Origin of the sequence: Acinetobacter sp. ACZLY 512 (assembly GCF_023614015.1) — a bacterium.
Taxonomy (GTDB): Bacteria; Pseudomonadota; Gammaproteobacteria; order Pseudomonadales; family Moraxellaceae; genus Acinetobacter; species Acinetobacter soli.
This window is the reverse complement of the sequence record NZ_JAKIVI010000018.1, coordinates 1-47,874: the sequence shown is the minus strand read 5'-3', so window position 1 is coordinate 47,874 and position 47,874 is coordinate 1. Positions and strand designations below refer to the sequence as shown.

The following is a 47,874-nucleotide window of genomic DNA, read 5'->3' as shown; positions in this document are numbered from 1 at the left end:
TAGAGGCAATTGCCATGACAATGCTGTTGCAGAAAGCTTCTTTCAGCTATTAAAGCGGGAACGAATTAAAAAGAGAATCTATGCAACTAGAACTGAAGCAAGATCCGATATATTTGAATATATTGAGATGTTCTATAATTCAAAACGCAGACATGGTTCCAATAGTCAGCGTTCTCCATTAGATTATGAAAAGGCCAATCAAAAGATGGTTATGTGTGTCTAGAATTTTGATGGCTATTCAAACCGAGCATAACCGAATTGCAAAGTTACATCCTTTTGCAGTAACCGAAGATCACTTAACCAAGCAGTTCCAAAAGTATCGGGATTTGTCAGAAGTGTATGATCATCTTGAACCAAGACAGCGACCATCATTCCATGATTTACGTGCCTTAGGTGTTTATAACATTACGCAGAAATATGGCAAGGCATATGCACAAGCATTGGCTGGCCATGCGACCGTAAAAATGACCGATCATTATATTTCTGGCCATGAAGAACCGAAGCCAACCAGGGTGAGCTTTAGGTAGAAACGCGTCTTAATTCTGGTTATTTTTTAAACCTACCCACTTTAAAACAGGACTGAGTTCCCCGAAAATACCCCGAAATACTCACTAAAACGAAAAACCCACCTGATGAGGTGGGTTTTAAGTTGCTGATTTAACAGCATATCTTGGTAGGCATATCCAGACTCGAACTGGAGACCTCTACGATGTCAACGTAGCGCTCTAACCAACTGAGCTATACGCCTAAGTGGTTGCAATAATATTCAGTTTCCCTTACGAACACAAGCTTTTTCTAACGACTTTAATTCAGATGCACACAGTTTAAGCAATTCTTTGAATTTTATATAATCTTTGTCTAAAAATTCACCTGAAAACTGAATTTTTTCATGTACAGCAATCGCATCATCAAAAGGTTTTGTATGTTTTACATGCATCGAAAGTCGCTGAAACCATGATTTGAAGGTTTCACTTTTATTTTTTTGCAGTGATTTATGAATCTTATGGCTAAAGCCATTAATCAAGCGCTCAAGTCTTGAGCGTTTAGGTCGATAAAAATAACCATGGCCCCACACAAAAATGATGACGACCACAGCAATCAAACTCAACATCATCAACATAGCTTTGGTACTGGAAAAAATTCCCAAACCTGCCAAAAAATTCTGCTGACGATTTACATCATAGCCCACTACTTTACTTTGCCATTGATAGTCAAAATAATCGCGCCAGATGATGAGTGTTTTTAAAAAATTAAAATTGTGTCTTGCCCATCCACTTTGCGCCTGATTACCCCAGACATTTTGGTTGCCCTCAAGATAGCGTTGCATACCTTCATCGATTCGAGCTGGTGCAATCACGGCAGTCGGGTCGATGCGTTGCCATGTATCATTTAAATAAACTTCGGTCCATGCATGAGCGTCAAGCTGGCGAACTTCCCAACTTTTTGCATCGGGTGCGAGCTGTCCGCCTTGATACCCCACCACTATTCTTGCCGGAATACCTGCATAGCGCATCAACAGTACAAAACTCGATGCATAATGCTCACAAAATCCTTGTTTGCGCTCAAAAAGAAACTGATCCATTCGATTACCGCTCAGTACGCCAGGCGATAAGGTGTAAACAAAACCTTGTGTTTGATACCAGTGTAGTACGCGCTCAATATAAAGACTTGGATTCGAATTACTTTGCTGCCAGAGCTGTTGTGCAAGTGCAAAAGTCTGCGGTGCAAGCTGTTGGGGTGCATCTAGTGCTTGTCTTAACTGTATCGCTCGTGCAGTAGTATTGATCTGTGTTTGCATCCAATACAATTCAATAGGTACAGTGCCTGATGGTCTTCGAATTTGTTTAATACTGCCATCAGCATACTGCTGATAATTTGGATCGCGCACGCCTGATTGATCTAATCCCATGATCCATGACTGATTCGGCAAGGCCGATAAATATTGATAGCGAACCGCCTGATGAGGGAATATTTCGTTACGTATTGGAAGTTGGTTAACCGCATGGGTCGTCCAGACAACGCCATCATACTGATCAAGCACCATCGCACGCCAATAGCGCTGCTGCTGTATGGGCAATTGCGTAAGATCACCCATAATACGAAAAGCCAAGGCGGTCGATTGAGACAATTCTGCAATGTCACCCGGCGACATCCGGTCACTCATTCCAGTCATGCCCTGATGCGAGGTAAGCGGAACATGCCAAAGTGGTGGAAAGCGGGGAAAAAATATAAATAAAATCAGGAAAAACGGAGTTGCAATCAAAATGGTTCGTATTGTTAAAATCACATCATGCTTGATAGATGATCGCGTAGAGTTCGTCTCTATAAAACCATAAATTTGAATACGATATAATCCAATTAAACAAAATATCAGCCCAACCAAAACGCCAATGAGCATCAAGGCTGACTGACTATGTAGAAATAAACTGGCACAGACAAAAAGACCAAAATTAAATACAACCAACAAGTCTCGGGTACTTTTGCTTTCGATACATTTGGCATATAAGCAAGTCGTGAGTAATGCTACGCCCGCCTCGACACCCAAAAAGGTTTTAAAAGATAAATAAATCAGACCAAGGGCCGTACACACCAGTGCAACCAAAAATAATTTAGAAATAGGCTTTTGCGCAGCATAAAAATATCGCCATACGATTACCAGCAACATAATGAGCCAAATCAAAGACACCGACGCCGGCATATAAGCAAATTGAGCCACAAGCACCATGATCGTGAGTGGTAGTACAGCAAAATAAAGTTGCTTATCCATATCAGGCCTGCGCCAGTAATTTTCGGGCCTGAATCGAGTGCTTAGCTCCCATGGATGGCTTTAAATGAGTTTGCGGTAAAATCAGTGAAAAAGAGCGATCAGCTTGCTCGCTCTTTTCAATCAAATGCATCATCCAGCTTAGTTTTTGTTCATGTTCATGACTAGGAAGCGCGTTGTAATCAATCATCAACTGATTGTGCTCAATGTGTGGTTCAAATTGTTTGGTTAGCCATCCTTGCCCACGTGCAAGATGCTTCCATGAAACATGCTGTAGCGTATCTCCTTCTCGATAAGCTTGCAGTTCACGAAAGTCATCCAAATCATGTTGCTGCTCAAGTTGCACATACTTGTCTTCCATCTCGATGCTAATACTTGCGGGTGCAATCCATATTTTTTGTGTCACGTGTAAATACGTCCAAGCTTGTACAATTCCAAACGGATAACTCGACATAATTTTTATCCGAGGCAATTCAAACGCACCTCGTGTGGTGGGTGTAAACTCCAATGCGATATTGCCACTCATTTCGTTGAGTAATATACCTTGCTGAGATTCAGGCAAATGAATCATTAAATATCTGATCGCGTGATTTGACTGTTTAAACTGAAGCTGGATTTGCAATACATGATTGACCTGTCCAACTTCAGGACAAAAAATTTCTAGTTTGAGTTGATGGAGTTGTTTAAAGCCAAGATACACACTCATGCACAGCAATGACGTAATTAAAAAGCAAAATCCCAAAATCAGATTATTGGCATAATTAATCCCGGCAATAAATGTAATGACAGTTAACAACAGAAACAAAATGCCTTGGGGATGCAAAAAAATCAAAATATCACGTTGCTTCAAGATGGTGCTTTGTTCCATTCGAAAACGTTTGTTTAACCATCGCTGCCAGAGTGTCCGCATCATCCAAACTCCTAATCATTGACCTCCACCTGGTCCAAAAGTAGGTGAGCATCCTGCTCGGTCATTTTCATACGGTGTGCAGCCACCGCTGGAAACACTGTTTGTATATCGTCTGTAATGACATATTCACGACCTTCCACAAATGCCAATGCCTGAGCAGCCATTTTAATTGCGAGTAAAGCGCGTGTTGAAAGACCATGTGATTGCAAGCGACTGTAAGAAGCCAAGTCTAATATGTAATTTAATACGACATCACTTAAATACACCTGCTGCACACACTGTTGCATCAACACAATATCGCCATGACTCAATACAGGTGTAATTTGCTCAAGAAGTGTCTGTCTTGACGCATCAAGTAAGAGGCTTTTTTCTGCCGCACGTGACGGATATCCCAAGCTCAGTCGCATGAGGAAACGATCGAGCTGCGATTCAGGAAGTGCATAAGTGCCGCTCTGAAAAATTGGATTTTGTGTAGCAATCACCCAAAATGGCTCGGGGAGTTTATATGTCACACTATCTAAGGTCACTACGCCCTCTTCCATCGCTTGCAACAGTGCACTTTGCGTTTTGGGGCTACAACGATTGATTTCATCGGCCAGTAAAATCTGGGTAAAAATAGGGCCATGCTTAAACTCAAAATTAGATTCTTTTTGATTAAACATATTCATGCCAATCACATCACTGGCCAGCATATCGTTGGTAAATTGAATCCGATTAAAGTGCAACCCCGCAAGCTTAGCCAAAGCACTGGCCAAAGTTGTTTTACCTAATCCCGGTAAATCTTCAAATAGCACATGCCCATTGGCCAGCAAACAGACCAAGGACAGCTTGGTTTGAACCGGTTTATCTAAAATGATCTGATTAATCTGATTTAAAAAAAGCTGAATGCTTGGCGTGTAATGTTCAATATGATGTTGAAGAGATGAATGTTCTTTGAAATATGTCGATGATTCTAATTGTTGTTTTTTCCACATTGAAATGGCTCATAAAAAAACGGCATATGCTCAAACATACACCGTTTTTTATTTTTTCTAAAGCAATTACATAACGATTAACACGGACATTTCTTCAAATTTCCACCTTTCGATGGATAGCGAGAGTCGACACAATAGCGATGAAAAGTTTTTTCATCCATCGGGGTCAAATCCGCGTGGTGCTTCTTCATATGATCCAAATAAGTCTGATAATCAGGCACCCCTACCATCAAGCGAAAACTTTGCTGTAAGCGCTTAAATAAATTTGCAATTCTCGACCAATTCTTAGGTGAGAGAAGCAGATCTTTTTGCGACATAATGGTCATTTTGATGATTTTCACAATCATCGCCTTACCTTTTTTTCCAATTCTTAGTTCCATCGCTATTTTCCTTGTGTGACGGTAGACGCATCTGCATCCTCATACACAGCAGGTGCTTCATTGACCGTAGGGACTTTGCTTGCAAGCGCACGACGAATCACGCCAATCGACGCAATCACCATGACGATTGCAACCACCATAAAGAAACCACATAGCACTGCATTGATTTGGTTTGAAATCACTACAGCTTGCATTTCTGCCATTGTTTTTGCTGGCTTTAATAGCTCACCACGAGCAATTGCATCTGAAAAACGGTTGGCCTGTGCCAAAAAGCCAATTTTTGGATTTTCGTGGAAAATCTTTTGCCAGCCAGCCGTCATACAGGTAATAAGTAAGAAAATTGTTGGAACAATCGTGACCCAAACATACTTTTCTTTTTTCATCTTAAACAAGATGACTGTACCTAAAATCAGTGCCATTGCAGCAAGCATTTGGTTACCTACACCAAACAGCGGCCACAACGAGTTAATCCCACCAAGCGGATCAACTACGCCTTGATAAACGAAGAAGCCCCATCCACCCACAGCAACAGCAGTACCGATAATATTACCCACGAAGGAGCCTGATTTTTTGATTGCGGGAATCACAATACCAACAGTGTCCTGAACCATAAAACGGCATGCACGGGTACCGGCATCAACTGCGGTTAAAATAAATAAAGCTTCAAACAAGATCGCAAAGTGATACCAGAAGGCCATCATCGAGCGATTGTTGAAAATTTCAGAGATGATGTGCGCCATACCAATGGCAAAGGTTGGTGCTCCACCCGTACGCGATAAAATGGTCGACTCACCTACTTCTTGAGCCAGCAAGGTTAATGCTTCTGGGGTAACCACAAAACCAAGGTTACGCACCGCTTCTGCTGCGGTTTCGACCGTAGTCCCTAAAACGGCTGCCGGTGCATTAATGGCAAAGTACACTCCCGGATCCAGCACTGTTGCACAGATCATGGCCATGATGGCCACAAATGATTCCATTAACATACCGCCATAACCAATCATACGAATATTGACTTCGTTGTCGACCAGTTTTGGTGTGGTGCCACTTGAAACCAAGGCGTGGAAACCTGAAATCGCACCACAGGCAATGGTAATAAACAAAAACGGGAACAAACTACCAGAAAATACTGGACCCGTCCCATCAATAAAATGTGTGACCGCTGGCATTTTGAGCTCAGGTAATGCCACCATAATGCCGATTGCCAGACCAGCAATCACACCAATTTTTAAGAAAGTCGATAAATAATCACGTGGCGCAAGCAGTAACCAAACCGGTAATACCGAAGCAATAAAGCCATAAACTATTAGGCACCAAGTGAGTTGTGTACCTGTCAGGGTGAAAAATGGCCCCCAATATGGATCGGCTGCAATATGTCCACCATACACAATGGCCAGCATCATCAGTACAAAGCCGATGATCGAGACTTCTGCGATTTTACCCGGACGTAAATAGCGCATATACACCCCCATAAAGAGTGCGATTGGAATGGTTGCGGCAATACTAAATACGCCCCATGGACTGTGTGCCAATGCTTTGACCACCACCAGTGCCAGAACCGCTAGAATGATAATCATGACGCCCAGTGCACCCAGCATCACAACCACACCTGCAAAAGAACCGAGCTCTTGTTTAGCCATTTCACCCAGCGAGCGTCCGTCTCGGCGCGTCGAGATAAACAAGACCATAAAGTCTTGTACTGCACCAGCCACCACAACACCGACCAAAAGCCAGATAGTGCCTGGCAAATAACCCATCTGCGCGGCAAGAATAGGACCAACCAAAGGCCCTGCACCTGCAATTGCAGCAAAGTGATGCCCAAACAATACATATTTATTGGTTGGAACATAATCTAAGCCATCGGTTAAACGATGTGCAGGGGTTAACCGTCGGGAATTTAATTCAAATACTTTGGTAGCGATGAATAAACTGTAAAAACGATACGCAATGCTGTAAACGCAGATGGCCGCGAGCACGAGCCAAACGGCGTTGACATGCTCACCTCGACTGATGGCAAGGATCCCAAATGAAACTGCGCCAATAATGGCAACCAAACTCCAACCAAGTTTTGCGCTGAGGGTAGATTTCCTTTGTATATTATCCATTTATAACCTCATTGTTTGAAACACGAAATGCCCTTTAAAACGTATTTTTTTGAAACTTAAGCTCGTGACTTTACTCCTTATTTTGTTATTTTAATGTACTACTTTGGCATAAAAAAAGGGTGATAATCTATCACCCTTTCATCATAATCTATTCAATCAAGATTATGCACGCTCTAAATATTCACCTGTACGGGTGTCTACACGAACGCTTTCTTCTTGCTGAACAAATAAAGGTACGCGTACTACAGCACCTGTTTCAAGTTTCGCAGGCTTACCGCCACCGCCAGAGGTATCGCCACGAACACCCGGATCGGTTTCAACAATTTTTAATACCACAAAGTTTGGCGCACTAACGTTTAATGGAACACCATTAAACAGCATGATGGTGCACTTCTCGTTCGAGTCGTCTTTTAACCATTTCGCTGCATCGCCCATTGCAGTTTTGTCTGCTGCAATTTGTTCAAACGTAACAGGGTCCATGAAATTCCATAGCTCGCCGTCGTTGTAAAGATAGTCCATCTCAACTTCAACAATATCAGCAGCTTCTAATGAATCACCAGACTTGAATGTTTTTTCTAAAACTTTACCTGTTTTAAGGTTACGAAGTTTTACACGGTTGAACGCTTGACCTTTACCAGGTTTTACATATTCATTTTCCATGATTGAACATGGGTTACCGTCAAGCATGACTTTAAGGCCTTGCTTGAATTCATTTGTAGAATAACTGGCCATGACTGGCACACTCCAAACTTACTAACTTAAATGTATTAATGCTAGACTAGCATTATTTTTTCCGTGTCGCATGATAAACTATTTATATCAAGAGCAAAACTGGCAATCGCAACTCAGTGATCTAATCACCGATCCTTTTGAGTTACTTGATCAGTTAGAGATCTGTTCAGATGCATTATTGTCTGGGGCAATTTTAGCATCCAAAAGCTTCAAATTACGGGTTCCTCGTGCTTTTGTAGGTAAAATGCGTAAAGGTGATCCACTCGATCCTTTGCTGCTGCAAGTATTGCCGCATCATCTTGAACTTGAAGAACATCCTGAATTTGTGACTGATCCACTGGGTGAAGAAGCAGCCAACCAGCTCCCTGGCGTTTTACATAAATATCAATCTCGTTTTTTACTCACCCTGACCGGTGCGTGTGCTGTTCATTGTCGTTATTGCTTTCGTCGGCATTTCCCTTATCAGGAAAACTTACCTAAACAGGATGACTGGCCCCAAATTAAAGCCTATATCGAGCAAAATCCACATATCAATGAAGTAATTTTAAGTGGTGGAGATCCGCTCACTCTCAGTAACCGTAAACTTAAACTTTGGATCGAACGCCTAGAATCGCTTCAGCAAGTGAAAATTTTACGTATTCACTCGCGTGTTCCAGTGGTGATCCCGCAGCGTCTTGATACTGAATTGCTTGAAATTTTAAAAAGTACGCGCTTACGCATTATTGTGGTCATTCATGCCAACCATGCCGCCGAACTTGATGATCAAACCTGTGCATATTTAGAGAAATTAAGCCAACATGGGATTACCGCCTTGAATCAGGCAGTATTGCTTAAAGGCGTAAATGATGATGCACAAACTTTGATTGAACTCAGTCAGCGCTTGTTCGATGCACGCGTGATGCCGTATTATCTGCATGTACTTGATAAAGTAAAAGGTGCTCAGCATTTTGATCTGAGCGGATCAAGAATCGATGAGATTTATCATGACATTTTGGCGGGCCTACCGGGTTATCTTGTTCCAAAACTGGTTCGAGAGATTGCTGGCGAAAAAAACAAAACACCGTTATTTGGCAAGCTGACTTTTTAATTAACACATATTACAGCCAATATGAATAAAGTTTTTACCGACATTCTTCAACGTCCCATCATTTTCAATCGAAATGAACTGAGCTTTGCTGCCGCAGAGCCAGACGCCGTGGCATGTTGGGTCAGTTCGCTTTCACTTTTACCGCTCGGTGATGCTGCCAAAGCATTATTTGAAGCACTGATTGAAATCAACGAACTTGAATGCTCAGAGACGCTTCGATTTGATTTTTTACAGATTTTATCACCGCAATTCAATCATGTACTGCAACATCTTGAAAGCCACTTTTTTAATCAAGGTCTGATTCATAGCGATCGAAACGATCATATTATTGAACTTGCTTTTCGCTTAAGAACCTGCCTGGCGAATGGTTATATCATTATCGCCAAGCAAAGTTCAGCACAATTGGCGCAGCAAAAGTTTTCAATTTTTGCCCTGAAAAAAAAGAAAAATCTTAAGGCAGCCAAAACATTATCGATTTACTATGCCATGCATGAGTTAACTCAACTGGTGTATCAGCAGCAAATGATGTACAGCAAACCTGCCACTGGCCAATGGTTATGCATTCACTGGTTGTTTGATCTGGCACAAAAAGGCAAAGTAGAGCTCGAAAACATCAACCAGCTGCAAGGTCTTAATCGACCTCTTAAAAATATTTTACGATCCTATCATCAAGTCATTTTGCTGCATATTCTCAATACCAATCAGATTCGTCAGTCGGAAATTCAGTCTTTATACGAATGTAGTTTTGAATGGGCAAAGCTGATTCAACTCGAATATAAAGAATCTCAAAGCTCGAAGTATGTTATTGATAAAACCAAAGATCTGCCGCCAGCCTATAATCGAAAGCAATATCCGGCAATTTTTCCAAATTTATTTATTTCAACACAACCCTTGCTCGAACATATCACTGCAACACTTCACAAGAGTGATGATTATCTCTCTACAATAGAAAAACAGTTTTTAACGCCTGCGCTTAAGTTTCATGTACAAAATATTTTAGGAAGTATTGGCGAGCGTCGTCATGAGCGTTTTGAATCATCAGGCCAATTACATATTTGCTTTGGTCTTCATACTGCTCATTTTTACTTGTCAAAAAGCAAAAACTTTATCGACACCCTTGAGCACGACATCGTACTAAACGAAACTACAGATCACTTCTCCATTGAAAATATTGATAAAACACTGTTTTCACCACCATCACGCTTATCGCGTGAAGCAAAAAAAATCTATATGACTGATATCCTCGATATGAGTGTAAGTGGTTACCGTATCAAATGGCCTGAGGAAATCCCTGCTCATTTAAAAACTGGCGAGTTGATTCTGGTTAAAGAGAACATCCATGGCAAATGGCGTGGCGGTGTGATTCGCTGGATCAAACAAGCCTCAGAAAAAAATCTTGAAATGGGACTCGAAATTTTAACCAAAGACGTTTTGCCCTGTGCGGTACGTCTAGAAAATCAAGATCAATCACATTATCTGCCCGCTCTACTGGTTCAAAGTCAGCATTTAGATCATGCAAAACTCACCTTAATCATCGCCAACTATTCTGTTTTTCAGCAACAAAATACTCTAAAACTTCAAATAGGCACCGAGGAATTTGTACTTTATTTACTCAAAGCTCAATTAATTACGCAAAGTTTTATTCAGTTTGAGTTTGATTTACCCGATGAAGCACAAAAAAATACGCTAAAAAACGTTATGATACGTCACAGCAGAGTGAACTAACGATACGTTAAGGACAAAATTGAAGTGAGAAACGCGTTGCTTAATAAAAATTCAAAACACTCCGACCTCCGCATTCTCTTCATAGACGATAATCAGCTTCGCTATAATCAATTTATTGATCTTTTGGCAGCCAAGGATTACAGCGCTCAAGCGATTTTGCTCGATGATCTGATCAGTTTTGAAAAATATCTTAAGCAGCGCTGGGATCTGGTCATTTTTGCAAATGCTTATGATCTTGATCTGGCGCAGACGATTGCAATAGTGCAGCAACAGGCAGAGCCGAGCTTACCGATTCTATTTCTGACTACCGGCACCCTTACTGCTATCGAGCAAACGCACTTGATACAGCAAGGCCTGTATGATTTGATCGATCTTTCTCAGCCTGAGCAGTTTTATGTGGTGCTGTCACGTGCTTTAAATTACAGTGCCTTGCTTCAAAACGAACATCGTTTAAACAATGAGTTAAATGCAGCTCACCTTCGAACTCAGTCATTGGTCCGTCAAAGTCGCAAAGCCGTCGCATTGATTGAAGAAGGCATTCACATTCAAGCCAATGCCGAATATTTGGCACTCTTTAAGATCGCACACCAAGATGATGTAATTGGCTTGCCTTTACTGGATATACTGCAACCTGAAAATGTAGCTGCATTTAAACAGTTTTTTAAACGGATTAGCGTGCAACATCCCGAACGAAACCGCATCGTTCTTCAATCTCAGCATCCCGAACTGATTAATAACGACCCTTTACGTTTGAATTTTTTGCCACATGGCGATGATACCGTTCAACTGAGCATCGATTGTGAGCAGTTCGATACACCATTAATTGATTTTGAATTTGAATCACTTGAACCACAAAAAATTGATGATGTTGATCTACCAGATCTTGTGCAAAACAGTCCATTTGATACCGTTGAGTGGCTCAATCAACAGCTTAAACGCGCGCCAGCCAAACTGAACAGTATTGTCATTTTTGCACCACTCTATCACTTTGAAGCGATTTATTCACATGAATGGCGTGCAATACCAGCTTACTTTAATGAGATCGAAACAGTCATTGAACGTTTTTTAGAAGCCGTTGCATTTCAAAAACTCGATCACGGCGCATATCTCGCCATTTTTCAGGCGGTTTCAATTGAAGCCTTACGTACAGAACTCATGCAGCTAGAAACTAAAATTAGCAAGACGTTCCCTTATGTTAGCCAAAGTTTGAATCTAGAAACCTTACTTAAAACAGGATACTGCCTTATACCAAGCCAAGTTGAACATACAGAGAGTCTTGAAAACTATATCAACAAAGCCTTGCATCAGGCATTACCTCACAAGGAAACCACTCAAGCTTCTCCAAAAAGCACACCACACGTTCAACTACAACGGCATGTTGTCACAGCACCTGCTGAATTGAATACAAGTTTTGCACAGCAGATCAAAAATCAACTCGAGCAAAATACACTCGAGCTTCGCTATCAACAGCTCTACGACAAACAAGACCAGACATTATATATTTATGAAGTCAGCTATGGTCATTTAAATAATAATCAATGGGATAGCCTGCTCGATCATACAGATCTTCAAGATGCACCTGAATTGATGCTCCAGCTGGATCGTTATGTACTTGAACAGTCAGTCAAGCAACTCAAACAATTTATTCAGCAGTATCCATCTGCCAAACTGATCATTAATTTAAGTGAATTTTTCTTGGCTTTGCCGCAAATTTCTGCACTCATGCAACAGCTACTCTCTATATTAGGAAGTAAAGAACAGCATCCAATTGTGATTCAACTACCTTTTTCAGCACTAAATAAAATTACATCTCAAGCACAGCAGCAACTTTCAATACTGCACCAGTGCGGTGTATTCATTTCGATTCGTAATTATATGCCAGATCCGCAACTCAGTTCGATTTTGCAAAAGAGTAATGTGCGTTATTTGCGTCTCAATGCGAAGTTTAATCAGGACTTATCAGTTGAACAATCAGCACTGGATTTACAGGCTCAAATCGAACATGCCCAGCTTCCTGCGACCATTGAACTCATTATGCCCGAGCTTAATGATGTCAATGTATTTGCAAATGCGTGGAATATTAGCGCGCGTTATCTGCAAGGCAACTACTTTCAAGTTAAACTTGATCGTCTGGTCGATGTTCAAGATCAACACTGAGCCGTATAACAGACATAAAAAAACGGGCATAAGGCCCGTTTTTTTGTTTTTCAGTATTAACGTTTGATAGAACGTGACATACCAGAGAAACGTTGTTTGAACTTGTCGATACGACCGCCTGTATCTACGTTCTTTTGCTTACCAGTGTAAAATGGGTGGCAAGCTGAACATACGTCAAGGTAAAGAGTGTCTTTAGCAAGTGCAGAACGAGTTTCAATAACGTTACCGCATGAACAAGTAGCAACTAATTTTTCGTATTTTGGGTGAATATCGGCGCGCATGGTCGATGACTCCTAATTGAAGAAAGGCTTAAGCTGTCATCGCAATCAACCACTCTCAATATAAAAACTGAGGAAAAAGGCTAAATCATTAGCAGGTTAACACGACAACAGACCATTCTTTTGGCCCACCGAGGCTTATAAGCCAGAGCTAAGCACAACAAGTGGGTAAAATTATACGCCTTTTAAAGCAAAATTGCGAATCTTTATTCTGATCGCACCAGCGTTTCTTCATCAGATTGCTGCTTGGCCAAATAATTCGCAATAATTCCACAGGTCATGAGCTGAATTTGATGGAAAATCATAATCGGCAATACAATCATACCTAGCGGCTGACCAATGAATAAGATCTGCGCCATAGGTACACCACTGGCCAAAGTTTTTTTGGAGCCACAGAAAAAAATAGAAATTTGGTCTTCGCGGTTAAAGCCAAGCAATCGAGAAATATAAAATGCACTCAGCATAATGATGGTGAGTAGCACTGAGCATGAAATAATCAATGCAATCAGTGTTCCAATTCCAACCTGATGCCACAAACCGGCAATCACTGCACTACTAAATGCACTGTAAACCACCATTAAAATAGTGCCCTGATCAAATGCTTTTACAATACTTGGCACTTTTGCCATGAGTGGGAAAACATAAGGTCGAAGAAGCTGCCCTAAAATAAATGGCACCAACAACAAAAGTGCAATTTGAATAATTGAAGATGTTGGATCGTAATCATGCTTTGAATGACCAAAAATAAATAGACTGACCATTACAGGTGTAATGAACATTCCGATTAGATTTGAAAACGATGCACTGCATACTGCGGCTGCAACATTGCCTTTAGCTACTGAAGTGAAGGCAATTGATGATTGGACGGTAGAGGGCAAAAAGCACATAAACAAGAAGCCCCAATATAGCTCTTGTCCTAAAATAGGTACCAAAACAGGCTTGGCCAATAAGCCGAGTGCAGGAAAAAATACAAAGGTAAAAATAAACACTAAACCATGTAGCCGCCAATGCATGATGCCTTGAACAATCGCTTCACGAGATAGTTTGGCGCCATGTAAAAAGAATAAAATGGCAATCGCAATATTGGTTACGACGCTAAATATATCTGCAGCATGCCCGTAAATTGGTACAAAAGAGGCCAACAATACCATCGTAAAGAGTAATAAAGTGAAGCGATCTAAAGCCAACAGCTTAAGCATGGAACAATATCCTTATGTATATGTAAGAAGACCAGTAACACTGTGTTTACTAAAAGGTAAACGCTATGTTACTGGTCTGACAGCATAAATCCAGTTTTTTGAAGAAATGCGCGTTATTTAGTTAAACTATTTCACTCAAGCGTTAATTATTACGCGCATTATTATCTTGCTGGATCAATTCGATTTTATAACCATCTGGATCTTCAACAAATGCAATTACGGTCACGCCGCCCTTCATTGGACCTGCTTCACGTACCACCTTGCCACCACGTTGTTTGATTTCTTCACATGCCTTATAGGCATCTTCAACACCAATGGCGATGTGACCATACGCATTTCCTAACTCATAGCTAGAGGTATCCCAGTTATGTGTCAGCTCTAAAACAGTATGATCATCTTCACTGCCATAGCCAACAAATGCCAAAGTGAAACGGCCTTCTTCGTAATCACGTTTGCGCAGTAAGGTCATGCCTAAAACTTCGGTATAAAACTGGAGAGAATTCTCTAAATTACCTACTCGCAACATTGTATGAAGCATTCGCATTGTTAATCACCTGTGCCTTTCGTTTGAATTTGCTTGAGTTCATGCGCCTTGAGCAACTTGGCAACCCAAACCACCAAAACAAGAATTGGAATTCCAATTAAGGTCGTCATTAAGAAAAATTGAGGATAGCCAATGTGCGTTACGATGGTGCCTGAGTACCCACCCAGAAGTTTTGGTGTGAGCGTCATCAGTGAACTAAAGATAGCATATTGTACCGCTGTAAAGGACACACTCGTCAAGCTTGATAAAAATGCAATAAATGCAGCACCGGCTAAACCAGAAGCCAAGTTATCGACCACAATCGCAAAATATAACCAGAGCGAGCTATATGGCTTGATGACTTTCCCTTTAAGCTCAATATTGCTTTGATCATTCGGATTGATCAATGCAACTGGTTCAACACTGATATCGAGTTCATTTTTAGCCCCTACTCCCTGTGCAACATGATAAGCCAGCGAAGTATTCACTAATGTACGCGATCCATCTGTCACTGTGGCCTGGAGCTGTTTCGTGCTGGAGCCAGTTAACATTTTAGTCTCAACAACAGCACTAAAAGCACCTGTTTTATCAAGCTTGGCTGGATATGGCTTGCCATCAAGCTGCAGCACAATTTTTTGTGCGTCTGTTAGTGCTGGCCCAAAATACTGCCCTTTAACCACAATACTGTTTTGTGGCTCGTTTAGTGAGATGATATTTCGTCCCATGACAGGCAATAACATCAAATGCGCCTGATTGATATCACCCACAATATAGGGTTGAACCACTGCAACTTTACTTTGCTGTGCGGCATCGGCATAACCGGTAGATACCTGAAACTGGGTTGTATTTTTTAGCACTTCGGTAGGCACCTTGACCGTCCAGTACCCCACTTCATCGGTATCCGCCAGATATTGCTGACCACCAACATTCACCTGAACCTGTCCAAGCGGCTGCCCCGACTTAACCAAGCCAATAAAAATCAAGTTGGTTGAGCTTGCTAATACTGCACCTATAAACATCAATTTCATGATATTCATACGTTGTGCCAGTAAGCCTCCCAAGAAACCACCCACCAAACTAAAAATAACACCATAAATTTTAACTGCTTCTGCAATCTGTTCTTTGGTGAAATTGAGATCTTGATAAAAAACGTTGGAAATTACACCCGCGATGATATCGGAAATACGATAAAAACCAATCAGTAACAGAAGGACCAAAGCCAGCTTGGTGCCATAACGCTGAAAAAAATCGAGGACTGGATTAATCCATGTCTCTTTGGCCATCTGCTTGTTGACGACACCTGCACGAACCAGAAGTGTGCCTACAGCCAGTGCTACGGCAGCCGCGGTAATAAAGCGTAGCGCCTCAATTAAAAATAATAAAATATTGTCTTGAATCGATAGCCAACTCACTAATTGTTCAGCCAAATGACCAGTAAACAAATAGCTCAAAACAAAGCAAATTACAGCAACAAAAAAGACCAGCACCAAACGGAAATAATCGCGGCGCTGGTAGCTTTTATAGACACGATCAACCTTTGGTTCTCGAATGATTAAGGTGGTTAAAATCCCCACCAGCATCACTGCTGCCATAGTTAAATACGTATATTTCCAAGCTTCATATATATAGTTCCCTTTGGCAGTTCCCAAATAGGCAGCTAAAAACAAAGCACCCGCACCCGCCACAATCATCCCGATTCGATAACCTGCGTTATAGGTTGCAGCAAGAACCGTTTGCATCTGGGTTTCGGCCAGTTCAATACGGTAAGCATCAATTACGATATCTTGCGTAGCAGCTGAAAAACCAAGCAACACTGCACCAACCGCCATTTGAATGAGATAACTCTGGCCGAGCGCCGGATCTGAAAAAGCCATAATCGAAATAGCAACAATGATCAGAATTTGCGCAATTAACAGCCATGCGCGGCGTCGACCGAGTGTTTTGGTCAAGACGGGTACTGGAAGTTCATCGATTAGTGGCGCCCACACAAACTTAAATGAATATCCCAAAGCCGCCCAACTAAAAAAAGTGACCGCGCTCTTATCAATTCCAGCCTCGCCCAACCATAACGATAAGCTAGAAAAAATCAGCAGAATGGGAATCCCCGCCGAAAATCCGAGAAACAGCATAATCAGAGCACGGCGGTCAAGAAATGCAGCAAACGCAGCTTTCCATCCTGTAGTTTGTGTAGTCATTCGCTTATTATTTTCCGAAATTTTCATCTAGGCGCCTATTCAATCGCTTTATTGGCACGGTTTCAATATTGTTTATGCAAAGCGCCCTACTTTTGACGATTAAATCAGCATCAACGCTTGATCTTTTAGACTAAACCTGTATACCTTTAAATCTCAACTCTGTTTATTTTTTGGATTTCACCTGTGACCCAAAGACTCGATCAAATGGCTTCAACTCTTTCTTCAACCACAACAACAGCGAATACCTCAAAAACCAATAACGTTCCGTCTGCATTCGAGCAAAATGAGATTCAGAGTACTTTAGAGAAAACGGCACTTAAAGCAGCACAGCTTACTCATATTCCAAAGCTCGAAGATATTCCGTCTTCGACTCGACGCATCAAGCCGCTCAATAACTTTCTAGGGCAAGATCGCGCCAGAGCATCAGTCGAGGCAGGCATTTCGCTGCCTTACTCAGGCTACAATATCTTTGCCGTTGGTACGGCGGGTTTGGGCAAACGCACCATGATCAAGCGTTTGCTGCAACAGCACGCAAAAAGTATGCCTACGCCAGACGACTGGGTGTATGTCAATAACTTTAAAAACGCCAGACAACCGCTTGCGCTGCGCTTTCCTGCCGGTACGGGACCAAAATTCCAAAGCGCATTGCATCACGCTTGGCAAACCATTTTAAAACAGCTAGAGCGTCGTTTTACCGCAGAAACCTACCACAATCGAATTGAACAAATTCGTCAGGAAACTGGTAAAGAGCAGCAAGATGCGCTAGTCGAACTCACCAAAGAAGGTGAGGAACTTGATCTAAAACTGATCTCGCGCAATGAAGAGCATTGCTTTGTGCCTGTTCAGTATAAAGACGATCAAGTACATGAAATGACACAAAACGATATCGAGGCATTGTCGAGTAAAGAACGTGCTGAAATTGCCTCCAATATTCGTTATATGGACAAAAAGCTTGAGCGTTTAGGGTTACACCTCGGCTCACTTGAAGATGATGCACGTGATCGTGTGTCGGTGCTGAATCGTGATATCGCTAAACAAGTGGTGATACCGCGTATGGAACAAATCCTGAACAAGCATAAAACAGTTCAAGGCTTGGATGAGTTTTTAAAGCATTACGCCGACGATATTATTCAAAATGTCGAAATGATTTTGGAACAGGAGGAAGATGATTTCTCGCCTGCGTTATTTAATCGCGTTCCATCTCGTTATCAAGCCAATACCATTGTGACCAACAAGCCAAACAGTGGCGCACCGGTTATTTTTGATGATTTCCCAACACATTATAATCTGCTCGGTCATGTCGAACAGCTCACACAAAATGGCACCATCACCACAGACTTTACCTTGATCCGTCCGGGATGTCTGCATCAGGCGAATGGTGGCTTTTTAATGCTTGAAGCCGAGCAATTACTTGAGCAGCCGTATGCTTGGCAGGGTTTAAAGCGCGCGCTTAAATCTGGACAGCTTAAACTTTCATCACTTGAACATATGCTGACCCTTACAGGCAGTATCTCGATTGAACCTGCCGCCGTACCACTTGATGTAAAAGTAATTTTGATGGCCGAACCTGAAATTTATTATGAAATTTTAGAGGTAGAGCCAGAGCTTGGCAGTGTATTTAAAATACGTGCAGACTTCACCGATACCTTACAGCGTAACGAAGTGAATGAACAAGCCTATATGCAGCTCATTGCAGATTACGTTCAGGCCGACAAACTCTTGCCATTTGATCGCTCTGCGCTGGCAGCCCTACTCACCGATTCAAGCCGTCAAGCCGAAGACCAGAGTTCGCTTTCTTTACATGCCTCAACCTTAGGTGATCTGATCCGTGAGGCGCATCATCATGCCTTCAAAGCGGGTGACAAAATTGTATCGGACAAGCATATCAATCTTGCATTACAACATCGTCAATATCGCTTAGGCTATTTGCGTGAACTATATTGGCAAGACCTCTCGCGCGGAACACAGCTAATTGAAACACGTGGGCATCGTCTTGGTCAGATCAATGCCTTATCGGTCATTCATTATGCCGATGTCGAATTTGGCTTACCTTCACGCCTGACAGCTTCGGTCTATCAAGGTGGCGGCGATATTCTAGATATTGAACGCAGTGTCGAACTCGGCGGCTCGCTGCATGCCAAAGGCGTGTTACTGATGTCGAGCTTTCTTAAAGCTCATTTTGGTCGCTCTCAGATTCTACACTTCTCTGCGGCCTTGGCATTTGAACAAAGCTATGGTCAGGTCGATGGAGATAGCGCAACTGTCGCAGAGCTTTCAGCACTTATTTCTGCAATTAGTCAGTTGCCAATTGATCAGTCTTGGGCGATTACGGGTTCAATGAATCAGCTCGGTCAGGTACAACCAATTGGCGGCGTTAATGCCAAAATTGAAGGCTTCTACGATGCCTGTAAATTACAAGGTTTGACTGGTAAGCAAGGTGTGATCATTCCACGTCAAAACATGCAGCATTTGATGCTTCGTCAGGATGTGATTGAGGCTGTAAATAACGGGCAGTTCCATGTACATGCGATTGAAACTATAGATCAGGCACTCGAAATTCTGATGGCCCGTCCTGTTGGTGTTTTACATAAAAAAGGACGCTACAGCAAAGGCTCAATCTATGCAGCCGTCATGGAGCAGTTAGAATACTGGCAAGCCATTGAAGATGGTGATGAGGTCGAGGACGAACCGAAAAAGAAACGTAAAAAAAAGAAAAAAACCAAATCTGAAGATAAAAAAGCGTCTGAAGATGAACGTAATACCGCTCAAGTTGAAGAAAGTGTTGCGGTCTTCCCGTTTGCCAAACGTAAAGCGCGTCGTAAAAACACTTAAGTAAGACTTTAGATCAAATAAAAAAGGCGGATCATATGATCCGCCTTTTTTATGGTTGAGGCATCATTCAATTAAGTAGTTTGCTCATGGCGCTTAAACACCAACTCTTGCGCTGTAGAGTTTTCTTTATCGAAGAAATAGCCTTCCGAATTAAATTCTTGAAGCGCTTTCAACTCATTGATTTGATGTTCAATCATAAATCGTGCCATTAAGCCTCTGGCTTTTTTTGCATAAAAACTGATGACTTTAAATTTGCCATTCTTTTCATCCAAAAACACTGGCTTAATGATTTTGGCCTGAATCTTAGATTCTTTTACCGATTTATAATATTCATCTGAGGCCAGATTCAGCAAAATTTCACTCCCTGCATCTTTTAAATCTGTATTAATGAGATCAGTAATTTGACTTCCCCAGAATTCGTAAAGATTGTGTCCGCGCGAATTGTGCAGTTTGGTTCCCATTTCAAGGCGATACGGCATCATCAAGTCAAGCGGTCGAAGTAGTCCGTATAAACCTGAAAGCATACGTAAGTGCGTTTGGGCAAATGCAATATCTTTTTCTTTAAGATGATACGCATCGAGCCCTGTATAAACATCACCTTTGAAAGCAAAAATCGCCTGTCTGGCATTGGCTAAATTAAACTCAGGAGACCAATCACGAAAGCGTTCTACATTCAAATTGGCTATTTTTTCACTCACACTCATCAAACTGGCGATTTCAGTCGCAGATAAACTACGACAAAAGTCGATAAGCTCTTGTGAATGGTCTAATAGTCTTGGTAATGTATGTTCATCGGTAGGAAGTGTAGATTCGTAATCTAAAGTCTTAGCAGGAGAAATGAGTGCGAGCATATACATCCTTAGGTAAATTGGTTAAATAATAGTTAATCAGACTATATCAGTAGATAAATTTTAACGCCAATCTGTGTTTTTGTTGGCGTTAATCGGTAAAATACCGCATTCTCCTGCTACTAATCGATCGTCCTATGTCCGAACAGATGTTCATTCAGGGTCCTGTGGGTCAAATTGAAGTTTTTGTAGACCGTCCACAGGGTGAAGCGAAAGGATTTGCTGTCGTTTGTCACCCCCATCCGTTGCAAGGCGGAACCCCTCAACACAAAGTTCCAGCACTCTTGGCTCAACTTCTTGTCGAGCAAGGTTGTATTGTTTACCGACCAAGTTTTCGTGGTTCAGGTGAAAGTCATGGTGAGCATGATGAAGGTCATGGCGAAACAGATGATATTCTGACTGTCATTGATCATGCACGAAAAGCCCATATCACACTTCCGTTTTATGCAGGTGGGTTTAGCTTTGGCGCACATGTAATGGCCAAAAGTTATGCCGCCCTACCGGATGAGTTAAAACCAAAACAAACCATCTTATGTGGATTGCCAACTGCAACCGTGGCAGGCGTACGTCATTATGTGACTCCACCTCTCAAAGGTGACATTCTCTTTATTCATGGCGAGCAAGATGAAGTCACTTTGCTTTCTGATATGATTGAATGGGCCAAACCGCAGCGCCACTTAATCACAGTGTTACCAGGCGCCAACCACTTCTTTACGGGTTATCTAAAACAATTACGAATCGCTATTTCGCGCTTCTTATTTGTTCAATAAAAATTATTTTACAGTTTGATCTAAATTGTAAGTATCTAAAGATGCTCATTTTGTAATGAGCATCTTTTTTATTTTAATGTGCTTTTGGAACCTGCTCTAACGCGGTGACCAATAATTTCCAGCATTTCTCTACAGTATCTACTTTCACTCGCTCGCCGGGTGCATGTGCCCCTTTAATATCTGGGCCGAATGACACCATTTGCAAGTGCGGATAATGCTGAGCAATAATGCCGCATTCAAGTCCAGCATGAATCACCTTTAGTTCAGGCTTGATATTAAAGGCAGTTTGATAAGCATCTTGTAAACATTTCAAAGCTGCCGAATCCGGATTAGGCGTCCAGCCAGACACCAATTCAGCGCGTGTGGCTGCTAAATCATACTTTGCAAAGTGCTCTACGATCTGCTGAGAAAAATGCTCTGCCGATTCATTTCGCATGGATCGAACCATTATCACCGCTTGAAAACCCTGTGCTTGGTCGATATGCACCACACCGATATTATTTGATGTTTCAACCACATCACTGAGCACTTCGCTCCAAGTGACCACGCCATAAGGACAACCCGACAATGCGGCCAGCACGTGATTTTGTTGCTGAGTCTCCAGTACATCATGATGTGTATCTTGAATTAAACGTAAATCTATATTGAATTGATCGTCTATCCCCTTGAGTGCTTGCAACCACTGTGCCTCGTATTCATCTAGCCGTTGCTCAAGCAAATCAATATTTTTTTTAGGTAGAATGATTTTGGTACTGGCCTCACGCGGTAAGGCATTTCGGGCAGTACCTCCATGAAATTCAATTAAATAACCTTCAAGTTCAGCCAAATGCTGGTGCAAAAACCGCGATAAAATTACGTTCGCGTTGCCACGGCCCAAGTGAATGTCAATGCCTGAGTGACCTCCTCTCAAACCAGTCACACAGATCTCTACCGATTCCAAATCCATCTGAGGTGCCGCGACGTATTCAAGTGCTTGTGATACCTCAACATCCTGACTACCTGCACAGCCCAAATACAACTCTCCCCACTCTTCGGTATCGATATTAAATAGCCATTGACCTGTCAGGACACCTTCTTCTAATAACCGTGCACCACTCATGCCAGCTTCTTCATCCACCGTCAACAGCACTTCTATGGGGCCGTGTGAAATATCGGTAGACTCTAAAACTGCCAATGCCAGTGCAACACCAATACCGTTGTCTGCGCCAAGTGTGGTCTCGGGTGTCACGAGCCAGTCCTGCTCAAGTACCGGACGAAGCGGATCGCGCATAAAGTTATGATTACTGCCTCGGTTGGCTTGCGTGACCATATCCAGATGGCCCTGCAAAATAACGCCAACGTTATCTTCATTGCCAGATGTGGCAGGTTTTCGAATAATTAAATTCCCGATACGGTCGATATAAACCGTCAAACCCTGCTGCTTGGCCCAATTTGCAAGGTGCTCACGTAATACATGTTCTTGTTTTGATGGTCGGGGAATTTGGCATAACGTCTGAAAATGCTTCCAGACAATTTGAGGTGAAAGCTGTGAAAGGTCGACGTGCTGCATGGGTGTGTACTCGAAGAAATTGCAAGAACATTCCTAGACTATACACAACCTTAGCAAAATAAACTGGCTTTTTTGTAGTTTAGTTTTTCCACTCAAAACAGCTAAAATAGTGGTCACTTTTAAGGCTGTTTTCAATCGCATGTGCCAACTGGCGCATTACACTTTGCATTTCAATTTTTTCAAACCAGTCCTGCTGTTCATTTCGATCAGCCGAGATTTCACACATCATTTGTCCTGTGGCATCGCTGGATTGGCAAATGACCGACAATGGTAGACGCTGATTGATAATTCGCACAGCAACATTATGATCTGCATGATCGATTTGCTGAGCATCAAATCCATAGTCACCCAACTGTTTAAATAACAAGGCTGCCACATACTCTTGCGTCATCAATGCCTCTCGATCTGCCATCGATTGGTTATGGGGATGATGAGACATAAATTGTAGTTTTTTCATCACATATCCTATGCGTTATTTTAAGGCGAAATATCTTGTGTGCTGCTTTAGAATAGCCAAAAAATAAACAGCAGCCAAGCATCGCCTGACTGCTGTTTTCATTTTATGTTACCGATTATATCGGATTACTTAGCCAATATTATTGACTGACAGTAATACTCAAGCCAGCACGATTGGCCAGTTCTGTAAATGTCGGGAAGCTGGTTGCTACAGTTTCAGTTCCAATAATTTCAATTGGACCCCCAGTTCGCAGACCGGCAATACTAAAACTCATTGCAATACGATGGTCGTGATGTGATTCTACTTGACCACCGTTAAAAATAGCTGACCAATCGCCTGATTTCCCCTTACCTTCAATAATGATACCATCTGCTGTTGGTGTGCAGTCAATTCCCATAATTTTCAAACCATCTGCCATGACCTGAATACGATCGGATTCTTTCACACGTAATTCAGCCGCTCCAGTCAATACGGTCTGACCTTCAGCACAGGCCGCAGCAATAAACAAAGCTGGAAACTCATCAATCGCCAGTGGCACTTGGTCTTCTGGAATATGGATTCCTTTTAGAGTACGCGAGCCTTTAATATGAATATCGGCAATCGGCTCACCACCTGCAATGCGTTCATTTAGAACGGCAATATCGGCACCCATTTGTTTGAGAATTTCAATCACGCCTGTACGCGTTGGGTTGATACCTACAGCTTCAAGCACGACATCGGAATTTTCACAAATTGCAGCACCCACCATAAAGAAAGCGGCTGATGAAATATCAGAAGGCACTTGAATGTTGGTACCGACCAGCTTACCACCGCCTTGCAGACTGATTTTGTTTCCTTCGGTTTTTACATCATAACCAAAAGCACGCAACATACGCTCGGTGTGGTCGCGTGTTGGTTCTGGCTCAGTTACAGATGTTTTACCTTGTGCCCAAAGACCCGCCAGTAAAATACCTGATTTCACTTGTGCAGAAGCCATTGGCAGATCATAGGCAATCCCTTGAAGTGCTTGGTTGCCTGTAATGCTTACAGGTGGTGTGCCTTTTTCTCCAGTAGTCTGAATGTGCGCACCCATTCCACGTAACGGCTTGGCAATACGTTCCATAGGACGCTTCGATAACGACGCATCTCCAGTCATGACCGAATCAAATTTTTGTGCAGAAAGCATGCCAGAAAGTAAACGCATGCTGGTGCCTGAATTGCCCATATACAATGCACCTGCAGGTGCTTTAAGGCCCTGCATTCCCACACCATGAATGGTCACTTCACCATTTTTTGGCCCTTCAATACTTACGCCCATATCACGAAAGGCCTGTAACGTAGCCAAGGCATCTTCACCTTCTAAAAAGCCAGTCACATGGGTTGTGCCCTCTGCAATCGCACCAAACATAATGGAGCGATGTGACACGGATTTGTCACCAGGAATGGTAAAAGTACCCGTAAATGATTTAGGTCCTGGCGAAATGGTAAATTGCTGTGTCACCTTGTTTTTCTCCATCAACGGTTTTTTTGCTAACATATGATTAAAGTGTTGTCTGGCAGCTTGAGCATGTCCAAGCAGTCCCATTAGTGCATGTGAATCTTCAGTTTCGATCAGTACTTTAATTTTACTGAGCTGTTGTTCAAAACCTTCCACAGCATTTAAAATTGCGGTTTTATTGGCAAAGAAGATGTCGTGCCACATTTGAGGATCGCTGGCCGCAATTCTGGAAAAATCACGAAACCCGCCGGCAGCATAACGAAAAATATCAAGATTATCTTCACGATTGGCCAGTTGCTCAACCAGATTAAATGCCATTAAATGTGGCAAATGACTGGTATGCGCCAAGACTTCATCATGCTTTTGCACATCCATGCAAATCACTTCAGCTTTGGCAGCAGACCACAGTTGAATCAGTTTATCCACTGCCCAAGCAGCACTGGTTTCTACAGGAGTTAAAATCACTTTATGGTTGGCAAACAAATCCACCTTGCCTGCATGCACACCGGTATGTTCGCTTCCAGCAATTGGATGGCCGGGTACAAATCCGGCAGGAAGTGCCTCACCAAAAACCGCTTTGGCCGCCTCGACGACATTACCTTTGGTGCTGCCAACATCGGTTAAAATTGCATCGGGATGCAAGTAAGGCTGAATTTGTGTCAGCACGGCATGTGTTGCTCGCACAGGAAGCGCTAAAACAACCAGATCGGCATTTTGGACAGCTTCGACTGGATTGCTATACCCTTGCTGAATCAAACCTAAGGCTTGAGCATCGGCCAAAGTTTTTGCTGAACGGGTTGATGCAACCACACACGTTGCAAGTTGCTCTGACTGAATCACACGTGCCAGACTAGACCCTATCAGTCCAAGACCAATAAAGGCGACTTTTTTAAATAATGGTTGGGCCATACCGCTTAACTTTCATCTCGTAAAAACAGATCAACACTGATCTATAAAGTGTTCAATATGAAGCAGACCATCCTCATCTATCTGCTTCACTTACGTTTATAACACAGCCGCAGGATATGAACCTAATATACGAAGCTCTTTTACCAAGGGACGAATTTCATCCAGTGCTTTGGCGACGTTTTCTTGATCGATATGACCTTCTAAATCGATAAAGAATACATACGCCCACTTTTCAGGTAATGCTGGTCGGGTTTCAATACTGGTCAGGCTAATCTGATGTTTTGCAAACGGTGCCAAGATTTCAAGTAAGGCACCTGCTCGGTCATGTGCCGAAATAAGTAATGAAGTTTTATCGTTTCCACTTTGTGGAATTTTTTCCCGACCAATCACCAAAAAGCGCGTGGTATTTTCTGGGTTGTCTTCAATGTTACGATGAAAAATTTCAAGATCATACATCGACGCTGCAATATCCGATGCAATTGCAGCCGAATGCCATTCATTACGAATACGACGCGCAGCTTCAGCATTAGAGTTCAGTGCCACACGCTCCACACCCGGATAATGCGCATCGAGCCATTGGCGGCACTGCGCTAGGGTTTGTTGATGTGCATAGATCTGTTTAATGCTGTCTTTGCGGGTGTTTTTCGATACTAGAAATTGATGATGGATTCGAAGTTCCACTTCACCAATTACATTGAGTTGAGACGTTTTAAAGCAGTCTAGAGTATGGTTAACCACGCCTTCAGAGGAGTTCTCAACAGGGACGACACCATAATGCGCACTGCCTGCTTCAACTTCACGAAACACTTCATCAATGGTAGGTAATGGACGCACTACCGCATCGTTACCAAAATGCTTCAGGGCTGCCGCTTGTGTAAAGGTACCTTCTGGCCCTAAAAACGCAATACTTTGGGGTGCTTCTAATGCCAAACACGCCGACATGATTTCGCGAAATAGACGTGCCATCGTGACATCGGAAAGTGGGCCTTCGTTGCGCTCCATGACTTTACGCAAAACCTGTGCTTCTCGTTCTGGTCGATAAAACAAGGGATTTTCTTCAGAGGCAAACTTGGCTTTGGCAACCGCCTCAGCGAGTTTGGCACGACGGTTAATCAGCGACTGAATCTGCTGATCGACACTGTCGATCTGCTGGCGAATTTCTTGTAAGTCGAGAGAAGATGAAGGATTCTGATCATCATGGACCATTGCAATGCAGCTCCTGCAAATTGTTTTGCGACAGTATAGCAAGAGTTGATTGGAATTGTTCTATCTCTAAGCATTTGAGCATGAATAAAAGTTTAGTTTTTTGAGCCAAATTACAGTGTTTTTATGATTTAATGAGAACGGCATAAATTACAAACAATTTCATTTATAACATGAACATTTTAAAGCTGCCTCAATTATTTAAAACACAACATTTAACGCTCCTTATGGGGCTTATGCTCGGTGCAACATCAGTAACATGGTCAGCCACAAATAATCAGAACAAAAACACGATGGATACCATCACTGAGCAGCAGCTTAAAGGCACATCACAACAGTTTATTTTAACCTCGCAATATACGCCGCATCACTATTTAATCAATGTGTACATCCCTCAAGCACCCGCCCCCAAAGCGGGTTATCCGGTGCTGTACTTACTTGATGGCAATGCTACATTTGAAAGCGCTCGCGCAATTGCTCAAGCGATGGCAGGCGGCAGCAACAAGTTTGGAACAGATCCACTGGTCATTGTTGCAATTGGATATGCAGGCGATGCTTTGTTTTCCGCTCAAAATCGCGCACTTGATTACACGTCAACGGTTGCGACAAATGATAAACCCAATAAGCAATACAGTTATGGTGGAGATACTCAGTTTTTAAAGTTTATCGACAATGAGCTCAAGCCACAGATTTTTAATCGTGTTCGCATCAATCGCGATCAGCAAACCTTATTTGGTCACTCATTTGGTGGATTATTTACTTTAAATACCTTCTTTAAACGTTCTGATTCCTTTCAACGTTACTTTGCTGCCAGTCCATCACTTTGGTACAACAATCATGTATTGCTACAAGAGCAAGATCTGTGGCGCAAACAGAGCAATCAAATAAAAAAATCAATCTATCTGATGACCACGGTCGGCACCTCAGAAAGTAGCAGCGATATGCAGCGCTCGATCAGTAAAAATGCAGCCCGCGACTTCTTTTCAGGTTTTAGCCGGGTCAATACCAACAAGTTGCATTCGTGGCACTTTTACCATCCGAGCGAACAGCATATTGGGAATTTGTATGCCAGTTTGCCAAAAGCGATTTTATTGGCCAGTTGCAATAGTTTAAATAACTGCCAAAAACTTTTTGACGAGCAATAATTTGCATCAAAAACTTGCTTACTTTTGGCAAGTTTATTGACTATTTTTTACACGATTTGACGTTTTATCAACAAAACACGTCATTCAATCTTCATGTGATATGACTACTCTAAAAAGCGGGTTAAATGATGAGTCACATGGAGCATTTTATGTCAAAAAAAGTGGCTGTTTTATTGACGCATGACTTTTCAGATACAGAATACGTCGAGTCGATTCATGCTTACCGCGCTGCCGGACACAGTATCTTGAATATTGAAAATTGTGAGGGAAATATCGTCTACGGTTTAAAGCGTAAAACGTCGGTCACGATCGATTGTAGTATTCAGCATAGCTGCGTACACGACTTTGATGCCTTGTTTATTGCAGGCGGTATATCACCCACCCAACTCAGTTTAGACACACAATTTATTGAATTTGTCCAAAAGTTTGCCAATGCACAAAAACCAATTTTTAGTAGTTGTGATGACCCTTCACTGCTGATACATGCGAACATCGTACGCGGACGGCGCCTCACCGCAATTGATCAAGTCAGCTCTCAACTGGTAGAAGCAGGTGCAGTTTATCTAGATCAAGATGTGGTGAATGACAACAATCTATACGTCAGTTCACACTCGCCTGATGTACTTCCATTATTTTTAAATGAAACATTAAAAGTATTACGCTTGTAAAACCGACTGGAATCTTGGTAGCAAGATTCCAGTCAATGTTGGTCTTATACTTTTCCTAAAATTCCGCGTGCTACAATTTCTTTCATAATTTCATTGGTTCCACCATAAATACGCTGGATACGCGCATCCACAAAGAAACGTGAAATTGGATACTCGGCCATATAGCCATATCCGCCAAAGAGCTGGAGCAAATTATCGGCAACTTTCATTTGCATATCTGTACTAAAGCTTTTTAATGCGGCTGCTGTCTCTACATCGAGCTGCCCCTGTTGATACAAACTGACATTACGCTCATAAAATGCTGCGGTCGCTAACTCGTCAATTTTGGCTTGCGCCATCACGAAACGAGTATTTTGAAAATTTGCAATGGGTTGACCAAATGCCTGACGCTCCTTGATATATGCCGTTGTAATATCAATTGCACCGCGGATTGCTCCGAGTGCGGTAGCCGCAATGGAGGTTCGCTCACGTGGTAGCTCTTGCATCAAGTAGTTAAATCCTTGACCGGCTTGTCCTAGCAATTGATCTTTGGGTATTTGGACATTATCGAAAAACAACTCCGAAGTATCTTGTGAATGCAAACCGATTTTTTCCAGATTCGTCCCTTTTTTGAAGCCTTCGAGATGCGTATCTGCCAACAGCAGCGATACACCTTTAGCACGCGCCTGAGGATCAGTTTTTACTGCTAAAACCACAAGATCGGCATGTTGACCATTTGAAATAAATGTTTTGGATCCATTTAATACATAATGTTCGCCATTTAAAATTGCTGTCGTGCGCATGGCTTGTACATCCGAACCTGCTCCCGGTTCGGTCATACCGATTGCACCTACCACTTCGCCAGTTGCCATTTTGGGTAACCAGTACTGTTTTTGTGCTTCACTACCAATATTTAAAATATACGGTGCAGCAATTTCAGAGTGACACGAGATTGCTGTAGACAGTGCACCATAGCCCGCTCTGGCAGACTCTTCAACCAACATCAGTGAGTAATACGTGGGGACACCATAGCCACCATATTCTTCGGGCAAATCTACACATAAAAAACCATTTTCGCCCAGACTATTCCAAACCGATCTAGGCATGATTCCTTCACGCTCCCATTGATCATAATGTGGCGCGATATGTTCTTTCATATAACGTTTGAAATTGTCACGGAATAACTCTAATTCGGCATCATATGGCAACATCACTTATCCTCAATTTTTTGTTTTCAAATATCCATCTATTGCATGCTAAACAGTTTTGCTAACACTGTCATGCCTTGTGCCCACAAAAGCACTGAACGCTTCAGTCGGATAAAAATCGAATAAAAAAAAGGAGGCTCATGCCTCCTTTTTTAACTTTATACATCTATCATGCGTGCGCAGGATTGTCTGTTTCAAGCATTTTACGATCAACTTCTGCTGGGTTATTCAATGCTTCATTGAGTTTGTCTTTGTCTAATGCACCCACCCACTTCGCTACCGCAATGGTCGCAAGCGTGTTACCTGTAAGGTTAGTCAATGCACGAGCCTCTGACATGAAGCGGTCGATACCCAAAATAAGTGCCAAGCCCGCAACCGGAATATGTCCGACTGCCGACAAAGTTGCTGCCATCACAATAAAGCCAGAACCTGTTACACCTGCTGCGCCTTTTGATGAAATCAAAAGCACAAGAAGCAAGGTAATCTGATGTTGAACATCGAGTGGTGTATTGGTCGCCTGAGCAATAAAGATTGCCGCCATAGTTAGGTAAATCGATGTACCATCAAGGTTAAACGAATAACCTGTTGGAATCACCAGACCCACGACTGATTTTTCACAGCCTGCGATTTCCAGTTTACGCAACATACGTGGCAGTACAGATTCAGAAGAAGATGTACCCAGTACAATCAGCAACTCTTCGCGGATTAAGCGAATCATTTTCAAGATACTAAAACCACAGATACGGCTAATCGTTCCCAAAATAATGAAGATAAACAGTAAACAAGTGATATAGAAGCAGATAATCAACTGGCCAAGCTGTACCAGTGTACCCACACCGTACTTACCAATGGTAAATGCCATCGCACCAAATGCACCGATTGGCGCAAGCTTCATTATCATATTTACGATGTTGAAGAATACATGCGACACTTGGTCGATGAATTTAAGTACAGGACGTCCAGCATCACCAAGTTTATGTAGCGCAAAACCAAATAAAATGGCAAACATCAAAACTTGAAGAATCTCGCCATTTGCAAATGCACCGACGACAGTATCTGGAATAATATGCATCAAAAATTCGATGGTCGACTGCGACTCACCTGAAGATACATATTTTGCAATACCAGATGTATCCAGAGATGCTGGATCAACGTTCATGCCAACACCAGGTTTGACGACGTTAATCACCAGCAAACCGATCAACAATGCAATGGTCGATACCACTTCAAAGTACAGTAAAGCCACACCACCTGTTTTACCTACAGATTTCATGCTTTCCATACCCGCGATACCACTGACCACAGTACAGAAGATGACAGGTGCGATGATCATTTTGATCAGCTTAATGAATGCGTCACCAAGTGGTTTAAGTTGCTCACCTAAACCTGGAATATGTTCCTTGACTCCATCAACGACTACATTTGAACTAGGGTAAAAGTGTCCAACCAAGATACCTGCGATAATAGCAACAATCACTTGGAAATATAGAGACTTATAAATTGGTTTTTTAGCCATAACTTTACTTCAATCTGTATTTCTAAATCCTTAGAAATATGCAAATGAAAAAATCTATATCGTCGATATAGACAGCCCTTTAGTCCCTTACAGCACAAACAACGGTTCCTGATGTCATGCTGCAAAAGCAAAGTAAATTTTGTCAGACAAAAAATACTTTTCCTCGATGTGAAAACAATATGTTTTCAAAAAATGTTCAGTATCAAAATCTCAACCTATTATCAAGATTTACGAAACATAAACAAGGAGATCATTAAAAAAAAATAAATAATTTTTTAAGCGTGAAAAGTTTACTGCAATTAGTCAAATAGTCGATGAAGCAATCAATTTAATGGCTATATTTTGATCAAAATTAAGTTAGACATTAGTCTAATAGAATATTTCGTGATCCATTCATTTAATTTTTATGTCATAGTGAGGAAATCCATTTCCTTATGAAATATCGAAAAAGATATGAATACGAAAAAAAACCTTTATCGAGATGCTGAACATCCCTTTGCGCAGTATGTAAGAATCTTGGGGAAAGGCAAAACAGGCTCTCGATCTTTAAGTTATGACGAAGCTTATCAAGCTTTCACCATGATTTTAAAGGGTGAGGTTCTTGATGTTCAGCTGGGTGCTTTTTTAATGTTACTGCGGGTCAAGGAAGAATCGGTCGATGAACTGAGTGGATTTGTTCAGGCCACGCGTGACCAACTTAATTTTGAAGCGCTTGACGTCGATTTGGATTGGTCATCATATGCAGGAAAGCGTAAACATTATCCATGGTTTTTGCTTGCTGCCCTCACCCTTGCGCATCATGGATATAACATCGTGATGCATGGTGCTTCTGGGCATACGCTTAACCGTGTTTATACCGAGCAAGTCCTTGAGTTTTTGGGTTATCCGATCTGTCAAAACCAACAAGACGTGAAGCAGCAACTTGCTCAGCAGCACTTTGCCTATTTACCTTTAGATGTGATTTCGCCTGTACTGAGTGATCTGATTTCTCTTCGTAACGTGATGGGACTTCGTTCTCCTGTTCACACTCTGGCCCGACTCATCAATCCATTTAATGCAAAAGCAACTTTACAGGCGATTTTCCATCCTGCTTATCGTGCCTCGCACCAGCGCACCGCCTTTCAGCTCGGCTATCAAAATAGTGCTGTAATTAAAGGTGAAGGTGGCGAATTCGAACGTAACCCTGATGCCAAAACACTCATATGCGGTATTAGATCGGGTGAACTCTATGAACACGAATTACCCAAGCTCACTCCCGAGCGTAGTCCCATCGAAGATGAACTGAATCTAGAAACCTTTAAAGCAGTCTGGTTAGGGCAGCAAACGCATGAATATGGTGAAATCGCGGTGACTGAAACCATCGGGATTGCGCTCTATACCATGAATGTCTGTGATAGCTATGAAAACGCGATGCTTCAGGCAAAGGCGTTATGGCTAGATCGCTTTAAAAAATAATATTAAAGATTAAAAAAAGCCCAGTGAATTCTGGGCTTTTTTGATTTATACGAATCGAATGGGTTTAAATTCAGGCTCGTTTTTGTGATGGTCATCATCACATTCTTCACCTTCTTCTTTGCTGCCACGGTCGATGTATCCCGAGCGCTCTTCCTCTGGCAAGTTCTGGTGTTCCCACACCATCACGGCCTGCATGCAGATTTGTCTTTGTTCAGCTGTAAGCGCGACGCCATTGGGCCATTTACCAATCTCAACTGCTGTTTTTAAGCGCTGAACGATCTCTGGATCTAATACGTTAAGCATTTGTTCAATATTCATGAGTCATCCTGCTCTTTGATTAAGTCAAAATCTTGATTCCATCCCAGCTTGGTACGACACGCCATATAAAAATCATAACCAGGTGGATGCAACAGGTTTAGTTTAAACGGATGTTTACGGATATGTACACAGTCTCCCACATTGAGTGAGACACTATGTTGACCATCTGCACTCACCATCGGTAAAACACGATTTTCACGAATGGTCAGTTTGATTTCACTTTGTCCACCTACCACAATCGGGCGAGAAGACAACGTATGTGGATGCATTGGAACGAGCGCAATCGCATCCATGCTTGGATGTAAAATAGGACCACCACCTGACAGTGCATAGGCTGTCGAACCGGTTGGTGTCGAAACAATCAAACCATCACTATGTTGACGATATACAAATTGACCGTCAATTTGCAGATCAAAATCGATCATGTGCACTGATTTTCCTGAGTGCAGCACGATGTCATTGAGTGCGATGGCATCATAATGGGTTTCCCCTTTGGTTCTCACTTCAATTTCGAGCAAGAAACGGCGGTCAAGCTGAAAATGACCTTGCAATACCTGATCAAGCTTAAACAAAACATCCGCAGGGCGGATATCCGTTAAAAACCCTAACCGCCCGCGGTTAATGCCAATGACTGGCGTATGATGACGCACCAGTGCTCGTGCAGCATGCAGGAGTGAACCATCGCCACCCACTACAATCACCAAGTCCACCACCTCACCCAATAACGAGCGACTAGCAGTTTGGACATTGTTGTAAGGGACAAGTTCTGCGGTTTGTTGATCAAAGATCACATGCAGACCTAAACCTCTTAAATGATCATAAATCAAACAAAGAGTTTCAACTACAGATATTTTATCGGGGCGGCCAATCAAACCTATGTTTCGAAAAGATTTGGCGGACGAAAGATTAGCAGATTGCATTGGATGCCTTATATATGCCTATCGGTTAAATTGAGCTGAGCCAAAAATTTGGTGATCGCAGATCTAATCGCGTTACAACGTATCACCTTATGATCTCACCCGCTATTCATCAACATTCAGCATGTGATTTGACAAATTAATATAGCATAACTTTATGAAAATGCTGTTCAAGATGGCCACCCCACTCTCTTAAGCTCATCATTTCAGTACAAAACTGAATGAGCACCGAGATGTTATGGCTTCATATTTTATTCATAAATTGTGTTAACGACTTTTATTTTGCTTTTTAATTCTGCAAAACAAAAGAAATATCAATTAGATTTTCATGAATTTAGACTTTTTCTATCTGTTCACAGTTTTATCATTGCATTGCCTGTATAGCTATCGCATGATTGGCAAACTAGATTGAATTTTTTATGACAGATTTATGAAGTTTGAACGCGGCATAGGTTTTTTTGCGCTTATTTTTTCCGTTCTTGTGATTGGCGGTTTTATTGCATTTAGTATTTATGTGATTCGCCTAGACACGGTTATACGAAACAAATTTGAAGGCCAACGCTGGGATATTCCCGCCAAGGTATTTGCACGGCCACTCGAAATTTACACCAATGCTTCTATTTCACAAGCCAACTTTACCCAAGAGCTGAATATGCTCGGTTATAAGAGTTCAGACAGCTACACCAAACCTGGAAGCTACGTCAATCAGGGTAATAGCATGTATGTGCATACTCGTGGCTTTGATTTTGGTGATAGCAGTGAACCAGAACAAGTACTTGAAGTGACTTTTGCTGCCGATCAGGTGACTGACGTGCGGGCAACCAAGCCATCTAGTACGGGTATTGCTCGCTTAGAACCGATGTTGATTGGTGGGATATATCCACAGCATAACGAAGACCGCGTTCTGATTAAACTCAATAAAGTGCCAAAAACGCTTATTGAGGCACTGATTGCCACGGAAGACCGTAACTTCTATCATCATCATGGACTTTCAATTCGCGGAACTGCACGTGCACTGGTCAGTAATGTGACGGGTGGTAAGCGTCAGGGTGGCTCTACACTGACCCAACAGTTGGTTAAAAACTTTTATTTAAGCCCGGAACGAACCTTAAAACGTAAGGTGAATGAAGCATTAATGTCTTTATTACTTGAGTTTCATTACAATAAAGATGAAATCCTTGAAGCTTATTTAAATGAAGTCAATCTGGGTCAAAACGGCAACTACTCGATTAATGGTTACGGACTGGCTTCACAATTCTACTTTGGATTGCCTTTACGTGAACTGAATGTCGCGCAGCAAGCCTATTTGGTCGGACTGGTGCAAGGCCCGTCTTTGTATAATCCTTGGCGCAATCCAGAAGGTGCTTTAAAACGTCGTAATACTGTACTGAACAATATGCTGGTCATGGGCTATTTGAGCCAAGCAGAATATGAGCAAGAAAGTGCACGCCCACTTGGTGTATTGTCTAAACCAAGCGTAGGTACAGCAAAGTTTCCAGATTTTCTCGATATTGTGCGTCGTCAATTGCGTTCTGAATATCAAGAAACCGATTTGACCAATCAAGGTTTGCGTATTTTTACAACGCTTGATCCAATTGCACAAACACGCATTCAAGACGCTTTCAAAGCCTCTGTCGGTCAGCTTGCCAAGGGTAATCCATCGCGCTTACGTGATTTGCAAGGTGCTGTATTGGTCTCTCACCCTGAAAATGGGGAATTAGTTGCTGCTGTTGGCTCGACACAAGACTTTACAGGCTTCAACCGTGCTGTCGATGCCAAGCGTCAGGTAGGTTCATTACTTAAACCTGTCATTTACCTCAATGCAATTGAATCTGGTCGTTATAATTGGGCAAGTCGTATTCAAGACAGAGCAGTCAATGTTCCTACTGGCAGTGACCAAAGCTGGACACCGAAAAACTATAGTGGCGGTGAGCACGGCGAAGTCACTATGGCACAAGCCCTTGCCAACTCTTACAACTTATCGGCAGTGCGTTTAGGGCAAGAATTTGGTGTTTCAGCATTTACCAATAAATTGAAAAAATTTGGTGTGACCTCTGAAATACCATCTTATCCATCTGTGTTCTTGGGCGCAGTGAATATGTCACCGATGGAAATGCTCAGTATTTACAGTAACTTTGCAACAGGTGGCTTTAAGTATCCAACCCGCGCTATTCGTTCTGTGGTCGATGCCAACGGTAAGGTTTTAGAGCGTTTTGGTTTAAATGTTGAACAAACCATTGAACCTTCATCGGCTTATGTACTCAATTATGGCTTACAACAGGTCATGGCTTCGGGTACGGGTCGCTCTGCATATAACTCGCTTCCAAGCTCACTTAAACTGGCTGGAAAATCAGGCACAACCAACGATACACGCGATTCGTGGTTTGCTGGTTATTCTGGCAATTACGTGGCTGTGGTCTGGCTTGGCTTAGACAATAACAAAGTGACAGGCTTAACAGGCTCATCGGGTGCCCTACCTGTATGGACCAACGTTATGCGTCAGCTTCGCCAGCAACCCGTGAATCTAAAACAGACCGATGATGTGCAGTGGCAATGGATTGATGTTGCATCTGGTAATTTGTCTGCTCAAGGCTGTGGCGGTGCAATGTATATTCCAATGTTGCGCTCTACTGTGCCGCACCAAGCAACCTCATGTGCTTATCCGTATTATCAATCTGCACCAGTAAGCGCACCTATGTCCGATGAAGATCCAAGCCAAAATAATGGCGATAACATGGATCAATACATCAATGACAGTGAAAATCAGATGCAAGAAGATCTATCGCAAAATAAAGTTATATCTAGCGGTAGCTACGGCTATTAATTCATGATGAGAGTAACAATGCTAAAACAGAGTCTTTTTATTTTTGGAACCGTCTTGCTGGTAGGGTGTTCAACCCTCTCCGGCACAGATCAATCCAAGAGCAAAGCACCTTCCCCTGCTGCTCAAAATGAACCTAAAGATAAATCGATTGTGACACCGTCTGGGGTGAAAATTACCCCTTATGAAGAAGAACAAATCAAGCGACAAAAGATGCGCGTGGTGGTTCCTCCTCAAAAAGCGACACAGCAATTTAATGATGGCAAACAGCTTCCCGCCTTTCGCAGCTTGATGCAAAAAACCCAGCAAGCTTATAGCCAAATGCAATGGGACGACGCAGAGCGCTACGCACTTCAAGCACAGCGCCTTGCGCCTCAGGCACCAGAAACCTTTTTATTTTTGGCAATGGTGGCCAATCAGAAAGGTCGCTATGCCTCAAGTGAATCTCTGGCAAGGCGCGGGCTCAGTTTTGCGCAAACCAATGCCATGAAAAAACAGTTGTGGCTGAATATTCTCAATGCAGCACAGAAGCAAAATAACAGTAAATCCATCGCACAAGCCCAACAAGCACTGAAGTCTCTTTAGACTTCAGTAGTGGTTTGTTCGCTTTATATTTTAAATATTTCGAATGCCCGCAATCCCATATGCGCCGTGCTTCTTCGCCAGATCGAGCATAGAACGGTGCATACCACCTAAAGCAAAAACCGGCAGATGACTGCGCTGTGCCAGATGCTCAAAGCGCTCCCAGCCCAGTGGGGCTTGATCTGGATGAGTTTGGGTGGCTTGTACCGGGCTGATCAAAATCGCATCACAACCAATTTTGTGTGCCTGCTGAATCGACACCAGATCATGACAGGCAGCGATATAACGTCGTCCACAAATCAAATCGCCTTTACTGAGCTGCATCAGTTGAGATTGTTTTAAATGAATGCTTCCAATCTTATTTTGTTGCTCTGGATCAAGTTGTAAATAATGCTCTAGATTGACGATGTACGACGCATAGTGATGTGAATCTAACTCGAACTGAAGTGAAACACCCTCACTTGAATTAGTCTGTTCTGGGCGCCAGTAAATTAGCTCCTCTTTTTTGGGCGCAATTTCAGTACTTGAAATCTTGATGATATTGGGCCACGACAGACGCGCTAAGATTGAGTGATTTGCGGCGGGAAAGTTTAATTGCTGCAATTCTTCACGGTGATACCATGACCACGGCTGCTGGATCAAATCTAGCAATGTATCTGGTACATAAGCAGAAAATAAATGTAAGACCACCACGACATCATCATACTCGTGACGAATCATATCAAAGCAATGCCAGTCTGATAATCCGATCCCAACTTCTTCAAAAACCTCTCTGCGACAAGCATCGACAGGCTGTTCATGCGTCTCGACTTTACCGCCTGGAAATTCATGTTTATTTCCCTGATACTGACTGGCTTGTCGCCACCCAACCAATACTTTATTTTTGTGCAGCAAGATTCCAATAGCAACGTCTACGACGGGTTTAAACATAGTTCTCTCGAGATCAATTTATTACGTGAAGTGTAAGGAAATTTTATTTTTTATAAAATGCTAAAATTTTAATTGACAGGCCTATTCGATAATGATTATCATTTAAATCGTTAAATAAACATACCACGGAGCAACAACAATGAACGCACCTTTTAACCTGTTTACACGTAATAATGAAGCCCAATCATTACCTATGCTACATTCAAACAATCTGTTCGCCCTCGGTCGCGAAATTCGAATTATGCATGCCGGAGAAGAATATCGCCTGCGTCTGACACGTAATAATCGTTTAATCTTAACTAAATAAACCGAGAGTTTGAGTTAAAAAAAAATAACAATCGTGGTGAGAATAAATTAAACCGTATGCAAATATTCATACGGTTTTTTCTTATGATGCATTGGGTAAAATCAATTTCACAATCAATCCACCTTGAGCTGAGAGTGAAAAATCCACCCGTCCCTGATGAAGTTCTATAATTTTTTTGGTAATTGATAAACCTAAACCTGTACCGGGTTGCTTTGTGCCGAGTGCCCGAAAAAATCGCTGACCCAATTGTGTCAGTAAGGCCGCATCAAGTGTATTGCCCTCATCTTGTATTTTGATGATCAAATGATCCTGCTCATTGAGCAATTCAACATCAATCTGCCCACCGACTGGCGTATAGCGAATTGCATTATCCAATACATTACGCACACAGGTATAAATGAGCTCATAGTTGCCGTAAACATGAGTACGTTGTGCATACTGATGCACGGTATATCGAATCGCTTTCGCTTGAGCAAAATTCTCAAGTTGTGTATACACATCCTCCATCAACACGGTCATATCAAGCTGAGTTTTAGGTAATTCTTCGGCTTGTGATGGATCTAGGCGAGCAAGTAACAGGAGATTTTCCAAAATGCGCGTGCTGCGCTGAACATCATGTTGGATGATCTTTAAATCCTCATTCAACTCATTCATATCTGCAAATTTACGCTGCATCACCTGTACACGCATTTGTATCGCCGATAGAGGCGAGCGCAGCTCATGTGAAGCATCTGCGGTAAAGCGCTGTTCAGCACTCAGTGCACGCTCAAGACGAATCAATAACGAGTTGAGCGAACCTATAACAGGCTGTAATTCGGTAATGCTGTGCGGCTCTTGCTGAATCGGTTCGAGGTTTTCTGTCGAACGCTGTGCAATTGAACGTGACAGATCACTTAAACTCGATAACTGTTTTTTAATGGTCCATTTCAGTAAGATCCATTGAATTATCCATAAGATCACCAGCCCTAAGGCATACCAAAATATACTTTGAAAAATTTCTGAAAAGCGTGCGCTTAATGGCTGAATCACCACCACATTTAGCTCTGCTTCTGACTTGCTCGCATGTAAACTACGCCAGAGCTGACCCTTATAAAAAAAATAATCAAAATCAGAAGCATAAAGGTTGATTGGTTGAATATCTTCATGCTGATCGGAATGCACCAATTCCCGGCCTTTCCAATAAAGACTGTATTGCAAATCAAATTCTTCGGTGAGCTCGTTTAGATCTCTTGCTGAGGGAATATTCAGATCTGAAGCCAGAAGCAGATCAGATACTTCATCCATGATTTCATCTTGAATAGTCATGGTGTGTACTACCGTAATGGCGATCAGCAACACGAAAGCAATTAGCCCCGCAATGATACTGCTGATCAGTGTGCCACGTATCAGGCGAGTTTGCAGTGACGATGATTTTGGCATGGATTTATTCACTCATTCGATATCCTAAACCGCGAATGGTTTTGATATATCCCGATCCGATTTTTTTTCGTAGCTGGTAAATAAATACTTCAATGGCATTACTTTCAATCTCATCGCCCCACGCATATAGGGTATTTTCAAGTTGTTCGCGCGTCACCACTCGCTCAGGATTTTGCATCATACGATGCAGCACCTTAAATTCTTTTGCAGTTAAATCAATCAAATGCCCTGAAATTTTCACCCATTTGGCCTGTGTATTCAGCTCAATCTCTTTCCAGCATAAGGTATCTGTTAATTGTTTTTGACTGGCACGCAAATGACTACGAATGCGGGCAGACAATTCTTCTAGACTAAACGGCTTCACCAAGTAATCGTTTGCCCCCAAATCCAAGCCATCGACACGATCTTGAATACTGTCACGTGCGGTAATCAGAATGACCGGCGTTTGAGATTGATGCTTACGAAGAGTATTTAAGACCTGATCACCTGTTGCTTTGGGCAGGCCACGATCTAATAAAATGCAATCGTATTCATGCTGTTCAATCGCAGCGATCGCATAATCGCCACGTTCAACCCAATCTACTGTATATCCATCAAGTTCTAACCATGACTTTATACTTTCTGCTTGCGATACATCATCTTCTGCAATCAAAATTCTCATTTTAATCGTGCTCTAAAAACCGTGGGGAATCATCAAAACAATAAAAAACCGTATATCCCACAAAGGATATACGGTTTATACGCTACAAGATTGATTGTGCACACAATAGTTTAGAATTGTATTTGATCAACATCAATTTCAACACGCTTGGTAGGCTTGTAATCAATATCGACTTCACCTATCAATGTGAGTTGTGTTGTTGGTGAAACCGGGCGCCCTTGCCAAAGTTCATCGTCGATATCGACGGTGATATAACCCGTTCTGTCGCGAAATTGATATTTTTCATCGCCCAGTGACTTCACCACCTGCCCTTGTAGTTTAACCGGCGTGTTATCTTTGTAGTTCAGAGCATCTTTTACACTGACGATGGTCGTTGGTGCCAAAGCACTCTGGTTGACGGGCTGTGCATAACTAAAGCCTGCAATCGATAGGCCTGAAGCTAAAACTAATGTGGCAAAACGTTTCATTTTCATCTCTCTGATCTGCTCATTTGATAATGGTAGTAAATCAAAATTACATGAGGCGAATCTTAAGATGCATCATTTGCAATATTTAGCTGAGCGGAACCACACGTAATACTTCTTCAAGACTGGTCACGCCTTGCAATACTTTTTTCGCACCCGCAATTCGAAGTGGCTCAAATCCTTGCTGTTTGAGCTGTGCCTTTAATTCGCCCAGATCATCTGTGTGACTCAACCACTGCTTGAGCGTCAGATCAATCGGCATCAACTCATAGATCCCGATACGACCTTTATATCCCGTCTGGCGACAATGCTCGCAGCCAACGGGTTGAAACATTTCAACGGGCGTATCAATCTCGTAGCCTTCCGTAAGATATTGCCATTGCTGCAAGTTCACCGAGGTGGACACTTTACAATGCGGACACAGCTGTCGAACCAAACGCTGTGCCAGCACGCCCAGCAGCGTAGCCGCAGTCAAAAAAGGCTGTACACCCAAATCGTGTAGTCGAGTCAGGCTAGAAGGCGCATCGTTAGTATGTAAGGTCGACAGTACCAGATGTCCAGTCAGTGCCGCCTGTATTGCCATATTGGCGGTATCCTGATCGCGAATTTCTCCCACCATAATAATGTCTGGATCTTGACGCATCAGTGCCCGTACACCTTCGGCAAAGTCTAAGTCGATGGCATGATTCACCTGCATCTGGTTAAAACTCGATTCCAGCATCTCGATAGGATCTTCAATGGTACATACATTGACCTGTTCGGTTGCCAGCTTTTTAAGCGATGAATAAAGCGTTGTGGTTTTACCCGAACCAGTCGGCCCTGTCACCAAGATAATACCGTGTGTATTTTGACTCAAGGCTTGCCATTCGCTGAGAAGCTGATCGGGAAAACCCAGTTTTTCAAAACTTCGAACCAGCACATCTGGATCAAAAATTCGCATCACCAGTTTTTCACCAAATGCTGTTGGCATGGTTGAAAGACGTAGTTCGGTTTCCTGCCCTTTGGGTGTTCGGGTTTTCAAACGTCCATCTTGGGGTTTACGTTTTTCAGCCACGTTTAAACGACCCAGAATTTTAATCCGAGCAATCACTGCTGAAAGCGTATTTGCAGGCATATGATAAATCGTGTGGAGTACGCCATCGATTCGAAAGCGTACATTGCCTTTTTCTTTTCTTGGCTCTAAATGAATATCACTGGCACCTTGTTCAAATGCAAACTGTAAAATCCAGTCGACCAGTTTGACGATGTGCTGATCGTTGGCATCTGGATTTTGCGTATCGCCAATTTGAAGCAACGCCTCAACGCCCTTGTTCTCACGCTCGTAACTCTTACTGTTTTTTGAGGAATGAACCGCTCGGCTCACCTGATAATATTCGGGTAAATAACGTTGTAACTGATCGGGTGAAATGATCACACGCTCTATTTTCTTGGGTGCCAGACTGCGCTCTAAATTTGCAAGCCAGTCGGTTTGAAAAGGCTGATCGGTTCCGATCACTACGCGATCAGCATGTACTGCAACCGCTAAAATTTGATTACGCTCGGCAAACTCTTGCGACATGACCGCAGTCAGTGCATTTACATCTGCTTTGAGTGGATCAATTAAATAAAATGCCAATCCTGATTTTTCTGCCAACCAGCGACTTAGACACAGTAAGTCTATGTTCTGAGTAGGATGTTGTTGATCTTTTAAACCAAAGTGAGCAATCCACTGCAACGGATGCCATTTCATCTGTTGTTTATTGCGCTGGGTTGTTTGTACCAGCAACTTGTCTCGCTCACTGATTCGGTATGCTTTTAATAATTCTTCTAGGCACCAAACCGTATCAATTTCAAAGTTATAAGTCATTATTTTCCCTCTAGCGCTACTTTTAATATATCAGAGTTGACTGTTCAACACGCGATTAATCCAAAAACTCACGCGATTTGGTTGATCATTTGTATAGAGGATAGGCATAGAGTAAAAATTGCTTTAAAGTCTTACTTAAGGCATTAAAAAAATATCATTTAAAAGTACGGGTGACTAGATGGCGTTTAGCGCATTTAAAAACTTTCAGGAAGCCGGACAAGCAGTTTTGCATTATTTGCATCAAAAGTTTGGTTTTGATCTCTGGATGATCACTCGCGTTGAAGGTAATGACTGGATTGTTTTGCAATCTGAAGATCACGGCTATGATGTAAAACCCGGTCGGGTTTTTAACTGGGCAGATTCGTTTTGCTCCCACATGGTGTTGGGAAAAGCGCCACGCATCGCGCCGCGCTCGGAAGAAATTCCGCTTTATGCGTCAGCCCCGATTGCACAGCAAGTCAACATTAAAGCTTATATTGGGCAACCTTTAGTCAATGAAGATGGTAGCCTTTTTGGTACCTTATGTGCGATTGACCCACAGCCGAAATCCGATAAAATTATTGAAGATGGTGGGCTGGTTGAATTGTTCGGCAACCTACTGAGTCATATCTTACAGCGTGAAATTCGTGAAAATGAACATATTCGCCAGCATGAACGTCTGCAAACCGAAGCGATTATGGACAGTATGACCCATGTTTATAATCGTCGTGGCTGGGAGCAGTTTATTGCTGCTGAAGAAGAACGCTGCCGTTTATATGGCCATACAGCAGCTGTATTCATGATTGATCTCAATGATCTCAAAAAAATAAATGATCTTGAGGGCCATGATTGTGGTGATCAATACATTCAACACGCTGCTCAGGTTTTAAAGCGTACGTTACGCAAACAGGATCTTGTCGCACGTCTTGGTGGCGATGAATTTGGCATCTTAACGCTCAATCTTGACCTTCAAGATTTGGAACAGCTTCAACGTCGGTTACTTCAACATTTTTTAGATGCCAAAATCAGTGCTGCGGTTGGCTATGCAATCCGTCATCCGGCCAAGGGACTGGTCATGGCATGCAAAGATGCCGATCTGGCCATGTATGCCCACAAACGTGAATGCAAGCAGTCCTTAAAGTTCTCAATTTAAAGAATCCAGTCCGATAATTTCAATCGTCGATTCATTCACTGCAAAGCTCACATCAAGTCCGGCAAATTTCATTTTATATATACGTGAAGGATCATCTTGATATGCTGGACGCGGATCAAGTGATAATACTTGTTCCAGTTCGGCTGCATATTGCTCATTCATCAATTGCAGCGCTGTGAGTTGCTGTTTTTGTTGTTGTGCATTGTCTTGCCAAATCACGATTTTTCGCGGAGGTTGATCTTGTGCATAGCCACTGGTGGCATCCAAAATGGCATCGGAATAATGAATGTAAGGCTTGATATCAATAATCGGGGTGCCATGCAACAGGTCACTCCCCGTGACATACAGTCGAAGCGTTTTACCTTGTCGTTGAAGTGCTTTAAATTTCACGACGGATAAACCAACTGGTGATGGACGATACATGCTGCGGGTCGCAAATACGCCTATTTTCTTGTTACCGCCCAATCGAGGAGGACGCACCTGTGCCCGAAACTTCTCTGGCTCATTTGAGTGTTTGTTGTCGTGAAATTGCCACAACAGCCATAAATGACTAAATGACTCGATTCCTTCAAATGCCAGCTCATCATCATAAGGCGCATGAAGTTCTATATAGGATTCAACCTCAACCAGATTCGGCTGCCGCGGAATGCCAAATTTTTCCATATAAGGCGAATGCATGGTACCTATGATCGGGAGTGTTAACGACATCATCATCACTTTTTCTTATAAACACAATTAAATATATTCAGTTTATCGAGAATGATTTTAGATTAGAATAGCATACTGTTTTCTTTTGATCGTAATTGAGACCTTCAATGGCTGCTTTTAACGTTGAACGCATTACCCATGTTCACCACTGGAATGACACTCTGTTTAGTTTTAAAACCACGCGCGATGTTGCCTTGCGTTTTAAAAATGGTCAGTTCGTAATGATCGGGCTTGAGGTCAATGGCAAACCATTAATGCGTGCCTACTCAATTGCCAGCGCCAATTATGAAGAAGAACTTGAGTTCTTTTCAATTAAAGTACAAGACGGCCCACTTACTTCGATCTTGCAAAAAGTACAGGTTGGTGACGAAATTCTGATTTCTAGAAAACCAACAGGTACTTTGGTTCATGACGATTTAAATCCGGGTAAAAACTTGTATCTGTTGTCGTCTGGTACAGGTTTGGCACCATTTTTATCATTGATTCGTGATCCAGAAACTTACGAAAAGTTTGAAAAAGTGATTTTGGTTCATGGTACACGCTGGATCAGTGAACTGGCTTATCAAGACTTGATTTTGAACGAACTGCCAAACAATGAATGGTTTGAAGAGCTCGATATCAAAAATAAATTGATTTACTACCCAACCGTTACTCGTGAACCATTTGAAAATGAAGGCCGTGTAACGACTGCAATCGAAACAGGCGCTATTTTTGAAAAAATTGGCTTACCCCCATTTAACCCAGAAACAGACCGTGCAATGCTTTGCGGTAGTCCACACTTCCTAACTGATGTGGCTGCATTACTCGACAAAGCTGGCCTAAAAGAATCGCCACGTATGGGTGTTTTAGGCGACTACGTGATTGAACGTGCCTTTGTTGAAAAGTAATTCTGAATCGCATAAAAAAACCGAGGTCACATCCTCGGTTTTTTTATGCCTTATGTATTGCCCAAAGTGCTACCAAAAACAAAACTCGATACTGATAATCCACCCATAAAAGTAGATTCATGATAATTACGAGCACCGTTTTCGTTTTCTGCCGCCCCCACAGCCACCATTAACGGCAATAAATGCTCCTCCCGTGGATGTGCAATACGCGCAGCGGGTGCCTGCTGCCAATCGATCAGTCGCTGCTGACGTTCGTCTCCCTGACATTCCACTACGCTTTCATACAACCACTGATCAAACATTTTTGAAGGTTCAGTGGCTTGAGCATTAAACATTCTTAGGTTGTGATAGCTTAACCCACTCCCAACAATCAGAATATTTTGATCACGTAAGGGCGCCAAGGCCCGACCTAAACCGAGATGCTCCTGCGGATTCAAGCCTTTTTTGAGTGATAACTGAACCACAGGAATATCTGCCGCAGGGTTAATCACCTGCATCGGAGAAAACATACCATGATCGTATCCACGTCTCTCATCTGTCTTTACTGCAATAGCGTTTTGTTCAAGCAATTGCGTCACTTGATGGGCAAGCTCGGGAGATCCGGCAGACGGATAATGAATCTGGTACGTGTGGGCAGGAAAGCCACCATAGTCATAAATCATTTCAGGTTGAGTCGCTGTTTGGACAGTAAAGACCTGCTCTTCCCAGTGTGCAGAAACCATCAAAATTGCCTGTGGTCTTTGAGGCAACGTTTTGAGTAAGCCAGAAAGTGATTGTGCCAGTTTTGCATAGGTTGTTGCAAAAACTTCAGGCATCCATGGCCATGGCCCACCACCGTGAGAAATAAAAAAAACAGGTTGTCGTGTACTGGCATTTAACATATTTCCCTCTTTCTTTGCTTGATACTTAAAATGATGGTATTGATTCAATTACGACACGACAAGCGTAAAACTAGAACATATTGAAGTGAATTTAGAACGATATAATCTGAGCTAACCCTATGAGAAAAGGCTAAATAAAAAAAGGAACTGAATCGTTAGCCTATTCAGTTCCTATAAACTCAAAATTTGTTTCAGGCACCTTCTACGTCTGGATGCCTTGAATCATTGTTGATTAACCGTTGCGAATAATATAATCAAAGGCAGACAATGCGGCTTTAGCCCCTTCACCTGTTGCAATGATGATCTGTTTGTACGGTACCGTGGTACAGTCACCCGCAGCAAACACACCCTTTACATTGGTTTCGTTACGCTCATCAATGATGATCTCACCGCGTGTATTTAAATCCACTGTGCCTTTTAAGAAATCGGTGTTCGGCAACAATCCGATCTGTACAAAAATACCAGACAGCTCAAGCGTATGCTCGGTATCAGTGGCGCGGTCTTTATATTTCAGACCCGTCACCTGACTGCCGTCTCCCACCACTTCAGTGGATAAGGCATGCGTGATCACGGTGGCATTGCTCAAACTGTTCAGCTTGTCTTGCAAGACCTGATCGGCACGAAGTTTGGTATCAAACTCAATCAGCGTCACATGTTCAACAATTCCAGCCAGATCAATCGCAGCTTCAACACCCGAGTTACCGCCACCAATCACCGCTACTTTCTTGCCTTTAAACAGCGGACCATCGCAGTGTGGGCAGTATGCAACACCACGAGTGGCATATTCATCCTCACCCGGAACATTCATCTTTCTCCAGCGTGCACCAGTAGAAAGAATGACGGTTTTTGATTCAACTGTAGCGCCATTTTCAAGTTCAAGATGTACCAGACCATTTATGGTTTGGTCTGCACCGGTGATCTTGCTCACACGCTGCAAGTTCATGATATCGACATCGTAT

The 47,874-nt window shown here is 42.4% G+C and carries 42 protein-coding genes and 1 tRNA gene; 15 read left to right on the top strand and 28 right to left on the bottom strand.

Annotated features, from left to right (window positions below; all coding sequences use genetic code 11):
* On the top strand, nt 1-223 hold a 223-nt coding region (locus L2096_RS15315), incomplete at its 5' end, for an IS3 family transposase (RefSeq protein WP_250365774.1).
* Entirely contained in the window at nt 216-527 is a 312-nt protein-coding gene (locus tag L2096_RS15310; protein WP_250365773.1) for a site-specific integrase, read from the top strand. The genes L2096_RS15315 and L2096_RS15310, both read left to right, overlap by 8 nt.
* Nucleotides 528-671: 144 nt before the next feature.
* Here the strand turns inward: L2096_RS15310 and L2096_RS15305 are convergent.
* From L2096_RS15305 to efp, 7 genes are all read right to left on the bottom strand, one after another.
* A tRNA-Val gene (locus L2096_RS15305) sits at nt 672-748 on the bottom strand.
* Nucleotides 749-766: 18 nt separating this feature from the next.
* Entirely contained in the window at nt 767-2,767 is a 2,001-nt protein-coding gene (locus L2096_RS15300; protein WP_250365772.1) for a transglutaminase TgpA family protein, read from the bottom strand.
* Between the two features lies 1 nt (nt 2,768).
* Nucleotides 2,769-3,677, bottom strand: a complete 909-nt coding sequence (locus L2096_RS15295) for a DUF58 domain-containing protein (protein ID WP_250365771.1) — start codon at nt 3,675-3,677, stop codon at nt 2,769-2,771.
* A gap of 8 nt (nt 3,678-3,685) precedes the next feature.
* Complete coding sequence (locus L2096_RS15290; RefSeq protein ID WP_004947824.1) at nt 3,686-4,648, bottom strand: AAA family ATPase; 963 nt, start codon at nt 4,646-4,648, stop codon at nt 3,686-3,688.
* A gap of 77 nt (nt 4,649-4,725) precedes the next feature.
* The gene (locus tag L2096_RS15285) at nt 4,726-5,028 is read right to left on the bottom strand and encodes a YbdD/YjiX family protein (RefSeq protein WP_250365770.1); all 303 of its coding nucleotides are present in this window, start codon (nt 5,026-5,028) and stop codon (nt 4,726-4,728) included.
* A 2-nt stretch (nt 5,029-5,030) separates the two neighbouring features.
* Complete coding sequence (locus L2096_RS15280) at nt 5,031-7,130, bottom strand: carbon starvation CstA family protein (protein WP_004938363.1); 2,100 nt, start codon at nt 7,128-7,130, stop codon at nt 5,031-5,033.
* Between the two features lie 162 nt (nt 7,131-7,292).
* Nucleotides 7,293-7,862, bottom strand: coding sequence for an elongation factor P (gene efp, locus L2096_RS15275; protein ID WP_004938364.1), 570 nt, complete (start codon nt 7,860-7,862; stop codon nt 7,293-7,295).
* A 70-nt stretch (nt 7,863-7,932) separates the two neighbouring features.
* On the opposite strand from efp, the gene epmB reads away from it, so the two are divergent.
* Genes epmB through L2096_RS15260 form a run of 3 tightly spaced genes read left to right on the top strand, consistent with a single transcriptional unit; the run spans nt 7,933 to nt 12,831 of the window.
* Complete coding sequence (gene epmB / locus L2096_RS15270) at nt 7,933-8,949, top strand: EF-P beta-lysylation protein EpmB (protein WP_250365769.1); 1,017 nt, start codon at nt 7,933-7,935, stop codon at nt 8,947-8,949.
* 21 nt (nt 8,950-8,970) lie between these two features.
* Nucleotides 8,971-10,674, top strand: a complete 1,704-nt coding sequence (locus tag L2096_RS15265; RefSeq protein ID WP_250365768.1) for a cyclic-di-GMP receptor FimW-related protein — start codon at nt 8,971-8,973, stop codon at nt 10,672-10,674.
* A gap of 24 nt (nt 10,675-10,698) precedes the next feature.
* Nucleotides 10,699-12,831, top strand: a complete 2,133-nt coding sequence (locus L2096_RS15260; protein ID WP_250365767.1) for an EAL domain-containing protein — start codon at nt 10,699-10,701, stop codon at nt 12,829-12,831.
* Between the two features lie 56 nt (nt 12,832-12,887).
* On the opposite strand, the gene rpmE is transcribed toward L2096_RS15260, so the two are convergent.
* From rpmE to L2096_RS15240, 4 genes are all read right to left on the bottom strand, one after another.
* Entirely contained in the window at nt 12,888-13,112 is a 225-nt protein-coding gene (rpmE, locus tag L2096_RS15255; RefSeq protein WP_004938371.1) for a 50S ribosomal protein L31, read from the bottom strand.
* Nucleotides 13,113-13,315: 203 nt separating this feature from the next.
* Entirely contained in the window at nt 13,316-14,308 is a 993-nt protein-coding gene (locus tag L2096_RS15250; protein WP_004947837.1) for a bile acid:sodium symporter family protein, read from the bottom strand.
* A gap of 142 nt (nt 14,309-14,450) precedes the next feature.
* Nucleotides 14,451-14,852, bottom strand: coding sequence for a lactoylglutathione lyase (gene gloA / locus L2096_RS15245; protein WP_004938378.1), 402 nt, complete (start codon nt 14,850-14,852; stop codon nt 14,451-14,453).
* A gap of 2 nt (nt 14,853-14,854) precedes the next feature.
* The gene (locus tag L2096_RS15240; protein ID WP_119690605.1) at nt 14,855-17,053 is read right to left on the bottom strand and encodes an AmpG family muropeptide MFS transporter; all 2,199 of its coding nucleotides are present in this window, start codon (nt 17,051-17,053) and stop codon (nt 14,855-14,857) included.
* 156 nt (nt 17,054-17,209) lie between these two features.
* Here L2096_RS15240 and L2096_RS15235 point away from each other — a divergent pair, with 156 nt between their 5' ends.
* Nucleotides 17,210-19,858: a Lon protease family protein gene (locus L2096_RS15235; RefSeq protein ID WP_250365766.1), complete on the top strand. Its 2,649-nt coding sequence runs from the start codon at nt 17,210-17,212 to the stop codon at nt 19,856-19,858.
* Between the two features lie 71 nt (nt 19,859-19,929).
* Here the strand turns inward: L2096_RS15235 and yaaA are convergent, their stop codons facing one another.
* Nucleotides 19,930-20,709 (bottom strand): peroxide stress protein YaaA, encoded by a 780-nt coding sequence (gene yaaA / locus L2096_RS15230; RefSeq protein ID WP_151815607.1) that lies wholly within the window; start codon nt 20,707-20,709, stop codon nt 19,930-19,932.
* A gap of 134 nt (nt 20,710-20,843) precedes the next feature.
* On the opposite strand from yaaA, the gene L2096_RS15225 reads away from it, so the two are divergent.
* Nucleotides 20,844-21,476, top strand: a complete 633-nt coding sequence (locus L2096_RS15225) for an alpha/beta hydrolase (protein ID WP_004938386.1) — start codon at nt 20,844-20,846, stop codon at nt 21,474-21,476.
* A gap of 73 nt (nt 21,477-21,549) precedes the next feature.
* Here the strand turns inward: L2096_RS15225 and pepD are convergent, their stop codons facing one another.
* From pepD to pheA, 4 genes are all read right to left on the bottom strand, one after another.
* Complete coding sequence (pepD, locus tag L2096_RS15220; protein WP_151840317.1) at nt 21,550-23,025, bottom strand: beta-Ala-His dipeptidase; 1,476 nt, start codon at nt 23,023-23,025, stop codon at nt 21,550-21,552.
* Nucleotides 23,026-23,104: 79 nt separating this feature from the next.
* The gene (locus L2096_RS15215) at nt 23,105-23,482 is read right to left on the bottom strand and encodes a hypothetical protein (RefSeq protein WP_048763931.1); all 378 of its coding nucleotides are present in this window, start codon (nt 23,480-23,482) and stop codon (nt 23,105-23,107) included.
* Nucleotides 23,483-23,621: 139 nt separating this feature from the next.
* On the bottom strand, nt 23,622-25,868 hold the full coding sequence (locus L2096_RS15210) for a bifunctional prephenate dehydrogenase/3-phosphoshikimate 1-carboxyvinyltransferase (protein WP_250365765.1): 2,247 nt from the start codon (nt 25,866-25,868) through the stop codon (nt 23,622-23,624).
* Between the two features lie 96 nt (nt 25,869-25,964).
* Nucleotides 25,965-27,074 carry a prephenate dehydratase gene (pheA, locus tag L2096_RS15205; RefSeq protein WP_025094753.1) on the bottom strand — a complete coding sequence of 370 codons (1,110 nt, stop codon included), beginning with the start codon at nt 27,072-27,074 and terminating at the stop codon, nt 25,965-25,967.
* Between the two features lie 170 nt (nt 27,075-27,244).
* On the opposite strand from pheA, the gene L2096_RS15200 reads away from it, so the two are divergent.
* Both L2096_RS15200 and L2096_RS15195 read left to right on the top strand, forming a co-directional pair.
* Nucleotides 27,245-28,216 carry an alpha/beta hydrolase gene (locus L2096_RS15200; RefSeq protein ID WP_250365764.1) on the top strand — a complete coding sequence of 324 codons (972 nt, stop codon included), beginning with the start codon at nt 27,245-27,247 and terminating at the stop codon, nt 28,214-28,216.
* Between the two features lie 149 nt (nt 28,217-28,365).
* Nucleotides 28,366-28,884 carry a DJ-1/PfpI family protein gene (locus L2096_RS15195; protein ID WP_004938406.1) on the top strand — a complete coding sequence of 173 codons (519 nt, stop codon included), beginning with the start codon at nt 28,366-28,368 and terminating at the stop codon, nt 28,882-28,884.
* 44 nt (nt 28,885-28,928) lie between these two features.
* Here the strand turns inward: L2096_RS15195 and L2096_RS15190 are convergent, their stop codons facing one another.
* Together L2096_RS15190 and L2096_RS15185 are read right to left on the bottom strand one after the other, a co-directional pair.
* A complete protein-coding gene (locus L2096_RS15190; RefSeq protein WP_111812700.1) occupies nt 28,929-30,074 on the bottom strand; it encodes an acyl-CoA dehydrogenase family protein in 1,146 nt (381 codons plus the stop codon).
* A 166-nt stretch (nt 30,075-30,240) separates the two neighbouring features.
* Nucleotides 30,241-31,587 carry a dicarboxylate/amino acid:cation symporter gene (locus L2096_RS15185; protein WP_004938414.1) on the bottom strand — a complete coding sequence of 449 codons (1,347 nt, stop codon included), beginning with the start codon at nt 31,585-31,587 and terminating at the stop codon, nt 30,241-30,243.
* A gap of 453 nt (nt 31,588-32,040) precedes the next feature.
* Between L2096_RS15185 and L2096_RS15180 the strand changes: the two genes are divergently transcribed.
* Nucleotides 32,041-33,042 (top strand): glycosyl transferase family protein, encoded by a 1,002-nt coding sequence (locus tag L2096_RS15180; protein WP_004938417.1) that lies wholly within the window; start codon nt 32,041-32,043, stop codon nt 33,040-33,042.
* A gap of 45 nt (nt 33,043-33,087) precedes the next feature.
* Here the strand turns inward: L2096_RS15180 and L2096_RS15175 are convergent, their stop codons facing one another.
* Nucleotides 33,088-33,360, bottom strand: coding sequence for a YeaC family protein (locus tag L2096_RS15175; RefSeq protein ID WP_004938419.1), 273 nt, complete (start codon nt 33,358-33,360; stop codon nt 33,088-33,090).
* Nucleotides 33,357-34,280: an NAD(+) kinase gene (locus L2096_RS15170; RefSeq protein ID WP_004938422.1), complete on the bottom strand. Its 924-nt coding sequence runs from the start codon at nt 34,278-34,280 to the stop codon at nt 33,357-33,359. The genes L2096_RS15175 and L2096_RS15170 overlap by 4 nt, the downstream gene beginning before the upstream one ends.
* A 427-nt stretch (nt 34,281-34,707) precedes the next feature.
* Here L2096_RS15170 and mrcB point away from each other — a divergent pair, with 427 nt between their 5' ends.
* Complete coding sequence (gene mrcB / locus L2096_RS15165) at nt 34,708-37,101, top strand: penicillin-binding protein 1B (RefSeq protein ID WP_250365763.1); 2,394 nt, start codon at nt 34,708-34,710, stop codon at nt 37,099-37,101.
* A gap of 18 nt (nt 37,102-37,119) precedes the next feature.
* Complete coding sequence (locus L2096_RS15160) at nt 37,120-37,683, top strand: tetratricopeptide repeat protein (protein ID WP_004938429.1); 564 nt, start codon at nt 37,120-37,122, stop codon at nt 37,681-37,683.
* Between the two features lie 30 nt (nt 37,684-37,713).
* Here L2096_RS15160 and L2096_RS15155 read toward each other — a convergent pair whose 3' ends face one another.
* Complete coding sequence (locus tag L2096_RS15155; protein WP_250365762.1) at nt 37,714-38,610, bottom strand: thiamine phosphate synthase; 897 nt, start codon at nt 38,608-38,610, stop codon at nt 37,714-37,716.
* 139 nt (nt 38,611-38,749) lie between these two features.
* Between L2096_RS15155 and hemP the strand changes: the two genes are divergently transcribed.
* Nucleotides 38,750-38,917 (top strand): hemin uptake protein HemP, encoded by a 168-nt coding sequence (gene hemP / locus L2096_RS15150; RefSeq protein WP_004938433.1) that lies wholly within the window; start codon nt 38,750-38,752, stop codon nt 38,915-38,917.
* An 81-nt stretch (nt 38,918-38,998) separates the two neighbouring features.
* On the opposite strand, the gene L2096_RS15145 is transcribed toward hemP, so the two are convergent.
* From L2096_RS15145 to tfpB, 4 genes are all read right to left on the bottom strand, one after another.
* A complete protein-coding gene (locus L2096_RS15145) occupies nt 38,999-40,336 on the bottom strand; it encodes a sensor histidine kinase (protein ID WP_250365761.1) in 1,338 nt (445 codons plus the stop codon).
* 4 nt (nt 40,337-40,340) lie between these two features.
* Nucleotides 40,341-40,997, bottom strand: coding sequence for a response regulator transcription factor (locus L2096_RS15140; protein WP_004947883.1), 657 nt, complete (start codon nt 40,995-40,997; stop codon nt 40,341-40,343).
* A gap of 110 nt (nt 40,998-41,107) precedes the next feature.
* Nucleotides 41,108-41,464 (bottom strand): NirD/YgiW/YdeI family stress tolerance protein, encoded by a 357-nt coding sequence (locus L2096_RS15135; protein ID WP_088459132.1) that lies wholly within the window; start codon nt 41,462-41,464, stop codon nt 41,108-41,110.
* An 85-nt stretch (nt 41,465-41,549) separates the two neighbouring features.
* Complete coding sequence (gene tfpB / locus L2096_RS15130) at nt 41,550-43,307, bottom strand: type IV pilus assembly ATPase TfpB (RefSeq protein WP_250365760.1); 1,758 nt, start codon at nt 43,305-43,307, stop codon at nt 41,550-41,552.
* A gap of 178 nt (nt 43,308-43,485) precedes the next feature.
* On the opposite strand from tfpB, the gene L2096_RS15125 reads away from it, so the two are divergent.
* Nucleotides 43,486-44,439, top strand: coding sequence for a sensor domain-containing diguanylate cyclase (locus L2096_RS15125; RefSeq protein ID WP_076032280.1), 954 nt, complete (start codon nt 43,486-43,488; stop codon nt 44,437-44,439).
* Here L2096_RS15125 and tsaA read toward each other — a convergent pair.
* The gene (tsaA, locus tag L2096_RS15120) at nt 44,431-45,150 is read right to left on the bottom strand and encodes a tRNA (N6-threonylcarbamoyladenosine(37)-N6)-methyltransferase TrmO (RefSeq protein ID WP_250365775.1); all 720 of its coding nucleotides are present in this window, start codon (nt 45,148-45,150) and stop codon (nt 44,431-44,433) included. The two genes, L2096_RS15125 and tsaA, sit on opposite strands and share 9 nt — an antisense overlap.
* A gap of 104 nt (nt 45,151-45,254) precedes the next feature.
* Between tsaA and L2096_RS15115 the strand changes: the two genes are divergently transcribed.
* On the top strand, nt 45,255-46,034 hold the full coding sequence (locus L2096_RS15115; protein ID WP_004938452.1) for a ferredoxin--NADP reductase: 780 nt from the start codon (nt 45,255-45,257) through the stop codon (nt 46,032-46,034).
* Nucleotides 46,035-46,084: 50 nt separating this feature from the next.
* Here the strand turns inward: L2096_RS15115 and L2096_RS15110 are convergent, their stop codons facing one another.
* Nucleotides 46,085-46,915 carry a DODA-type extradiol aromatic ring-opening family dioxygenase gene (locus L2096_RS15110; protein WP_151795403.1) on the bottom strand — a complete coding sequence of 277 codons (831 nt, stop codon included), beginning with the start codon at nt 46,913-46,915 and terminating at the stop codon, nt 46,085-46,087.
* A gap of 232 nt (nt 46,916-47,147) precedes the next feature.
* Nucleotides 47,148-47,874: FAD-dependent oxidoreductase (locus L2096_RS15105; protein ID WP_250365759.1), on the bottom strand; the 727-nt coding region annotated here is incomplete at its 5' end.

Bases quoted from the DNA above. Each gene is read 5' to 3' on its own strand.
- epmB (WP_250365769.1), top strand. From the start codon at position 7,933: ATGATAAACTATTTATATCAAGAGCAAAACTGGCAATCGCAACTCAGT.
- L2096_RS15290 (WP_004947824.1), bottom strand. From the start codon at position 4,648: ATGTGGAAAAAACAACAATTAGAATCATCGACATATTTCAAAGAACAT.
- yaaA (WP_151815607.1), bottom strand. From the start codon at position 20,709: ATGCTCGCACTCATTTCTCCTGCTAAGACTTTAGATTACGAATCTACA.
- gloA (WP_004938378.1), bottom strand. From the start codon at position 14,852: ATGCGAATGCTTCATACAATGTTGCGAGTAGGTAATTTAGAGAATTCT.
- L2096_RS15155 (WP_250365762.1), bottom strand. From the start codon at position 38,610: ATGTTTAAACCCGTCGTAGACGTTGCTATTGGAATCTTGCTGCACAAA.
- L2096_RS15175 (WP_004938419.1), bottom strand. From the start codon at position 33,360: ATGAATATTGAACAAATGCTTAACGTATTAGATCCAGAGATCGTTCAG.
- L2096_RS15135 (WP_088459132.1), bottom strand. From the start codon at position 41,464: ATGAAACGTTTTGCCACATTAGTTTTAGCTTCAGGCCTATCGATTGCA.
- mrcB (WP_250365763.1), top strand. From the start codon at position 34,708: ATGAAGTTTGAACGCGGCATAGGTTTTTTTGCGCTTATTTTTTCCGTT.
- pheA (WP_025094753.1), bottom strand. From the start codon at position 27,074: ATGGTCCATGATGATCAGAATCCTTCATCTTCTCTCGACTTACAAGAA.
- L2096_RS15145 (WP_250365761.1), bottom strand. From the start codon at position 40,336: ATGCCAAAATCATCGTCACTGCAAACTCGCCTGATACGTGGCACACTG.
- L2096_RS15225 (WP_004938386.1), top strand. From the start codon at position 20,844: ATGTCCGAACAGATGTTCATTCAGGGTCCTGTGGGTCAAATTGAAGTT.
- tsaA (WP_250365775.1), bottom strand. From the start codon at position 45,150: ATGATGTCGTTAACACTCCCGATCATAGGTACCATGCATTCGCCTTAT.
- L2096_RS15110 (WP_151795403.1), bottom strand. From the start codon at position 46,915: ATGTTAAATGCCAGTACACGACAACCTGTTTTTTTTATTTCTCACGGT.
- L2096_RS15140 (WP_004947883.1), bottom strand. From the start codon at position 40,997: ATGAGAATTTTGATTGCAGAAGATGATGTATCGCAAGCAGAAAGTATA.
- L2096_RS15215 (WP_048763931.1), bottom strand. From the start codon at position 23,482: ATGAAAAAACTACAATTTATGTCTCATCATCCCCATAACCAATCGATG.
- L2096_RS15170 (WP_004938422.1), bottom strand. From the start codon at position 34,280: ATGCAATCTGCTAATCTTTCGTCCGCCAAATCTTTTCGAAACATAGGT.
- L2096_RS15190 (WP_111812700.1), bottom strand. From the start codon at position 30,074: ATGTTGCCATATGATGCCGAATTAGAGTTATTCCGTGACAATTTCAAA.
- L2096_RS15195 (WP_004938406.1), top strand. From the start codon at position 28,366: ATGTCAAAAAAAGTGGCTGTTTTATTGACGCATGACTTTTCAGATACA.
- L2096_RS15210 (WP_250365765.1), bottom strand. From the start codon at position 25,868: ATGGCCCAACCATTATTTAAAAAAGTCGCCTTTATTGGTCTTGGACTG.
- L2096_RS15200 (WP_250365764.1), top strand. From the start codon at position 27,245: ATGAACATTTTAAAGCTGCCTCAATTATTTAAAACACAACATTTAACG.
- efp (WP_004938364.1), bottom strand. From the start codon at position 7,862: ATGGCCAGTTATTCTACAAATGAATTCAAGCAAGGCCTTAAAGTCATG.
- L2096_RS15160 (WP_004938429.1), top strand. From the start codon at position 37,120: ATGCTAAAACAGAGTCTTTTTATTTTTGGAACCGTCTTGCTGGTAGGG.
- tfpB (WP_250365760.1), bottom strand. From the start codon at position 43,307: ATGACTTATAACTTTGAAATTGATACGGTTTGGTGCCTAGAAGAATTA.
- L2096_RS15240 (WP_119690605.1), bottom strand. From the start codon at position 17,053: ATGAAAATTTCGGAAAATAATAAGCGAATGACTACACAAACTACAGGA.
- pepD (WP_151840317.1), bottom strand. From the start codon at position 23,025: ATGCAGCACGTCGACCTTTCACAGCTTTCACCTCAAATTGTCTGGAAG.
- L2096_RS15125 (WP_076032280.1), top strand. From the start codon at position 43,486: ATGGCGTTTAGCGCATTTAAAAACTTTCAGGAAGCCGGACAAGCAGTT.
- L2096_RS15300 (WP_250365772.1), bottom strand. From the start codon at position 2,767: ATGGATAAGCAACTTTATTTTGCTGTACTACCACTCACGATCATGGTG.
- L2096_RS15295 (WP_250365771.1), bottom strand. From the start codon at position 3,677: ATGATGCGGACACTCTGGCAGCGATGGTTAAACAAACGTTTTCGAATG.
- L2096_RS15285 (WP_250365770.1), bottom strand. From the start codon at position 5,028: ATGGAACTAAGAATTGGAAAAAAAGGTAAGGCGATGATTGTGAAAATC.
- hemP (WP_004938433.1), top strand. From the start codon at position 38,750: ATGAACGCACCTTTTAACCTGTTTACACGTAATAATGAAGCCCAATCA.
- rpmE (WP_004938371.1), bottom strand. From the start codon at position 13,112: ATGCGCGCCGATATTCACCCAAAATACGAAAAATTAGTTGCTACTTGT.
- L2096_RS15185 (WP_004938414.1), bottom strand. From the start codon at position 31,587: ATGGCTAAAAAACCAATTTATAAGTCTCTATATTTCCAAGTGATTGTT.
- L2096_RS15280 (WP_004938363.1), bottom strand. From the start codon at position 7,130: ATGGATAATATACAAAGGAAATCTACCCTCAGCGCAAAACTTGGTTGG.
- L2096_RS15265 (WP_250365768.1), top strand. From the start codon at position 8,971: ATGAATAAAGTTTTTACCGACATTCTTCAACGTCCCATCATTTTCAAT.
- L2096_RS15180 (WP_004938417.1), top strand. From the start codon at position 32,041: ATGAATACGAAAAAAAACCTTTATCGAGATGCTGAACATCCCTTTGCG.
- L2096_RS15250 (WP_004947837.1), bottom strand. From the start codon at position 14,308: ATGCTTAAGCTGTTGGCTTTAGATCGCTTCACTTTATTACTCTTTACG.
- L2096_RS15115 (WP_004938452.1), top strand. From the start codon at position 45,255: ATGGCTGCTTTTAACGTTGAACGCATTACCCATGTTCACCACTGGAAT.